The organism is Peribacillus sp. NPDC096379 (assembly GCF_044762875.1).
Lineage (GTDB): Bacteria > Bacillota > Bacilli > Bacillales > DSM-1321 > Peribacillus.
Genome location: NZ_JBIWFD010000011.1, coordinates 1 through 53,790, shown reverse-complemented (window position 1 = coordinate 53,790; position 53,790 = coordinate 1). Strand labels below are relative to the sequence as shown.

Sequence of the window (53,790 nt, the reverse complement as noted above, 5' to 3'; positions counted from 1 at the left end):
TTCCCATTCCGAACACGGAAGTTAAGCTCTTTAGCGCCGATGGTAGTTGGGGGTCTCCCCCTGTGAGAGTAGGACGTTGCCAAGCAAATTGAGAGTCCAGCTATTTATAGCTGGTCTTTTTTTGCATTAAAAATGAAATAAAAAAGGTAGACATACACACATTGAAAAACTCTTTCATACATTATTATAGGCAAACGAATCAATATCTCTCGCACTGTTTTGAAAAGTGTATACAATTGTGCTTTTCGGGGGAGAATGCAAACAGGGAGGTGGAGAGTTTGGAAATAAGCACATTAAAGAAGAATACAGAGGAAACCTGTATTGTGTGTGATCAGGTCAAAGATGATGGAATACACTTATATACTTCTTTCATTTGTAAACAATGTGAGTTAGCTATGGTTGAGACGGAGACAGATGATCCAAGGTATAAATATTACTTAAAACGATTAAAAAAAGTGAATACACCAGAAATTTATTCGTAATGACTTGATTGTTTATTTAAGTAGAGTAGGTATTGAGGCAAATTAAGTGGCCTCCATACCTGCTTGGAATAGAATAAATAGCTTACATGTATATATGAAAATACAAATAATGAATCATTATGTTGTAATAATGAACTTTGATAAAATAAGAGGATAAGATAATAGTAGAGAGGTAATAATATGAATCAAGAAAATACACCATTGTTTGATGCGCTTATCCGCCATAAAGAAAAACAGACAAGGTCATTTCACGTACCAGGGCATAAAAACGGACTGTTTTTTTCAGAGAGGGCTCGATCATTATTCAATCCATTGCTTTCTATTGATGCTACAGAGATTAGTGGCTTAGATGATCTTCATGCACCTGAAGGACCAATATTAGAGGCACAGAATCTGTTAGCCTGTCTTTACGGTGTTAGGTATAGTTATTTCCTTGTAAATGGGTCAAGCGTGGGGAATATGGCTATGATTCTTGGGAGCCTTCAAGAAGGCGATACGGTGCTTGTTCAGAGGAACTGTCATAAATCTATATTGAATGGATTAATGCTGGCTTGTGTAAGCCCAATTTTTATAGAACCAAAGGTAGATGAGGATTGGGGTATCTCTGAGGGATTGCGGCTTGAGTCAGTTAAGGAGGCTTTTTTGTTATATCCGCAGGCAAAGGCAATCATTGTAACGCATCCTACCTATTATGGACATTGCGGTGGCTTGAGTGAGATTGTAAGATTTGCACATTCAAAGCGGATCCCTGTATTGGTAGATGAAGCACATGGTGCCCATCTTTGTCTTGGAGATCCCTTTCCCGAAAGTGCAATTGAGGCTGGAGCTGATATCGTTGTCCATTCGGCCCATAAAACGTTACCTGCGATGACAATGGGTTCATATTTACATATAAACAGTTCATTCGTAGATCGAGAGAAAGTGGAATTTTACTTACAAATGCTTCAGTCCAGTAGCCCTTCTTATCCAATTATGGCATCGTTGGATTTAGCACGGTCCTATTTGGCTTCCTTCGGTGAATATGATAAGACTATATTGATGAAAACTATTCTTGGATTTCGAAAAGAACTGGACGAGATTGCCCATATTGAAATCTTAGAAAAGGATATGCTTGATCCTTTAAAAATAACGATACGATCTCATGAGGAAATAACGGGATTCGAATTTCAACGTCAATTAGAAAAAAAAGGCGTGTTTACAGAACTTGCAGATCACAGGAATGTTTTGTTTGTCCTACCGTTAATGAAAGAGAACAGCCGTGAATATTTTCAAAACATTGCATCCGTGATTGAAGATGTTGTTTGTGAAGGAAGTGGGGAAGCAAAGAATCACTTGATTTATAAACAGTCAGACTCGATTACAACCCTCGCCTTAACTTATCCGGAAATGAAAAAAAGAAGAAGGCGGTCTGTTTCCATTTCCAAGAGTATTGGAATGGTTGCGGCTGAAATGGTCATACCCTATCCCCCAGGAATTCCAATTATTATGATGGGTGAACGTATTACCGAAGAGCAAATACTGTACCTAGAGCAGATAATCATAGCTGGATCAAGGTTTCATGGAGGAAAAGAATTAAGAATAGGAAAGCTTATGGTTTTCGAATGACCTTTGTAGTTTGAAAATGGTATACTTAGATGGGAAACAAGTTTGGCTGGAGGTAAAATAATTATGAGTCGCGGAATATTTATTACATTTGAAGGTCCTGAAGGGGCAGGTAAAACAACAGTTCTTCATAAACTGGGAGAAGTATTGGCTGATGTTGGATATCAGATGGTCATTACGAGAGAGCCAGGTGGTATTCCTATATCTGAACAAATTAGGGAAGTCATCTTGAATAAAGATAATACAGTAATGGATGGAAGAACTGAGGCTTTACTATATGCGGCTGCAAGAAGGCAGCATTTAGTTGAAAAGGTTATGCCTGCTTTGGATCGTGGCGTGATCGTTCTTTGTGATCGTTTTATTGATAGCTCTCTTGCTTATCAAGGTTATGCAAGAGGATTGAGTATTGATGAAGTGTATAAAATGAACCAATTTGCGATAGCAGGGGTTATGCCCGACTTAACAATATATTTTGATATTGACCCGGATTTGGGACTCCAACGTGTCCATAGTAATCAGGAACGGGAAGTTAATCGTCTTGATATGGAAGAGTTACAATTTCACGAAAAAGTGAGAGAAGGCTACCAAATCATAATGGAACGCTTTAGAGAAAGGTTTTATGTTGTCGATGCAGCGCAACCTTTAGATATTGTCGTCGACAAGACTATGAGGAAAGTGATTGAATTCATCAAGGAACGTATCCAATAATTATATTTATGAAAGCGTCTGTTTAATCAATTGAACTGGTCGCTTCTTTTTTTTATAAATTTTGGTGTCTAGTGTAAGTAGCTAAAAAAAATGCCTATCGATCACTGTGAAGGATATAAATAATTGTTATAATTAAAGAAAATGGTCTGCTCCTCGACCAATCAACTGCAATGGAGGATGATAGGGATGAAAATGATTATTGCAATTGTACAGGATAAAGATAGCCAAAGGCTACTTACAGAGCTCGTTGATTATAATTTCAGGGCAACGAAGCTTGCGAGTACTGGCGGATTTTTAAAATCAGGGAATACGACGTTTATGATTGGTACAGATGACTATCGTGTAGATAAAGCATTGGAACTCATTAAGGAAAATTGTCAGTCCCGCGAACAGCTGGTCGCACCTGTATCTCCAATGGGAGGGAATGCAGATTCATATGTACCCTACCCAGTTGAAATTCAAGTAGGAGGAGCAACGGTATTTGTATTGCCAATTGAACAGTTTTTACAATTCTAGTACATGAAAGCATATAGTTTCTTTATTTTATAGATATAAGAGAGCTGATTTATTGTGACACAAACTTGGCAAGATTTATATGAGTTGCAGCCGCAAATTTCTGGGATGCTGAAGAATAGCATTCTCCGGGAAAGGGTTGCTCATGCGTATCTCTTTGATGGTGAGAAGGGTACGGGTAAGAAAGAAATGGGGCTGCTTTTTGCGAAAAGCCTGCTTTGTGAAGATTTGACAAATGAATATGAGCCATGTAACCGATGCAGTCATTGTAAGCGGATTATGAGTGGAAATCACCCGGATGTCCATCTTATTGAACCGGATGGGCTTTCCATAAAAAAGGATCAAATTAAAAGTCTTCAAGAAGAGTTTTCAAAAAAGGGTGTAGAGTCGAAACGAAAAATCTATTTAGTGATAAGTGCAGATAAAATGTCTGTACAGGCTGCAAATAGTTTGTTGAAGTTTTTAGAGGAACCTGCTACAGGCACGGTTGCTATACTGATGACTGAACAAATACAACGTATCTTACCTACCATTTTATCAAGATGCCAAACCTTATCCTTCAAGCCGTTATCACCAGAAATGGTGAAGAAAAGGTTGCTGAATCATGGATTGGACATGCAAAGTTCCTCTATTATTTCCCACGTGACGCAAAATTTTGAAGAGGGGATCCTATTAGGTTCAGAGGAATGGTTTGCACAATCCCAAAAAAAAGTGGTAAAATTATATGAAGTGTTAAATACAAATTCACTGAAGGCATTGCTATATCTTCAGCAGGAGTGGTTTACACACTTTAAAGAACGAGATCAACTGAACCGTGGTTTAGATCTTTTATATCTTATTTATAAAGATTTATTATATATTCAGTTGGATAGACGTGACCAAATTGTCTTTCAAAATTTACAGGAGGAGCTGGAGTTACGTGCTCTTCATCTTACTCAAAGACGTTTGGCTGAGCAGATGAGTTCTATTTTGGAAGCAAAACGGAAGCTAATGTCCAATACAAATCCACAGCTGTTGATGGAACAGCTTGTGTTGAATTTGCAGGAGGGGTCATCATTTGTATAATGTTGTAGGGGTCCGTTTTAAAAAGGCGGGCAAAATATACTACTTTGATCCGGGCGAGCTTATCATTTCAAAGGATGATTTCGTTATCGTAGAGACTGTGCGTGGAGTAGAATTCGGCAAAGTTGTTACGGAAAGGAAACAAGTAGATGAGAACGACGTTGTACTGCCATTGAAGAAAGTGCTTCGAGTTGCTGATGCAAAGGACAAGCTAATTGTTGAGGAAAATAAATCTGCTGCTATTGAAGCTTATAATACATGTGGTAAAAAGGTTGAGGAACATCAACTTGATATGAAACTGGTTGATGTGGAATATACATTTGATCGCAATAAGGTTGTCTTTTATTTTACTGCGGATGGACGCGTAGATTTTCGCGACTTAGTAAAAGATCTTGCAGCCATATTTAGAACACGAATTGAATTGCGCCAAATAGGTGTCAGAGATGAAGCAAAGATGCTCGGTGGAATAGGGCCATGTGGCAGAATGCTCTGTTGTTCAACATTTCTTGGCGATTTTGAACCAGTTTCCATTAAGATGGCCAAAGATCAAAATCTATCGCTTAATCCAACAAAAATCTCAGGATTATGTGGACGTTTGATGTGTTGTCTTAAATACGAAAATGATGAGTACGAAAATGCGAAAGAATTGCTTCCTGACTTAGGTGAAATGATTCGGACACCTAATGGAAAAGGCAAGGTAGTGGGGCTTAATATTCTAGAACGAGTTCTTCAAGTTGAATTAGTCGAACAGAATAGAGTATTAGAGTATACGTTAGATGAGATTCTAAACGAGGGAGCCGTTTCTATTCAAGCCACAGATTAACAAGGTGGTGGGAAAGCATGGATAAGAAAGATATATTTGAATCAGTAACGAGCATGGAAGCCCAAATTGGTCATTTATATACACAGCTTGGGGAATTAAAGCAACATCTTGCTGAGATTCTTGAGGATAACCAATCTATTAAGCTTGAGAATGAACATTTGCGCAGGCGTCTAAACCTTGGAGAGAATCCTAGCCCTTCTACAAAAAATAAAACCAAAGCAAAGGCACTGAAAGAAAATCTTGATGATAAGACAATGGATATCGGCGAAGGCTATGATAATCTAGCTCGATTATATCAAGAAGGTTTCCATATTTGTAATTTGCATTTTGGTAGCCTTAGAAAAGAAGGCGATTGTTTGTTTTGCCTGTCCTTTTTGAATAAAAAGTAAGCTTGGCCTTTCCTGTCTAGGGAAGGCTTTTTCGTTGAAGTAAACAATGTTTCTATAAATAGTAATTAGATAATGGAGTGAAGAAGATGGCAGAATTAATTGGTGATGAGCGCCTCGATCATTTATTAGCAGAAAAGTTAAGAATTATTCAGAGTCCAAGTGTGTTTTCATTTTCTCTTGATGCAGTTCTTTTATCAAAATTCGTAAATATCCCGATTCAAAAAGGAAGAATCGCTGATCTTTGTTCAGGTAATGGTGTGATTCCCCTGTTACTAAGTACAAGAACAAAGGGGAAGATCATCGGGGTAGAAATACAGGAACGATTATTTAACATGGCAGAGCGCAGTATTAAATATAACGGTCTTTCCGAACAGATTCAGATGGTACATGGTGATATAAAAACATTCCCAAGGGAGATTGGGAATGATAAATTTGACGTTGTGACATGTAATCCTCCTTATTTTCCAACACCATCGCAAGAAGAAATCAATCGGAATGAACACTTTGCAATAGCAAGACATGAAATTATGTGTACGCTTGAAGATGTTGTTCAGAATACAAGCCAATTGTTGCGACAGGGTGGGAAGGCGGCTTTTGTTCACCGCCCAGGAAGGCTAATGGATATTCTTAGTTTAATGAGGAAGCATCGGTTGGAACCAAAACGTTTGCAATTTGTTTATCCGAAAGCAAGTAAAGAAGCCAACACTATTCTAATAGAGGGAATTAAGGATGGAAGTCCTGATTTAAAGGTTTTACCACCGCTTGTCGTGTACAATGAGGATAATGTGTATACTCCTGAGGTTAGAAGGGTTTTATATGGAGAAGAATAAGCATATCTTCTATGTTCTTGAATGTCGGGACCATAGTTATTATGCGGGATATACAAACGATTTAGAAAAAAGGATAAAGCTTCATAATGAAGGAAAGGGTGCTAAATACACACGAGGACGCGGACCGGTAAAGCTTGTCCATTTTGAAACGTTTCTAAGAAAAACAGAAGCAATGCGAGCTGAGTATCGCTTTAAGCAGTTATCTAGAAAACAAAAAGAAAAAATTGTTGGTAAGGAGAATGTAGATGTGGCAACAGAAAAGCTTTGAAAAGGAAGGACAGCAATCCGTTTTATATTTAGTGCCAACTCCAATTGGGAATCTGGAGGATATAAGCTACCGAGCTTTAAGGATTCTTAAGGAAGCAGACATTATTGCTGCAGAAGATACACGGAATACAAGAAAGCTTTGTAATTACTTTGAAATTGAAACACAAGTCATTAGTTACCATGAACATAACAAACAAGCGAGTGGGAAGCAGATGATTGAGCGGCTTCTTTCAGGCCAAACGATTGCATTAGTGAGTGATGCCGGAATGCCGACTATATCAGACCCTGGGTTCGAACTCGTTCAAGAAGCACTAGAACAGCGTATACCGGTTATTCCATTACCAGGTGCAAATGCTGCACTTACGGCACTAATTGCTTCAGGATTAGTGCCACAGCCTTTTTACTTTTATGGCTTTTTGCAAAGAAATGCCAAAGAAAAGAAAAAAGAGCTGGAGAAGTTAAAGAAGATGGAGGCAACTTGGATAGTCTATGAATCACCGCACCGATTAAAAGATACATTAAAACACATGCGTGAAGTGCTCGGAAATAGAAATATTGTTCTATGCCGAGAGCTGACCAAGAAATTTGAGGAATTTATTAGAGGTACGATAGATGAAGCACAAATATGGGCTATTGAAAATGAAATCAGAGGCGAATTCTGCTTGATTATTGAAGGTGCAGAATTCGTGGAAGAACAAACAGAAGAAGTATGGTGGCAAAGTATTGAGCTTGCTGAGCATGTTCAATATTATATCGATGAAAAACAACTTAACTCAAAAGATGCTATCAAACAGACAGCGATGGATCGTGGCTTGCAGAAAAGAGATGTATATCACGCTTATCATGTAATAGAAAGTTAACCAAACGGGTAAGAATAACTGCCACAAAGATACTTGTAAATTAGTGTACAAAAAAAGAAGGCTTCCTTGGAAGCCTTCTTAAAAATAGAAAAAGTAATTAAACAGTTTCTAATTCCATGTTTTGTTGAATTTCTTTGATAAGCAGTTCTGCACCTTCACGGCTAAGGATTAACTTTCCGTTAGCAAGTGTTAAATTATTATCAGATACTTCACCAGTAACCTGGCAAGTCATATTAGGTTTATATTTTTTCAAAATGATGCGCTCATCATCAACGTAAATTTCCAAAGCGTCTTTTTCTGCAATTCCTAGTGTACGGCGTAATTCAATTGGAATTACCACCCGTCCTAATTCGTCAACTTTACGTACAATTCCTGTAGATTTCATATATGAAAATCTCCTCTCAATTTAAAATAGTATTCTAGTACCTTTTATCTCTATTTCGTCAATTTTCGACATTTTTTATAAATATTATAATACCAGCCATTCCCAAATACGTCAATCCTTTTATTCAAGTTTATACATTTTTTTGAAAAAAAAAATTAAAAAGCAGGTTAAACTTAAAGATTTACCCCAATATTAACGGGCAGTAAGACTCCCACCTCAAGCTTATGTGGAACAAAGAAGGTAGGTTTTAGGGGACAAACTGCCCGTAAAAGCCCGATTGGTTCAACTAATCATCAGTGGGGGATGAAGAAAACTCTCACTGATGGAAGTTTCACTTTATTGAAAAAAATTTTATGAATGAATGGCGAGAAAGAGAAATATGACTGCATAATCCAATATAACCCTGTCACTTTTTTTATTAAATTCGACAAAGTTCGACAAATATCTCGAAAGTCCCATATATCAAAATTTTTTCAATAAGATTATTTTCCCTTTTTTCTATTATACTTCTTCGCAAATTTAAAAAACAATAGAAAATAACAATAAAAGGAAGTTTGTGTTGGGGATTTTACAACTTTTCAAATCAGTATAGTTTATTGATCAAGGAAGATAGTAAATGGGGAACCTTTAGGTTAGTAGGATTTTGATCGGAAACAAGTTGCGATTGTTGGGGGATTTTAGGTATATTTTGGGGGTATAAGAGGTTATGCTGACAATAAGAAAAATCTGCATTTAAAGCGCTGCTATCCAGTGTGGAGGAGAATCTATTTAATATTAGAAAACCAACTCTAATCAAGCGTTGTACGTTATGATCAAAGATATAGACTTTTACTTTTGCATAAGTTATCGAAGCCATATTGACTTGCTTTCATAAAATGGCTTTGATCGCTTAAATTTTGTAGCTTTGTCTCTATTAAAAATTAATCTCAATAGATTTTCTTTATCGCTCTTATGGTGAGATAAGGTAATATAGAGGTATAGGGTTAAAAGTAAGTTAGTGAACATCATTTCTGGATCTACATATGATAGGAGGAAAAAACAATGGAAGATAAACTGAAGACATTTTATATTACAACCCCGATCTATTATCCGAGTGGGAATTTACATATTGGGCATGCCTATACAACGGTAGCTGGTGATGCGATGGCTCGTTACAAGCGTATGCGCGGATTCGATGTCATGTATTTAACAGGTACAGATGAGCATGGACAAAAAATTCAAAGAAAAGCTGAGGAACAAGGAGTTAGCCCACAGGAATACGTGGATACTATTGTTTCCGGAATTAAAGATTTATGGAAGAAGCTTGATATATCCTATGATGACTTTATTCGGACTACGGAAACTCGCCATAAGGATGTCGTAGAGAAGATCTTTAAACGATTGCTTGATCAAGGAGATATTTACTTAGACCAGTACGAGGGTTGGTATTCTGTACCAGATGAGACATTCTATACTGAGCTTCAATTAGTCGACCCGATTAAAGAAAATGGAAAAGTTGTCGGAGGGAAAAGTCCAGATAGCGGCCATCCAGTAGAATTAGTGAAGGAAGAATCTTATTTCTTCAAGATGGGAAAATATGCAGATCGACTTTTGAAATATTACGAAGAAAACCCTGAATTCATTCAACCTGAATCTCGTAAGAATGAAATGATTAATAACTTTATTAAACCAGGTCTAGAAGATTTAGCTGTTTCTCGTACAACCTTTGATTGGGGGGTTAAGGTACCAGGAGACCCTAAACATGTCATTTATGTCTGGATTGATGCGCTTTCAAATTATATTACGGCATTAGGATATGGAACAGAGGATGATTCGAAATATCTAAACTACTGGCCTGCAGATGTACATTTGGTTGGGAAGGAAATTGTTCGCTTCCATACGATCTATTGGCCTATCATGCTGATGGCACTTGATATTCCACTACCTAAAAAGGTATTTGCTCATGGGTGGTTGTTAATGAAGGATGGCAAAATGTCAAAATCCAAAGGGAATGTAGTGGATCCGGTAACATTAATTGACCGCTATGGATTAGATGCGCTTCGTTACTATCTACTTCGTGAAGTTCCTTTCGGTTCTGACGGTGTTTTCACCCCTGAAGGTTTTGTGGAAAGAATAAATTTTGACTTAGCGAATGATTTAGGAAATTTACTAAATCGTACCGTTGCGATGATCGAAAAATACTTTGGTGGGATTATCCCAGAGTATAAAGGTTCTATTGGGGAGTTTGATGAATCTCTTCTTGAAGTCAACAAAAACGTAGTAACGAACTACGAAGAAGCCATGGATAAAATGGAGTTTTCGGTGGCACTCTCCGTAATTTGGCAACTAGTAAGCAGAACAAATAAATACATTGATGAAACACAGCCATGGGTATTAGCGAAAGATCAGGCCAAACTTGAAGAGTTGGAAAGTGTAATGGTACATTTAGCTGAGACGCTAAGAAGAACAGCTATTTTATTAAAGCCATTTTTAACACAAACACCTGAGAAGATTTTTAATCAATTAACGATTACAGATGAAATATTAAAGTCCTGGGATAGCCTAGAGAAATTTGGTCTAATTCCAGCGCAAACAAAGGTTGAAAAAGGAGATCCTATTTTCCCGCGTCTTGAGATGCAAGAAGAGATAGAATTTATCAAAGAGCAAATGCAAGGAAGTGCTCCACAACCAGAAGACAAGAAAGAGGAACCAAAAGTAGAGGAAATTCCAGAAGTAGATGAAATAACGATTGATGATTTCATGAAGGTGGAATTACGTGTCGCACAAGTGCTGGAAGTAGAGCCTGTCAAGAAGGCGGATAAGTTGTTGAAATTACAACTTGATCTGGGATATGAAAAACGACAAGTTGTCTCTGGTATTGCTCAATATTATACGCCAGAACAATTAGTAGGAAAAAAGGTGATTTGTGTAACAAATCTTAAACCTGTGAAACTGCGTGGTGAATTATCTCAAGGGATGATTCTAGCTGGAAGCGGTGAAGGAAAGCTTTCAGTGGCAACAGTTCCTGATACATTGCCAAATGGGTCGAAAGTAAAATAACTCTATTCCTAAATAGCATAGAAATGTTCCATGTGAAACATTTCTGTGCTATTTTTTTCCATTATAATATAGCATATCATGCTAAAAATTTGGGTTTATTTTCAATATGGCTTCATGAAAAAGTTGTGGTTCAGCAAACTTATCAATAGTTATTTTACCTAAAGGCTAACATTAAAAAAGAATGTGACTCGCTTAGTATAATAAAAAAGGTATTTGATAAACTACAGATGAAAAATAAGTCTGTTTGCAAAGATGGAAAAATTGTAAAATGCAAGGAATTTTTCTTGTGTTTTGGTATGAAGGACATGAGGACGGGTCTACGCGATTTACTATGATAACGAATTTGCTTAACAAGAATACTTATATAATCAAGAAAGCGTCCGAAATTCCGACTCCGCACCGCCACCATTATGATTAGGTGAGCGTAGCCAGTAATAGAATTTATCCTTCATAGTAAATGGTGACGTTTTAACGCCATATTTGTTTTGTATGTAATATATTTGTTACATAAATGTGAAACATGAAAACTTGTAATTACTAATAGAATGTTACTAGAAAGGGCGAAGAAGATGTTATTTGATACACATGTTCATTTGAATGATAAGCAGTTTGAGGAAGATCTAGAAGAGGTGATTCAAAGGACGAAAGAAGCTGGTGTTTCGAATGTGGTCGTTGTTGGTTTTGACCGTCCGACGATAACACGCGCAATGGAATTGGTTGACGGATATGATTTTATCTATGCTGCAGTGGGTTGGCATCCTGTTGACGCAATTGACATGACAGACGAAGACCTAAACTGGATTGAAGAATTAGCAGCACACCCTAAAGTCGTTGCGATTGGAGAAATGGGACTTGATTACCATTGGGATAAATCACCAAAGGAAATCCAGAAAGATGTGTTTAGAAAACAAATCAAGCTAGCAAAAAAGGTAAAACTACCAATCATTATTCATAACAGAGAAGCGACAGCAGATATCATTGAAATACTAAAAGAAGAGAATGCACATGAAGTAGGCGGCATTATGCATTGCTTTAGCGGCAGTGCTGAAATTGCTAAGGAATGCGTAGAGATGAACTTCTACATTTCGCTTGGAGGACCTGTAACGTTTAAGAATGCTAAAAAACCGAAAGAAGTCGCAGCTGAAATCCCACTAGACCGTTTGCTAATTGAAACCGATTGTCCGTATCTTGCACCCCATCCATTCCGAGGCAAACGAAATGAGCCTGCCTATGTAAAATTGGTAGCAGAGCAAATTGCAGAGATTAAAGAGATTACTTATGAAGAAGTAGCGGAGGCAACAACTAGGAATGCAAAGAAATTATTCGGCATAAACTGACAGCAATTTTTGTCAGTTTGTTGCTAAGATTGTCTAATGGAAACTTGTTTCTTGAAAGTTCTACAAATCTCAAGTGGTTCATAGGATAGACGTGTCGATAACTCTTCCTTTTCAATTTACTAGAGAGTGTTCATAATAGGAACTACTTTCCAAAGAAAGAAATGTATGAGTTGACAGCTTTGTTAGAATGTCTATATAATCACCCAGAGGAAGGAGGAGTTTTTCATTATATTACAATCTATGAAAAACCTGATTCCCAAGTCTTTTGGGAAAAAGCGAATAGCCATTGTGCTAGGCAGTACTATAATAGTTGCTGCTTCAGTTGGAATGCTGTTTTATCAAGGGACAAAGAACACGGTGTCATTAACGCTTAATGGACAGAAAACAATCGTGAAAACACATGCAGACACCGTAAATGATATATTGGCAGAGTTCGAGATTACTGCAAAAGCTGAAGATTATATACATCCCTCGAAAGACAGTATCATAAAGGATGGGGGAGGGGTTGAGTGGAGACCAGCCCAGCAAGTGAAGCTGAATGTTGATGGGAAAGAAACAGTCATTTTGACAACAGCCCAAAAGGTAGAGGAATTTCTTTTAGAACAGAAATTGGATGTAACGCAACACGATAAGCTTAGCCTATCTGAAGATACAACAATTAAAGATAACATGCAGATTACCATCGAAAAGGCTTTTCCAATTAAGCTGGTTTTAGGCGGTAATGAACAGCAGGTTTGGTCAACTTCGACTACGGTCGCTGACTTTTTAAGGCAACAAGATGTAAAGCTCAATGAATTAGATCGAGTTGAGCCGCAGTTGGCGGAAAACGTTCAACCACAGAATACTGTAAACGTCATAAGAGTTGAAAAAGTCACCGATGTAGTGGAAGAACCTGTTCAGTTTGCAATCATCACAAAGAAGGACCATTCATTGCATAAAGGCAAAGAAAAGGTTGTACGTGAAGGGAAAAACGGACTAATATCTAGACAATTTGAAGTAACAAAGGAAAATGGCGAAGAAGTTGCTCGTGCGCTTATATCTGAAAAAGTTGTGACTGAAAAGGCAGACAAAGTAGTAGCAGTAGGAACGAAGCAATTAGTTGCTCAAGTATCCCGTGGAGAAGACAATTCACAAGGTTCAGGCAAGGAGCTCTACGTATCGTCGACTGCTTATACAGCAAGCTGTAACGGATGTTCCGGAACAACAGCAACGGGGATTAATCTAAAGCAAAATCCAAACGCCAAGGTCATCGCAGTTGATCCAAGGGTGATTCCACTTGGCACAAAGGTGTATGTTGAAGGATATGGTTATGCAGTTGCAGCGGATAAAGGTGGGGCAATTAAAGGTCATAAAATTGATGTGTTCTTCCCCTCAAAATCGGATGCATACCGATGGGGAGTAAAGAAAGTGAAAATCCGCGTCTTAAATTAATCATTTACAGTGGCAGGGGATTGCATATCTCCTGCTTTTTTACGTTATAATGATACAAGTGAAGTTCAACTATCCTAAAACATACACAATTCTATAGTATTAGACGTTGTGACGCTATAAATAGTTTCAGTTATTTGGAGGAAAAGATGAAAAAACTTAAAGAAATTATTGTTGTAGAAGGTAAGGATGATACCGTTGCAATTAAGCGGGCTGTCAATGCTGATACAATTGAAACAAATGGATCGGCTGTTAACGAGTCAGTGATTGATCAAGTAAAACTTGCTCAGCAAATGAGGGGTGTTATTATTTTCACTGATCCGGATTTCCCTGGACAGAAAATCCGAAATACAATTACAGAACAAGTACCTGGCTGCAAGCATGCATTCTTGTCTAAGCAAGAGGCACTGCCAAAGTCAGGTAGAGGAATCGGGGTTGAGCACGCTTCACCTGAAGCGATTCGCAATGCGTTGAAGGAAGCTCAAACAATGGATGAAGATGCAGGCGAAGAGATTTCCAAGGAAGAGTTAATTGATGCTGGATTGATTGGTGGAGCAGGGGCACGGGAACGAAGAGAGCAACTTGGTCTTTTATTGAAAATTGGATTTACAAACGGGAAACAGTTATATAAAAGGTTAAAGATGTTCCAGATCACTAGTAATGATTTTTATCAGGCATTAAAGAAGATGGATCAGGAGGAAGAACATGCATAAGGATATAGCAACACCCATTCGCACACAGGAAATTTTAAAGAAGTATGGCTTTGCTTTTAAAAAGAGTTTGGGTCAGAATTTTTTAATTGATACGAATATATTACGAAGAATTGTTGATCATGCTGAATTGACTGAAGAGAGCGGCGCTATTGAAATTGGACCGGGAATTGGTGCATTGACGGAACAACTTGCGAAAAGAAGTAAGAAAGTGACGGCCTTTGAAATTGATCAGCGTCTGCTACCTATTTTAAAAGATACATTGTCTCCTTATGATAATGTAACAGTCATCCTTGAAGATATTCTAAAAGCGAATGTGGCGAAAGTCATAGAGGAAGAATTTGCGGGTATCGATGATGTAATGGTCGTTGCGAACCTTCCCTATTATGTAACGACTCCGATCATTCTTAAATTATTGACGGAAAATTTGCCGATTCGCGGATTGGTTGTGATGCTGCAGAAGGAAGTGGCAGATCGTATCGCTGCTAAACCAGGAACGAAGGAATATGGCTCTTTATCCATTGCGATTCAATACTACACGGAAGCGGAAACGGTCATGATTGTTCCAAAAACGGTGTTTATGCCGCAGCCGAATGTAGACTCCGCTGTCATTCGATTGGTGAAAAGAGCAAAACCGATTGTTGAAGTGAAAGATGAAGACTTTTTCTTTACAGTGACACGATCCAGCTTCGCACAGCGTAGGAAGACCATTCTCAATAATTTAACGAGCCAGCTTCCTGATGGGAAATCTAAAAAAGACCAAATTCTTAAAGCGCTAGAACAGACCGGAATAGATCCAACAAGACGAGGAGAAACATTATCTATCGCGGAATTCGGCAGATTAAGTGATGAACTCCTTCTTCATTTTAAATAAACCAGTGTCAAGAAGAGGTTGCCCCAAAATGAAAGGTCAGACCCATATCTTCTATATATCGTTTATATTACGTGTGCATGACGCAATAAACGGTGTATAGAGTGTGAGGTCACCTTTTGGGACAGCCTCTTTTTTCAATGCTGTTTTCGCATACTTTGTTGCTTTTAAATGATATTTACACGAATATCCTGGGTTGATACCGTTGGCAGGTACTCTCGCTTTCCATAGGTGGTCTCAGGAGCCCCCTCAGTGCTCTGTGTGGGTCTCCTGAGACACGCTTCTCCCGTAGGAGCCTCGCATAACTACAATCAACATCTGCTCAAATTTGTTACTTGCAAAAATCATCAATACCTCTAATCAAATACTTTTAGGTTGAACCACGGCACTTGCATTTTTTTATAATACAAATCGTATGGATATTTCACCAATCGAGATAAGCCCGCATAGTGTAATAGGAATGAAAATCTGGCAAGACTTGGTGTTATCTTGTCTCGAGGTGAGAGCATGAATGTACAAGTGAATGATATTGTCGGACGATCATCTTATCGATGTGACATCTTATTCAGAGTGATTGACATACGTTTGGTGGGTGGCGAGCAGGTTGCGATTCTTTATGGCGAGGATATTCGCTTAATTGCAGACGCTCCTTTTGACGATTTAATTAAGATTAATGATGAGGAAAGACAAACCCGGCAAAAAACAAGTGAAGCTCTCCAAGAGCAATCGTATCATTTATTTAGCCAAGATAAACAGTTACAAACAGAGAAAAGCAATTACCAATCAAGTGATGGGTATCGGTATAATGGGGAGTATTTTCAAATTCCGGGGAAAGTGCTGCATGTTGATGGGGACGCCTCTTATTTAAATAAATGCCTCACATTATATGAAAAGATTGGAATTCCAGTAAAGGGAATTTATTGTAATGAGAAAGAAATGCCTAACCGCATTGGTAGTCTTATTGATCAATATCGTCCGGACATCCTGGTCATAACGGGGCATGATGCTTATTCGAAGTCCAAAGGCCCATCCCATGACATAAATGCTTATCGCCACTCCAAGCAATTCGTGCAGACAGTGAGGGAAGCAAGAAATAAAGTCGCACACCTTGACCAACTCGTTATCTTTGCTGGAGCCTGTCAATCACACTTTGAATCATTAATTCAAGCAGGAGCTAATTTTGCGAGTTCGCCATCCAGAGTGAATATACATGCATTGGATCCGGTGTATATAGTCGCTAAAATTAGTTTCACGTCTTTTACCGACAATATTCATGTGTGGGATGTGCTTAGAAATACATTAACTGGAGAAAAGGGACTCGGCGGTATTGAAACGAGGGGCGTCCTTAGAACTGGTATGCCTTATAATATCAATAAAGATGAATAAAGCTGCATCTCATTGTATGCAGCTTGTTTTTATTTAGCTAAATATGCTTGTCTGAATCCGATGGGACGGGAGAATTATAATAGTTATTCTTCTTATTCTAAGGCGCCTTGTGGATGAAGGAAAGAGGGGATAGCTAAACGGTTTTAAAAATTAAATGGAAAATTTACTTGGGCTTCAAGTGGGAATCTCTAAAATGTGACTCAGCTTTACAACCGTATCGAAGTTCGCTTTCTGGTGTTCAGCCGTCCTTCAAACTATATCGTGGCGTTTTAATGTAGCGCCATATTGCTTCATATGGGCAGGATCGGAAGAAGAATATTTTACATAATTTTTCAAAATTATAGAGATAATAAAAAAAGTATCTAAATTATTACGGATTTGTATAAAAAAATATTGACAAACAAATTTAAATGCTGATATAATTTATTATTTTGTTTGACCTTGTTGCCGGTTTGTGATATACTAAACGTAGTGAGGTGGACCGAAAATGCCAAAAACTTTAGCGGATATTAAAAATTCACTAGACTCCAATTTGGGGAAACGGTTGCTCTTAAAAGCAAACGGCGGAAGAAGAAAAACTGTTGAACGTTTTGGTACGTTAGCAGAGACTTATCCGGCTGTCTTTGTGATTGAGCTCGATCAGGATGAAAATGCGTTCGAAAGAGTATCTTACAGCTATGCAGATGTATTAACAGAAACCGTAGAATTAACATTTTTGAATAAACAGCAAGAAATGTAACTTTAAGCGGCGGCAAACAATTGTTTGCTGCTTTTTTATGTCTTTTAACAGAGACTTCTCAATAAATTTCACCGCGTATTAACGGGCAGTAAGACTCACACTGTTTGAAAAACACAAGCGGCCTGAACTTTGGGGGTTAGGACGCATATCAAAAGTCCACAGGATGTAAGTTAGGGGACGTATTAATACGGTGAATGCTTTCGATGGATAAATAAGGAGTTCATGTTTTACTTTCGATTGTAGAAACTAATTTTGTGTAGCATGATAAAAGGGGCTGATTCGTTTGGGCAGAAGAAAAGGCATCATGTCACCAGGTCTTAAAGAAGAGTTGGCTAAGGAATTAGGATTTTATGATGTTGTCCAAAAAGAAGGCTGGGGAGGAATACGTGCACGTGATGCAGGTAATATGGTTAAACTTGCTATCGAAATGGCGGAGCGCCAATTGATGGAGAAAAGATAATCAAGCATGGCTGAACGCATTTGTACCGAACACTTAATTAATCATTGTTGCACATAAGATAATAAAGCCAGACCCTTTATCCACATATGGAGTCTAACAAAATGTTGGATGGCCAATATGGATAGGTCTGGCTTTTTATAAACTTCTCCTCCATATCACCTTCATAACTTTCCTTATTTTCATTGCGGATTTGAACAGTATGCATTGAAATTACCATGAAAAAACCTTTAGAATGAAAACAAATATGATAAAATAGGACAAGAACTTTAGAAGAACGTAAAAGTAGGTGGAAATATTGAAGCTTATGGAGAAAGCACCAGCTAAGATTAATTTAGCATTGGATGTGCTTTTTAAGCGGCCGGATGGATACCATGAGGTGGAAATGATCATGACGACGGTCGATTTGGCAGATAGAATTGAATTGAAAGAGATCGGTGGAAGTCAAATCGAAATTCTATCACATAATCGTTTTGTCCCGGATGATCATCGGAATTTAGCTTATCAAGCAGCATACGTATTAAAGCAACGATATGGAATTAATACGGGGGTTCAAATTGCTATAGAAAAAAATATCCCAGTAGCAGCTGGTTTGGCTGGTGGAAGCAGTGATGCTGCAGCTACCCTAAGGGGATTGAATAAACTTTGGAATCTGGATTTATCTATGGACGAGCTTGCTGAAATCGGCGCTGAAATTGGCTCAGACGTTTCATTTTGCGTTTATGGTGGTACTGCTTTAGCAAAAGGCAGAGGTGAGAAAATTACTCAGCTACCAGTTCCACCTAAATGTTGGGTAGTCTTAGCTAAGCCTACCATTGGAGTATCAACAGCTGATATTTATCGAAGGCTCCAAGTTGGGGAGATGGGTCATCCAAACATTAAGGAAATGATCTCTGCGATTGAAAACAATAGCTATGAAAGAGTGTGCAATGGCGTAGGGAATGTACTTGAGCAAGTTACGTTACAATTATATCCCGAAGTTGCGAATATTAAGTCACAAATGAAAACCTTTGGTGCAGATGCGGTGTTGATGAGTGGAAGTGGCCCTACTGTGTTTGGCCTTGTCGAGCACGATTCTCGTATGCAGCGAGTCTACAATGGCTTGCGCGGCTTTTGCGATCAAGTATATGCCGTTCGAATGCTTGGTGATTTAAGCGCTCTTGAATAGAGACGTACATTAGTGGTATATTTATGATATAATATTCGTTTTTGGTGAGGAGTGTTGAAATGAAATTTAAGCGTAGCGAGAGGCTTATTGATATGACGAATTATTTACTAGCTCATCCTGGTCGCTTGGTGTCGCTCACCTTTTTTGCAGAAAGATATAGTTCGGCAAAGTCATCGATTAGTGAAGATTTAACCATTATTAAAGAGACCTTCGAGCAAAGGGGGATTGGGACGTTAACAACAGTACCTGGGGCAGCTGGTGGTGTTAAGTACTTGGTAGGTATAAAGCCAGATGAAGCTACTGCTTTTATCGACCACCTTTGTAGTATTATAGCGAGTCCTGAACGTTTGCTACCTGGTGGATATTTATATATGACAGATATCTTGGGTCATCCAGAGACAGTTAATATGATTGGTCGAATTATCGCAGCGGCTTACGCAGACAAGCAGGTAGAAGTCATTATGACCATGGCTACGAAGGGAATTCCGCTTGCATATGCGGTTGCGAATTATTTAAATGTTCCTGTTGTGATTGTTCGGAGAGATAACAAAGTGACAGAAGGGCCTACGGTTAGTATTAATTATGTATCAGGATCTTCTAAACGTATTCAGACAATGGTTCTTTCGAAAAGAAGTCTAGCGGAAGGGTCTAATGTACTGATTGTCGACGATTTTATGAAAGCTGGTGGGACTGTTAAAGGAATGGTTAGCTTATTAGAAGAGTTCAAAGCGACTCTTGCTGGAATTACTGTTTTTGTTGAGTCAGATGAAATTGAAGAACGTCTCGTTGATCAATTCGTCTCTTTAATAAAATTAACAGAAGTCGATGAACGTGATAAAATAATATCAGTATCAAGAGGTAATTATTTAAATAATTGAATGATAAAGGAGATGGCAAGATGAATTCCATCCATACTAACGAGGCACCTGCTGCAATTGGTCCATATTCACAAGGAATTATCGTCAATGATCTGTTTTTTAGTTCGGGACAAATTCCACTTACAGCTGAAGGGGAAATGGTAACGGGTGATGTAAAAGAACAAACTCACCAAGTATTTAAAAATTTGAAAGCTGTCTTAAGAGAAGCTGGTGCTTCCTTGGAAACCGTTATTAAAGCGACAGTTTTTATTAAAAATATGGAAGAGTTCGGTAGTATTAATGAAGTATATGGTGAATATTTTTCAACTCATAAGCCGGCACGTTCTTGTGTAGAGGTAGCTCGACTTCCAAAAGATGCTTTGATTGAAATAGAAGTAGTTGCGCTCGTTAAATAATACGGGCGTTTTTTTTATGGAAAATTATCTGGCTTTTCAATATACTTTGGTGTCTAGTGCAAGTAACCTTCCCCAATGATGGAAGTTCCACTTTATATAAAATTTGTTTTCTTTGTTTGTTGTTAACTTCTTCCATAATGTATTTAGGCCTCTGTTTTCTCCATTCGAAAAACACCACCTAATTTACTGTTACTAACAATAAAAGAAAAAAATTCAAAAAATTACATACTTTTTTTAAAAAATCTCATTTAAAAAAAGGAGAATTCACTATCTGTGTTGAATATATATTCTAAGTTTTTAATTAATTCGAGGTGGTGAACAGGAATGGAAGTAACTGACGTAAGATTACGCCGCGTAAATACTGATGGTCGAATGAGGGCTATCGCATCCATTACATTGGATAATGAATTTGTTGTCCATGATATTCGTGTGATTGATGGAAATAATGGTCTTTTTGTGGCAATGCCTAGTAAAAGAACACCGGATGGAGAATTCCGCGATATCGCCCATCCAATTAATTCTTCAACACGTGGTAAAATCCAGGAAGCTGTTTTAGCGGAATATCATCGTTTAGGAGAATTGGAAGTTGAATTAGAAGAAGCAGGAGCAGGAGCTTCATAAAACTTCAATTTAAATGGAAAAGCATCAGGAGCCTACTTCAAAAGTAAGGCTCTTTTTATTATGCTTTCAAAATTCGCTGTGAATTTTGAAAGCATTCTCCCCCGTTTACTCTTTCATTGTGCATATAGAAAAAATTTCCCCAATAAAATTTGTTAATAGTGCTAAAAAAGTCTTTGGAAAGGTATATAATAAAAACAGACTAGCTTGTGACGAATTGAGCAAATGCATTTGATGCTCTGACGTATTGATTGAATGAAGGGTATATCCTATTAAAAATGATACAGTATGATAAGCGTGAATGGAATGTGCATTTTTCTGATTTGTCTAGTGAATGCTGTTTCGCCTTTGTAAGAATATTTGTTTGTTTGGCTTTACAAGGTATGCTGAATTCGACGACGACATTAGGATATGTCAGGACAGCGATGACATAGGAACGTCGCGTTTGGGCTTTTCTTATTGAAAACTATACTTATTTAAGATATATTTTTTAATGGATAAAAAGGTAAAGATGGGGGCTTGTTATGATGAATCGCTATGCAGTCATTTTGGCAGCAGGACAAGGGACAAGAATGAAATCTAAGTTATACAAAGTCTTGCATCCTGTTTGTGGCAAACCAATGGTCCAGCATGTTGTGGATCAGGTTAGTCAATTGCAAATAGAAGAGATTGTTACTGTTACTGGACATGGGGCACAGAAGGTTCAAGAACAGCTTGGTTCTGCATGTGTGTATGCTTTGCAAGCAGAACAGTTAGGGACGGCGCATGCTGTGATGCAAGCAGATTATGCGCTGGGCGACAAGAACGGAACGACAATTGTTATTTGTGGAGATACGCCGTTAATTAAAGCGGAAACCATGGAAGCTTTGATGAAGATTCATGAAGAAACGAATGCAAAAGCGAGTATTCTAACAGCTCTAGCGACAAACCCGGATGGGTACGGCCGTATCATTCGAAATGAAGCGGGCCATGTTGAGAAAATTGTGGAACACAAAGATGCGAATGAGTTAGAACGCAATGTGAAGGAAATTAATACGGGTACATATTGTTTTGATAACAAGGCTTTATTTACGGCTTTACAAAATGTATCCAATGATAATTCCCAAGGCGAATACTATCTTCCAGATGTCATCGAAATTCTGAAAAAACAGGGTGAGACGGTTACGGCTTATCAAACGGAAGATTTTAATGAGACAATGGGTGTCAATGATCGCGTTGCTTTGTCACAAGCAGAGAAATTGATGCGTCAGCGTATTAACGAAACCCATATGCGAAGCGGTGTGACTATTATTGATCCTGAAAATACGTATATAGAAGCGGATATTACAATTGGCTCGGATACAATCATATACCCAGGATCGATCATTAAAGGAAACAGCGTAATTGGGAACGATTGTATAATTGGACCTCAAACAGAAGTCGATAACTGCCATATAGGTGACAGTTCGGTTTTGAGACAGTCGGTTGCCTCTGACAGTAGCATTGGTCATCATGTTCATATTGGTCCGTTTGCTCATATCCGCCCGCAATCGGATATTAAGGATGAAGTGAAAATCGGCAACTTTGTTGAAATTAAGAAAACGGTTTTGGGTAAGGGAAGTAAAGCATCTCATCTAAGTTACATTGGAGATGCCGAAGTTGGAGAAGATGTAAATATAGGCTGTGGTTCCATTACAGTTAATTACGATGGTTTTAACAAACATTTAACCAAAATTGAAGATGAGGTCTTTATAGGCTGTAATTCTAATTTGGTGGCACCAGTGACTGTAGGAAAAGGGGCGTACGTTGCTGCTGGATCTACGATTACTTCGGATGTACCAGGGAAAGCCTTGTCCATTGCTCGTGCTCGCCAAGTTAATAAGGAAGATTACGTTAAAAACCTGAAATTTAATAAATAACCTGTGGAGGTCATCATGTCAAATCAGTATTTAGATCCAAATTTAAAAGTTTTTTCTTTAAATTCAAACCTTGGTTTAGCGGAAGAAATTGCAGAAGTGATTGGAGTAGGACTTGGGAAGTGCTCTGTTACTCATTTTAGTGATGGGGAAATTCATATTAATATTGAAGAAAGTATCCGTGGCTGTGATGTTTATGTCATCCAATCAACAAGTGATCCTGTTAATGAACATTTGATGGAAGTATTGATTATGATCGACGCTTTAAAACGTGCCTCTGCCAAAACAATTAATATTGTGATGCCGTATTATGGGTATGCTCGTCAAGACCGTAAAGCGCGTGCTCGTGAGCCTATTACAGCTAAGCTTGTCGCTAATTTATTAGAAACAGCTGGCGCACACCGCGTAATTGCATTAGATCTACATGCTCCACAAATCCAAGGATTCTTTGACATTTTGATTGACCACATGCAGGGTGTACCTATTTTAGCCGATTATTTTGAGGGAAAAGATTTGAAAGATGTCGTCGTTGTCTCTCCTGACCATGGTGGGGTTACACGTGCCCGTAAATTGGCAGAACGCTTAAAAGCACCGATTGCCATTATCGACAAACGTCGACCACGTCCAAACGTGGCAGAGATTATGAATATTGTCGGAAACATTGAAGGGAAAACGGCTATTCTAATTGATGATATCATCGATACAGCTGGGACGATTACTTTAGCAGCCAATGCTCTTATCGAAAATGGGGCGAAGGAAGTGTATGCGTGCTGTACACACCCAGTTTTATCAGGACCGGCTATTGATAGAATCCAAAATTCCAAAATTAAGGAATTAGCCGTAACAAACTCGATTGCTTTATGTGAAGAGAAAAAAATAGATAAAATTGTTCAATTATCAGTAGCTCCATTGATTGCGGAAGCAATTATCCGTGTCCATGAAGAGCAATCTGTTAGTACATTATTTGATTAATATAAAAAACAGCAGGGATTATTTCCTTGCTGTTTTTTATATTTCCAAAAATACGTTTAGAAGTTTCAATTTAAGGGCAATTTTTATAGAGAGATACTTTGAATTTTGATTAGAAAGGCGGAATGAGATAAATGAGTAATGTATTAGTAGCAAAAGAGCGAGCTAAATCTCAAGGGTCCACATTACGTCAACTAAGACTGAGTGGTGAGATTCCGGCAGTTGTGTACGGTAACAAAAATGAAAGCGCGGCAATCTCAATTAACAGTAACGATTTCTTTAAGACGATTAAAGATGTAGGGAGAAATGGAATTATTTCTTTAGAAGTTGAAGGCCAAAAGAGAAATGTTATGCTTACAGATTATCAGCAAGATCCACTTAAAAATGAGGTTTATCACGCGGATTTTCTTATTGTAAATATGTCTACTGAACTGCAGACACATGTAAGGGTTAATCTTGTAGGTGAGTCTTCGGGTGTTAAGGATGGTGGGGTTTTGCAACAATCTGTTCATGAATTGACGATTACCGCTAAGCCAAATGATATTCCTGAAACAATTGATGTGGATGTAACAAGTTTAGCTGTAGGTAGTGTTGTAACAGTGGGGGATGTAAAAGGAAATTATAGGATTACATTTAACCATGATGATGAAGAAGTTATTGCATCGGTCCTTGCTCCACGACAAGAAGAGGAAATTAATACAGGTGAGCAGCAAGATGGTGGTACTCCTAATAATGAAGAAGGTCGTGAAACGAAAGCTTCACATGAATCTAAAGCGTAAGATTTGTCGTATATTTTGATAACTGTTCGACAGAATTCTTGCATATCAAACATTCTGCTCATGATATAATAGACGTAACCGATAATGGTTGCGTTCTTTTTTGTTTTGAAGGAGAAAAGGACATTTATGATAGTAGGACTCATACCGCTTGCAACGATCCGTAGATATAAGGTAAAATTTTTATATAACGTGAAATTTAGTGTACTGCAACCGAGGGGCAGTGACGGCTTTTTCTGTGGAATAAAAAGGGACAAAGCTTCCCGAAATCAGTTCTGCACTGCCACTTTCATAAGGTAATACAGTTTTTAGAACCTGTATCTTTTTCGTCGATGGGTTTTAGAGCAGATGCTCATGGATGTTTCTTATAAAATGAAACTTCAATCAGTGGGGGATTCTTCATCCCCACTGATTGTTAGTTGAACCAATCGGGCTTTCCGTTAATGCGGGATAAATGGAGTGTGAAGCATGAAATTAATCGTTGGGCTGGGGAATCCCGGCAGACAATATGAGAAAACGAGACATAATATCGGGTTTGAAGTGATAGATGAACTCTCGAAAAAGTGGTCCATTCCTTTAGATCAAGCAAAGCATAAAGGAATCTATGGTAGCGGTTCGGTAAATGGTGAAAGAGTCATGTTGCTAAAGCCACTTACATATATGAATTTATCAGGAGAATCCATTTCGGCTGTTATGAACTTCTTTAAGCTTGAAGTTGATGATTTAGTCATTCTATACGATGATTTAGATTTGCCTCCTGGTAGAATTCGCTTGCGTCAAAAAGGGAGCGCCGGTGGGCATAATGGAATTAAATCAACAATCGCTCATCTTGGTATGCAAGAGTTCAACCGGATTAGAATCGGTATAGGCCGACCGGAGGGGAGAATCCCAGTGACTGACTATGTATTAGGTCGGTTTACGGAAGAAGAGTGGACAAAGATTGAACCGATAATTGAAAAAAGCGCTCATGCATGCGAGGCATGGTTGGAGTCTTCATTCTTACAAGTTATGAATGAGTATAATCAATCATAATGCTAAAAGTGCGTGTTCAAAAAGGAGCCGAGAAGTTCTCCGAGTGATCACGTCTCTAGACCTGCGTGATTTCAATAGAAGGTCAAAAATGAGCTTTGATGCAATTCGCAAACCTTTTTACCAGACTTTTTGAACAACCCCTAAAAAATGTTCTGGAGGCTGAATAATTATCCCCTATTTAGGCCTATACTAAGGATAATCTTTCTAAATTAGGGGGTTAGTTAATGGCTCTCCATTACACATGTAGGCATTGTGGTACTAAGATTGGTACGATAAGTGAAACGATACTACATTCAGAGCAGCTGGGTCTTACCCAACTTAATGATGAAGAACGGCAAGATATGATTGCTTATGATTCAGTGGGGAATGTACATGTGAAAGCAATTTGCGAAGATTGTCACGAAACATTGCAAAGGAACCCTGACTTGCATCAAAATGATTATATAATTCATTAAGCGGAAGTAAGCTTTGGATCGAAATCCAAAGCATTTTTCCGTTTCGGTGATTTTTGATTTTTTTTAAAAGGAATATATATAAGTGCATGTTCAAAAAAGAGGATACAAAGAGCTGAGCAGTTCGAGGAACGATTACCTTTCGCGTATGCAGTTAATACGTGAGGATCGGACTTTTTGAATAACCTCTATAAGCACATAAAATAGTCAGAAAAGGGAGGAGAAGGTGATATGAATGGTTTACAAAATTTGTTCTCCAAACATAATGAAGTCCATTCGTTAATTACTGGGATAAATGAAGGATTGAAGGAACAATTAGTTTCTGGATTATCAGGTTCATCCCGCTCGATGTTAATCGCTGCATTATACGAGGAAACTGAAAGACCTTTGCTAGTTGTTACACATAATCTATTGCAGGCTCAGAAGCTTCAGGAGGATTTGGTGAACTTTATTCCAGAAGAGGAGTTGTTTATTTATCCGGCGAATGAATTAATTGCAGCCGAGTTGAGTGTGGCGAGCCCTGAGTTGAGAGCGCAACGTATAGAGGCTTTAAATTATTGGTCACATGCCGAAAAGGGAGTTGTCATCGTCCCGATACCGGGCTTGCGAAAGATGCTGCCATCAAAAGAATTATGGCAGAAGTATCAATTACATTTTTCATTAGGTACAGATGTTGATTTAGCAAGCTTATTACACACTTTCATTTCCATGGGGTATTCCAGGTCAGAAATGGTGTCATCTCCTGGCGAATTTAGCTTGAGAGGCGGGATTATTGATATTTATCCGATAACAGAGCCCAATCCAATTCGGATTGAGTTATTTGATACAGAAATTGATTCAATCCGTACGTTCTCTCTTGAAAATCAACGTTCACTTAATAAACTTGACCATGTAAAGATTGGCCCGGTGACTGAAGGTCTATTGGAGTCTGAACATTATGAAAGAATCATCGAATCACTTGATGGTAAATTAAGCAAAAGTTTAACAAAGATAAAAAATGATAAGGCTAAGGAACAAATGCTGCAAACGATTTCGTACGAGCTAGAGCAGTTAAAAACGGGGAAAAGACCTGAACAAGTCTTTAAATATTTAAGTCTTGCTTATGAAAATCCTACTAGTTTGCTAGATTACATGCCTGGTAATGGGCTGATTATCCTTGATGAAATTAGTCGAATTCAGGAGATTAACGATACGCTTGAAAAAGAGGAAGCGGAATGGTACACAAGTTTGCTCGAAGCGGGGAAAATTGTTCATGATATACAAATCTCGCATAAGCTCCCTGAGCTTTTCGCGCAATCAAAGCAAAAGTTGATTTACTTATCATTGTTTTTGCGTCATATACCGCATACAAACCCACAAAATATTTTGAATTTCACATGTAAGCAAATGCAAAATTTTCATGGACAAATGAATGTTTTTAAAACTGAAATAGAACGTTGGAAAAAAGGAAAATATGCAGTTGTCATTTTAGGCCCTGACAATGAACGGGTAAAAAAGCTAGTAGGTGTTTTGGCAGATTATGATATTGACGCTGCGGAACTTTCTGATTCAAGCAAGATATTACCGGGAAAGGTTCAAATACTTAAAGGCAGTCTGAACACAGGATTTGAATTACCACTTCAAAAATATGCGGTGATCACGGAGCAGGAATTATTTAATAAAAAATCGAAAAAGTCGACAAGACGTCAAAAGCTCTCAAATGCTGAACGGATTAAAAGCTATTCAGAATTGAAAGTGGGAGATTATGTAGTTCATGTTAACCACGGGATAGGAAAATACCTAGGTATCGAGACGCTTTCGATTAATGGCATTCATAAGGATTATTTGCATCTTCGCTATCAAGCTGATGATAAATTATATGTACCAGTAGATCAGATTAATCTAGTTCAGAAATATGTAGGCTCAGAAGGTAAGGAACCGAAGCTCTATAAATTGGGCGGAAGCGATTGGAAGCGAGTAAAAAACAAAGTTCAATCCTCTGTTCAAGATATAGCAGATGATCTTATTAAATTATATGCAGAGCGGGAAGAAGCAAAGGGATATGCCTTCTCTCCAGACGGGGATATGCAACGTGAATTCGAAAGTGCATTTGCCTATAACGAAACCGATGATCAGTTACGTTCCATACATGAGATAAAAATAGACATGGAACGTGAAAGACCGATGGATCGTTTGTTGTGTGGTGATGTGGGATATGGAAAGACAGAAGTGGCGATTCGCGCTGCCTTCAAAGCAATGGCTGATGGAAAACAAGTAGCTTTTCTAGTACCAACGACGATCCTTGCTCAGCAGCACTTTGAAACACTTCGTGAACGATTCCAAGAATATCCGATTAATATTGGGCTATTGAGCCGTTTCCGAACAAGGAAGCAGCAAACTGAAACGATGAAGGGCCTGAAAGCGGGCACGATTGATATCGTTGTCGGAACGCACCGACTGTTATCAAAGGATATTGAATACCGTGATCTCGGCTTACTTATTATTGATGAAGAACAACGCTTTGGTGTTACACATAAAGAGAAAATCAAGAAGCTTAAAACAAATGTAGATGTATTGACATTAACAGCGACGCCTATTCCGCGCACATTGCATATGTCCATGCTTGGTGTTAGGGATTTATCTGTCATTGAAACGCCACCGGAGAACCGTTTTCCAATCCAGACCTATGTGATGGAGTACAACGGCGTTTTAGTTACTGAGGCAATTGAAAGAGAGATGGCAAGAGGGGGACAGGTTTACTTTCTGTATAATCGGGTAGAAGATATAGCTAGAAAAGCAGAAGAAATTTCCATGTTAGTGCCAGATGCCCGAGTCACCTATGCTCATGGCCGTATGACAGAACAAGAATTAGAAGCGGTCATGCTTGGTTTCCTAGAAGGCGAGTACGATGTGTTAGTCAGTACAACGATTATCGAAACTGGTGTTGATATTCCAAATGTGAATACATTAATTGTACATGACGCTGATCGAATGGGTCTTTCTCAGCTTTATCAGCTAAGAGGCCGAGTAGGACGTTCAAATCGGATTGCCTATGCATTTTTTACCTATCGAAAGGACAAGGTCTTGACGGAAGTAGCTGAGAAGCGTCTTCAATCGATTAAAGAGTTTACAGAACTAGGTTCAGGTTTCAAAATTGCCATGCGTGATTTATCAATCCGAGGAGCAGGAAACTTGTTAGGGTCTCAGCAACACGGCTTCATTGATTCTGTTGGATTCGACTTATTCTCGGAAATGCTCAAAGAAGCTGTGGAAGCAAAAAGGAATGATAAACCGGCTGAAGAGAAATCAACACTTGAAATCGATGTGGATGTGGACGCATATATCCCTGATACGTATATTGCTGATGGACATCTAAAGATCGAAATGTATAAACGATTTAGAGGTATCTCTTCCCTAGAGGATTTAGATGAATTGAAAGAAGAAATCGTCGATCGTTTTGGGGACTATCCACCGGAAGTAGCCTATTTATTGTTAATTTCAGAAATCAAAGTGTATGCGAGTCTTGCATCTGTTGAAAGCATTAAGCAATTGAAGCAGGAAATCACAATTTTTATCTCAGAACAAGAAAGCAGTAAAATCGATGGACAAAAAGTATTCCTTTTGAGCTCGAAGTTTGGTCGTGCAGTTGGACTAGGTATGGAAGGGAATCGAATGAAGCTTGTGCTTTATCTAAAAGGTATGGACCATGACAAATGGTTAAGTATGCTATTCGAACTAGTGATGGGTTTACAGCATGTTAATAAAGAAAATCAAACGATGAATCAATAATTAGGAGAAATGGGTAAATCGTCGATAAAGTAATTTTTTAAGGAAATAAAGAAAAATTTTTTCAAAGTGTATAGAACTTTCCATTAGAAAAATACTATATTCAAGGTCGATGATGATTTTGTCTTAAATACGAAGTCATTATTAGGAAATCAATTTTGATGAAAGTGAGGCAACATAAGATGAAAGCAACTGGTATAGTTCGCCGAATTGATGATTTAGGAAGAGTGGTAATCCCGAAAGAAATTCGCAGAACCTTGCGTATTCGTGAAGGAGATCCCTTGGAAATCTTTGTAGACCGAGATGGAGAAGTTATTTTAAAAAAATATTCACCGATTAGTGAACTAGGAGACTTTGCAAAGGAATATGCAGAGGCCTTATTTGATAGCTTGGGTAATCCTGTATTAATTTGTGACCGTGATACATATATCACAGTTGCAGGAGGCTCAAAAAAAGATTATTTAAACAAAAATGTAAGTGATTTTATTGAAAAAACGATGGATGATCGTAATTCAGTGATCAATACAGCAAAATCACAAGTCTCATTTGTCGATTCCAATGATGAAGAAGTTCAATCATATACAGTGGCTCCCATTGTTGCCAATGGAGATCCAATTGGAGCTGTTGTGATCTTCTCTAAAGAAGAAACGGTAGGAGAAGTAGAACATAAAGCGGTAGAAACAGCAGCAAGCTTCTTAGCTAGACAAATGGAACAATAATATAAGCCAGGCATTATACAAATATTAAAAAGGACGGCGTGCTGCTGTCCTTTTTATGTGTCTGGAGACTAAAAAAAGGAACTGACAGTAGAACGGGACTAACCATAAGTGGGGATGAAAGGCCTCTACTGATAGAAGTGTCACTTTATGCTATAATACAACCACATATGTGTGGAAGGGGTTCTTTAGATGGTTGGAGGGCCTTTGAAGACAACAAGAGAGCTCGTACGAGGAGCGTTAATATTAAGTATAGCCAGCCTTATCGTGAAGGTATTAAGTGCTGCTTATCGCATTCCGTATCAAAATATAGCTGGAGATATAGGTTTTTATATTTATCAGCAAGTGTATCCCTTTTATGGGATTGTTTTAACATTGTCAACTGTGGGGTTTCCTGCGGTCATATCAAAGTTGCTGGCAGAACGTAATGATTCTGAAGAAGGTTTTTCTACTAACGAAATTCTTATGAGTTCGTTGGTTATACTTGGAGCATTAGGAATAGTGATGTTTGGTGGCTTATTTTTCTTTGCAGATTTAATTGCAGCTGTCATGGGTGATCCACAGTTAACAGGGCTCTTAAAAATCATCGCGTTTTCTTTTTTACTAATGCCTGCTACTTCAGTAATCAGGGGGTATTATCAAGGACAAGGAAATATGATTCCAACTGCCTTATCCCAAGTATTCGAGCAGCTCATAAGAGTCGCTACTATCTTGTTGCTGTCATTATTCCTTATTCGACACGGTTCTTCCTTATATGAAGCGGGTACAGGTGCTGTTTTTGGCTCTATAACAGGGGGGGGAACAGGTTTATTCATTCTTTTAGGTTTCATTATTTTAAGAAAAGAATGGTTGAACCTGAAAGAGGCACCTTTGGAATTTAGGAATTTCCCATTCATCATGAAAGCTCTAATCTTTCAAGGTTTTTCTTTTTGCATGACAGGGTTAATTCTCGTACTCATTCAGCTTGTCGATTCTCTGCAACTTTATAATCTATTGCGAGAAGTGGGCTTAGGTGCTACTGAGGCAAAAGAGTGGAAAGGTGTATACGACCGTGGTCAGCCACTTATCCAGCTTGGAACGGTTATTGCTACGTCCCTATCACTGACAATGATCCCGATCATCTCTTTCGCTATGAAAAAAGGGGATAAGGAGGAGCTGGTAAACAAAATAAGTCTTACATTAAAAGTTAGCGCCTCTGTTGGAGTGGCTGCTTCTAGTGGATTAATTTGCCTGATTAAACCGGTAAATATCATGCTATTCACTGACATGAAAGGGTCTGGTACTCTTGCAATATTAGCCGTCTCCATTTTGTTTACATCGGTTATTATGGCCCAATCGGCAATTTTGCAAAGTATGGGGTATACGTGGGCGCCAGTTGTGGTAGTTGGTTTTGGGCTTGTTTGTAAATGGAGTCTTAACAGACTGCTCGTACCTCATTACTCGATCACAGGAGCGGCTGTTGCAACTGTTCTTAGTTTCGTATTGATGGCGCTACTGCTAGCTATATTTCTACAAACAAAAGTTAGTATGCCTTTGTTTGAAAAAAACAGTGTATATATTATCATAGGAGCAACGGTTACTATGGTTGTGACGTTGATGGTGTATAATCAGCTATTTCAACTTTTCCAGCTTTCAGGCCGATCCATTTCTAGTGTCCAAGCTTTAACTGGTGCAAGCCTCGGAGGAATCCTGTTTATATACAGTATCCTTAAGACCGGGCTATTTACAAAGAATGAGCTTCTTCTTCTTCCGTTAGGAGAAAAGCTTGTTACATATTTACATAAAGAGGAGTATCAATAAAATGGTAAACGATATTGTGATAATAGGCCTTGGTGCAGGTGATTTAGACCAGCTTCCTTATGGCATTTATAAAAAACTTAAAGGAGCATCTTCCTGTTTTGTGCGAACGATGGAACATCCTGTCATAAATGAACTGTTGAATGAAGGTGTTTCATTCATCAGCTTTGATGATGTTTATGAAAAGCATGATACATTTGAAAAGGTCTATGAGGAGATCGCCAAGACATTGCTTAAGCAGGCTTCAGTGGAAGCGGTACTTTATGCTGTGCCAGGCCATCCAATGGTTGCTGAAAAAACGGTACAGATTCTTATTGAAGAGGGACCAAAATGTGGAATATCTGTTAAAATAGAAGGTGGTCAAAGCTTTCTTGATGCGTTGTTTCAATCAGTGAAGATTGACCCAATTGAAGGATTCCAACTTCTTGATGGAACAGCACTCGAGAAAGACGATTTGCATATCAATCAGCATATGATAATTGGACAAGTATATGATCCGTTTATTGCATCGAATGTTAAGCTGACACTTATGGAAAAATTGCCTGATGATCACGATGTTTATCTTGTTACCGCAGCTGGTAGCGAAATGGAATCGGTAAAAAAACTACCTCTTTATGAGCTCGATCATGAAATGGAATTAAGTAATCTGACGAGTGTCTATGTTCCACCTGTCAAAGAAATAAACAAGCAATACCGCGAATTTTCTACTTTCAGGAAAATTATTGCACAATTAAGAGGACCAAATGGTTGTCCGTGGGATATAAAACAAACGCATGAAAGCTTGAAACAGTATTTAATCGAAGAAACGTATGAATTAATTGATGCCATCGACAAACAAGATGAAGATGAAATCATAGCTGAATTAGGAGATGTACTCCTGCAAGTCTTCCTACACGCCCAAATTGGTGAAGACGAGGGGATGTTTACTATTGAAGATGTAATAGAAGGTATCTCTTCAAAAATGATTCGCCGTCATCCACATGTGTTTGGGGATATCGAAGTAAGTGGGGAAGAAGATGTTCTGAGAAATTGGCAGCAAATTAAAAAAGAAGAAAAAGAACAGGCTGGATTTACTCATAAATCATTACTTGACGATGTTGGCAAATCAATTCCTAATTTAATCCGTGCGCATGAATATCAAAAACGAGCAGCAAAAGTAGGCTTTGATTGGAATGAAGTTGCAGAAGCATGGAAAAAGGTTAAAGAAGAAATCATCGAAGTAGAAACCGAAATGGATCAAGGGGATGAGGCTGCTCTAAGAATGGAATTGGGTGATCTATTCTTTGCTCTTGTTAACGTTACCCGTTTTTATGGGATTCAAGCCGAAGAAGCAGTACATGCAGCTAATCAGAAGTTCTATAACCGATTTACATATATTGAAGAGTGTATTCAAAATGAGAGAAAAGAATTTGCTGACTATACGCTTAATGAGCTTGATCAATATTGGGAGGAAGCAAAATCTAAGGGATTATAAGTGTGTGTTCAAAAAGGAGGATAAAAAGAGCCGAGAAGTTCGAGGAGCGCATCTCGAGAGGACCGGAGAGACAGAGCGACGAAGAAGTTCGAAAGCTGTTTTTACCGGCCTTTTTTGAACAACCCCTATAAGTGAAGGAGAGAATTTCTATGTCGATGAGACTTGATAAGTTTATGAAAATATCACGTTTAATAAAGCGCCGTACACTTGCTAAAGAAGTGGCCGATAAAGGGCGCATCAGTATTAATGGTACTCCAGCTAAGGCAAGTTCCAATGTCAAAGAGGGCGATGAGCTAGCTATTCAATTTGGACAAAAGCGGGTTACGGTCCGAATTGAAAAAATACAGGAGTCAACAAAAAAAGAAGAAGCAGCCAATATGTACACAGTCCTAAAGGAAGAGAAACTAGGTGGCGAGTAAAATAATCGGATCGTCAGGCTTGTTCTAATCTTTGTCCAACTCACATAAACATGTACAAAACGTTCTATTGTGAGGGATGAAGATGAGCCAATATTATGAGCCAGTCCAAAACAATCAAAAAGCAACAATTCAAGAACATGACGTCACCATGAGAGGACGCCGTTTGCTAGATATTACTGGAGTAAAGCAAGTAGAAAGCTTTGATAATGAAGAATTTCTTCTTGAAACGAGTATGGGTTTTTTATCAATACGCGGGCAAAACCTACAAATGAAAAATTTAGACGTAGAAAAAGGCATTGTATCTATTAAAGGTAAAATTTTTGATCTTGTCTATTTAGATGAGCACACAGGGGAAAAGGCAAAAGGGTTCTTTGGGAAGCTGTTCAAATGACGCTAACCATTCAATTTTATACCTTACTTGCCATGATTGGAATGGGCAGCTGCTTTGGCGCTGCCCTGGATACGTATAACCGCTTTTTAAAGCGGACAAAGCGAAAATCCTGGTTTGTTTTTCTAAATGATTTTCTTTTTTGGATTGTACAAGGCCTAATCATTTTTTATGTACTATTCTTAATCAATGAAGGGGAGTTTCGTTTCTACCTATTCCTTGCATTACTTTGTGGGTTTTCTGCATATCAAGCGCTTATGAAAAAGAGCTATCATAAAATTCTAGAAGCCTTCATTACGAGTGTTATTGTAACTGCAAAATTTATAAGGCGATCCATTCAACTCTTAGTTTATCAACCGGTAAAATGGTTGGTAACAGGGATTGTATTTTTGATATTTGGTATAGGGAAAATTCTTTTTTCAATTATTAAGTGGATCATTCGTTTAATTTTTATGACTATAAACATAATCTTACGACCTTTTTTCTGGATCTTCCTATTTCTTTGGAATAAGTTGCCGAATGCTGTTACAAAAAACGTCGGTAAGTTTTATAATGAAATTACAGGGATATTTATAAAGATGAAGAAGTTTATAAAAGTAATCGTTACGAAATGGAGAAATAAAACAAAGTGAGGGGTGAATAATAAAGTGGATAGCCTCCGAAAAAAGAAAGTGGCGAAAATTGAATCAGACTATGTCCTACAACGTGAGCAGCAAGAGCATACAAATGTAAAAAAGAGACGCGGATTGATTCGACGCCTCACTTTTTATGGACTATGTGCTGCCATTATTTCAGTGTTGGCCGCTATTACGCTTATTTCCCAAGCAGAGGCCCTAGAAAAAGGGACTACAGAAATGGAGCAGGTTGAGAGTAAGTTAGCTCAATTAAAAAAGGCAGAAAACCTATTAAAAGAGGAAATTATGAGGCTCGAGGATGATGAGTATATAGCGAAATTGGCAAGGAAGGAATACTTTTTATCTGAAAAAGGGGAGATCATTTTTAATCTGCCTGAAAAAGAAGACGATGGTGACTAATATTGACACTGTTTTTTTCCTTTCGTTATAATATAATATGAAGTGATAGTTAACATTTCTAAGGAGGAACATTTTTTTTATGTCAATTGAAGTAGGCAGCAAGTTACAAGGTAAAGTAACAGGGATTACTAATTTTGGTGCGTTTGTAGAATTACCCGAAGGTTCAACAGGGCTTGTTCATATCAGTGAAGTTGCCGATAACTATGTAAAAGATATCAATGATCATCTTAAAGTCGGTGATGCAGTTGAGGTTAAAGTCATCAACGTTGAAAAAGACGGAAAAATTGGCTTATCTATCAAAAAGGCAAAAGATAAACCTGAGGGACAACCGCAATCTTCTTATTCACAACGTCCACGTCAAGGAAGAGGAAATGATAACCGTTCCAAAGACTCCCGCTCAAAAACAAGTTTCCAACCAAAGGAAAATTTTGAGCAAAAAATGACCCGTTTCCTAAAAGATAGCGAAGACCGCTTAACTTCTCTTAAACGTAGTACAGAAACAAAACGTGGAGGCCGAGGAGGAAGACGCGGATAAACTGCTGCCTAAAACAATAGTTTAGCAATTTTTCCTTGAAAAATTTTATATAATATAGTAGGCAGGCTTATCATTAAGCTTGCTTTTTTTGTTGCTCAAGAAACTATACGAATATAATTATCCCGGGTTAGCGGGCTGTATTCCCCCTATTGATGGAAGTTTCACTCTGCGTGAATTACATTTTGTCCGTATCTAGCAAAAGTAGCCCTACCTTTTAGTCGCATTTAACCAACCAGTAAAAGAAAATTTGAAATTAAATGTAAAATCGTCCCGGTTGGTTTCTTAATGAAAAGAATATAACTGGGACGCTTCTGTTTATCTACACTGCTTTTTTCACAAATTGACTAAGACACTTATGTCTATTTGATAGCCCTTGGCTTTACGGATAACCGCATGCTCTAACCAACTAAGCTACGCCGCTGTAATGCCTTAAAGCACAAGCTATATCTTACAATCGGTAAGGGATAATGTGCATTCTAACCAATGATTTTATGTTGGAATAGCTAGTTTTTTGTAGTCAAGGATCAAAGACAATTTTTTCTGATTGTCGTTTCATACTATAAATCACAATATTCTCAGTTTTATTTTCAATGAAAGTATAAAAACCTCCCTTTTATTTAAACGAATTTGAATATAAGGCTTAGTTTTTCAGAGAATGGTTTAAAAATCTGTATGTAATTGAATATTCCTATAGAAAATAGTCGAACGTTTTTAATTTAATTTATAAAATTCTGACAAAATATGTGTGATACTCTCTTTATAATAAAAAATACTAATATGAATGGGAGTGTTTCATATATGGAAAAGGTTGAACGAAATGTATTGGAGCCCATTGCCGAGGTGCATCTGCAGGGAGCAAAAGCAGGCGCTATTCATTGGATCACTCATCTTCAGACAAAGTTAATAGATATCTTCATAAAACGTGGAATCGTCTTAGCCTTTATTGGCTTCTTATTAGGACGAGCACTTATATTATCGCAATTATCCCCATTTGGATTAGCCTTCTTCGCCGCTGTATTCTTGATGAGGCGAGATCGTGCCCCGTTGGCATTGGTCGGATTAATTATGGGAGCGTTAACAGTTTCTATTTCAAGCAGCCTTACTCTTTTCTCTAGTACGGTGCTATTTTTACTTTTTCACAAGATGAAGAAGTTAAAACCAGAATCTCAAATCAAGGTCATTTCTTTGTATGTATTTCTTTCGTTAGTCATCGTTGGTTTGTCAAAGCAATATATGATTCACCGTACACTTGTATTATATGATGGCATGATGGTAGGAGTAGAAGCGGGTCTTGCGCTAATTCTTACACTCATATTCATACAATCGATTCCTCTCCTTACAGTTAGGAAAAAATCACAATCTTTAAAGACTGAAGAAATTATCTCGATCATTATATTACTTGCATCGGTTATGACTGGAACAATTGGGTGGTCCATGTATGATCTTTCTGTCGAACATATTTTATCACGCTATCTTGTTCTTTTATTCGGACTAGCAGGTGGGGCAGCTATCGGTTCCACAGTTGGGGTAGTTACTGGCCTGATTTTCAGTTTATCTAGTGTAACAAGCTTATTACAAATGAGCTTGCTTGCTTTTTCGGGCTTGCTTGGTGGACTTTTGCGTGATGGAAAAAAGATAGGTGTTTCAATAGGGTTAGTTATTGCTACCTTACTTATTGGTTTGTACGGGGAGGGATCGAACAATATTACGATCACCTTATATGAAACATTAATTGCTGTGCTCTTGTTTTTTATTACACCAAGTTCCGCAATTGGGAAGATTTCAAAGCATATTCCAGGTACTAATGAACATACGAATGAACAACAGCAGTACATGCGGAAAGTACGAGATGTAACAGCGCAAAGGGTATCACAATTTTCGAATGTATTCGAAGCACTATCCAATAGCTTTGCACAAATGGATGATCGAGGAGAGGGAGAGGAAGATGAAAAGGAACTCGATTACTTCTTAAGCAATGTGACTGAAAGGACGTGCCAGATGTGCTTTAAAAAAGAACAATGCTGGGCAAAGAACTTTGATACAACATATGAGGGGATGCAGGAAATTATGTTTCAATTAAGTGAACATGATGGACAGCTTTCTAAAAAAACTGTGAAAGAGTGGGAAAAGCATTGTATTAACAGTCCAAAAGTTATTGCGACGATTTCTCAAGAGCTTCTTTATTATCAAGCCAATAAAAGATTAAAAAGGCAAGTCCAAGAAAGCCGGAAGTTAGTCGCTGATCAATTAAAGGGTGTATCAGCTGTTATGGAAGATTTTGCAAAGGAAATCCAACGTGAACGAATCAATCATCATCAACAGGAAGAGTCTATTATGGAAGCTATTCAGGATTTCGGGTTGCATATCACGAATGTAGAAATTTATAGCCTTGAACAAGGAAATGTCGATATTGAAATGAGTGTTCCGTACTGCCAAGGAAGAGGTGAAAGTGAAAAGCTAATTGCACCCATGCTTTCTGATATTCTAGGTGAAACAGTGATTGTTCACTCAGAGGAATGTGCAACTTTCCCTAACGGACAATGTGAAGTCGTTTTCCGTTCAGCTAAGAAGTACACAGTGGAAACAGGAGTGGCTCATGCAGCAAAAGGAGGAGGCCTAGTCTCGGGAGACAGTTTTACTATGACGGAAATAGGATTTGGCAAATACGCCATAGCTATTAGTGATGGGATGGGAAATGGGGAAAGAGCTCACTTTGAGAGCACGGAAACGTTAAAACTTCTGCAAAAATTCCTCATGTCAGGTATAGAGGAGAGAATCGCAATTAAATCGGTGAATTCCGTCCTTTCTCTTCGAACGACAGATGAAATTTTTTCAACGTTAGATTTAGTTATGATTGATTTGCAAGATGCGCAGGCTAGGTTTTTGAAAATTTGTTCAATACCTAGCTTTATAAAGAGGGGGGATAAAGTAATTAAAATTGAAGCAAGTAATTTGCCAATGGGCATTATTCAGGAATTCGATGTGGATGTTGTTTGTGAAGAGCTGAAGGCAGGGGATATCCTTATTATGATGAGCGATGGTATTTTTGAAGGGCCTACTCATGTGGAGAACTTTGAGTTTTGGATTAAAAGAAAATTGAAGGAACTACAAACGGAAGATCCACAGGAAATTTCTGATTTAATTTTAGAAGAGGTAGTTAGAACGAAAGGGGATATTGATGATGATATGACAGTGGTTACAGCGAAGATTATGCATAATACACCGAAATGGGCATCCATTCCTGTTCAAGCTCATCGGAAAAGGGCATGAAGATCGCACAAGAAGAGGAACTGAATTAAAAGTATAATTTTCTATTTTCTTGTCGAAAATGGTAACAGTATTTTTTCGAGAGGAGTATGAACATGAAAACAGGAACGTTGAAGCAAATCTTGTTAATTACTGATGGGTGCTCAAATCAAGGTGAAGATCCTGCTGCAATGGCAGCTTTGGCAAGAGAACAAGGGATTTCGGTTAATGTTATAGGGGTTATGGAAAATGATACAATTAATGAAAAAGGGTTACAGGAAATCGAATCCATTGCGTTATCTGGTGGTGGAATAAGTCAGATTGTGTATTCAAAACAGCTGTCACATACTGTCCAAATGGTAACGAGAAAGGCAATGACGCAAACGATACAAGGACTTGTGAATAAAGAGCTACAGCAAATACTTGGAAAATCCACGTCAATGGAAGACTTACCACCTGATAAACGCGGAGAAGTCATGGAAGTAGTAGATGAACTTGGTGAGACAAGCAAATTGGAAGTACTTATTCTCGTAGATACAAGCGCGAGCATGAAACATAAGCTTCCGACTGTTAAAGATGCGCTTTTGGATTTATCGCTAAGTATGAATGCCAGAATGGGTGATAATAAATTTTCTGTGTTCGTATTTCCTGGGAAAAGAAAAGATGTCGAGAAACTATTGGATTGGACGCCGAAGCTTGAGGTGCTTACGAAAATATTTCCGAAACTTACAACTGGCGGAATAACACCGACGGGCCCTGCCATCAACGAAGCACTGGGATATTTTCAAAAAAAACGATCACTAAGGGGATTGTTGTCTCATGATGACGAATCATACTTTGAGGAAACAGTGTAACCTCCTGCCTGGTAGTCTCATAACTGGGAAGTGGAATAAGAACCCATACCAGATTAAAGAGGAGTTGGGATATGGGGCAAATGGAATTGTCTATCTTGCAGAAAGCAATTATGGACAAGTTGCGTTAAAACTAAGTGATGATTATTCGTCGATTAGTTCAGAAATGAATATACTAAAATCCTTTTCCAAGGTCCAGGGACACTCTCTTGGACCTTCTTTTTTTGAAGCAGACGATTTGTTGAAGAATGGAAGGCCACTCCCGTTCTATGTAATGGAATACATAAGAGGAGAAGGATACTTGGCATTTATTGAGAAGAAAGGGGAATCGTGGATTGGTGTATTAATGCTGCAACTTCTGTCAAGCTTGGGTGAACTTCACAAGCAAGGTTGGGCGTTTGGAGATTTGAAACCAGATAATTTGATCGTTACACTCCCTGCTTATAAAATTCGTTGTATCGATGTTGGTGGGACTACATTATTCGGTCGGTCTATCAAAGAGTTCACGGAGTTTTTTGATAGGGGGTATTGGGGAATGGGTTCAAGAAAAGCAGATCCGCAATATGATTTATTTGCAGTGGCGATGATTATCATCAATTCCTTCTATCCAAAACGGTTTTCGAAAAAAGGAGATGGCTATACACAGCTTAATGAGTTGATTAAGCAAAAAAGGGGACTTCACCCATATAGTAAAGTGTTAAATGGTGCAATGAGAGGTCAATATCACTCAGCAGATGAAATGCGAAATGATTTATTGAACGTATTAAACAAGGAGCACGAACATAAGAAAACTCAAACGAATTCAACATCCCAAGGTAAGAAAAATAATAAAGGCACTAGTCAAACACGCACAATGAGAAAAAGGAAGAAAAGAAGAGGCGTTCTCGAGACACTTATCTTAGCTATTTTTGTATCGATATTGTATGTTCTGTATGTATATAATCAGTTCCTATGATATAGTAAAAAAATTAAGGAATTGTTAATTTTACGAAGAGTTATGCTATCTAACGCGTACAATTTAGAGATAGGATAAAACAAGTTTATAAAGAGGGAAGATAGGATGTTTGCACAAAAAGTATTGTCTGAGATAAAACGGTATCAATTAATCCCACAAAAATCCCGACTACTTGTAGGTGTTTCTGGTGGACCTGATTCACTAGTTCTTCTGCACTTTCTTTGTTCATTAAGAGAAAAATTGGAGCTAGAACTCGTTGTTGCACACGTCGATCATATGTTCCGGGGAGAAGAATCATATGTGGATTATCAGTTTGTAGAGAAAACTTGTCAGGAATGGAATATTCCATTTGAGGGAAAAAGAATAAATGTACCTGCTTATATGGAACAGACAGGTGACAGTTCGCAATTAGCAGCAAGAAATCTTCGATATGCTTTTTTTGAAGAGGTAATGAAGAAGTATCAACTGTCCATCTTAGCACTTGGTCATCACGGTGACGATCAAATTGAAACGATGCTTATGAGGCTGACGAGAGGAGCGTCAGGAATGGCGCGAGCAGGCATTGCCGTCAAGCGCCCCTTTCTAAACGGAGAGATTATTAGACCTTTCCTTGTTGTGACAAAGGAGGAAATCAATGCATATGCCAATCGCTATGAATTGACTCCTCGAATAGATCCAAGTAATGAACATAATGATTACGTGAGGAACCGATTTCGACATGATGTATTACCGGCTTTGAAACGGGAAAATCCAAAAGTACATGAGCATTTTCAAAGGTTTAGTGAAGAATTAGCTGAGGACGAACAACTTTTGCAACAAATGACAAATCGCTATATGGAAAAGATTTGGCTTAGTAAAACGAAGAGTGAGTCTTCAATTGATTTGAATCAGCTACTTATGATACCAAAACCTTTACAAAGAAGAGCGATTCAACTAATATTAAACTATCTTTATATAAAGAGACCATCATCACTTTCAGCAGTACATATTGACCAGCTTTCTGCTTTGTTTTTTAATCCCCATCCTTCAGCAGAATTACATCTTCCGGAAGGGCTTATTTGTGAGAAATCTTATGAAACGTGTACGTTTCGATTTCAACAAAAAGAAAGCTCTGATTATTCCGTTACCATCACGATTCCTGGAGAGACCTTTCTACCGAATGGATTTAAAATTAAAGCACAGTATTTAGAAGAAATTTCTGGCCAAGCTGGAAACCATTCTTTTTACCTGCCTATCCACAAAACAACACTGCCACTCATCGCCCGTAACCGAAGGAATGGTGATAATATGGTTATAAAGGGCAAAGGCAATCATACAAAAAAGCTAAAGGATATTTTTATTAATGAAAAAATCCCGATGCAAATGAGGCGGAACTGGCCAGTACTAACTGATCAATCAGGGGTGATTGTTTGGATTCCTGGTCTGAAAAAGTCCAATCTGGAGTTTGTTGATACGTATGATGAACAATCTTTTATTTATTTAGAATATCATAAAGCTTAAATCTTCTTGGGGGGCAATCAATTACAATGACCATGCAAAACGACATTGAAAAGGTGTTAATCACTGAGGAAGAACTACAGGATAAAATTAAAGAGCTAGCATCGCAGTTGGAGCACGAGTATAAAGATAAGTTTCCTTTAGCTGTTGGAGTTTTAAAAGGTGCAATGCCATTTATGAGTGACCTATTAAAACGTATCGATGCACATTTAGAAATGGATTTTATGGATGTTTCCAGCTATGGAAATTCCACAGTATCTTCAGGTGAAGTAAAAATTATTAAGGATTTGGATGCATCTGTAGAGGGTCGTGATATTTTAATTATCGAAGATATCATTGACAGCGGCCTAACGCTTAGCTATCTTGCAGAACTTTTCCGTTATCGAAAAGCAAAATCAATAAGTATCGTAACATTGTTAGATAAGCCTACTGGAAGAAAGGCTGACATAACACCTGATTATACTGGTTTTATCGTACCAGATGAATTTGTGGTTGGATATGGCCTAGATTACGCGGAAAGATATCGCAACCTTCCGTATATCGGCATTCTTAAACCAGCAATTTACGAAAAAGGTGAATGATTTAATATACGATTTTCTTTAAATCACGTAGCGATGTTAAATAATTGTAACTCCATTATTTTCTATGATACTATTTACTATAGTTGTTTACCAGTGGGAGGAGGTAAGGGATGAATCGGATCTTCCGTAATACAATATTTTATTTACTCATCTTTTTAGTCATCATTGGAATTGTTAGTATTTTTAATACGAATAATGAGCCGACTAAAGAAATATCTCAAGACCAATTTTATAGTCAATTGGAAAAAGGGCAATTAAAATCATTCGAAATCCAGCCTGTACGCAATGTTTATGAAATCAGAGGAGATTACAAAAAAGGCACGGATAAATTCTTTACCTATGTAACAAATAGTGAGGTTACGCAAACTCGTATATACGATCTTGCGGAAGAAAAGGGAGTTGCTATTAAAACAATTCCTGCACAGCAAACAAGCGGATGGGTGACATTCTTCACGTCTATTATACCTTTCGTGATCATCTTTATTTTATTCTTTTTCTTGCTTAATCAGGCACAAGGCGGCGGCGGTCGTGTTATGAACTTTGGGAAAAGCAAAGCGAAGTTGTATAATGATGACAAGAAAAAGGTACGTTTCAATGATGTAGCGGGTGCGGATGAAGAAAAGCAAGAACTTGTTGAAGTAGTTGAATTCTTGAAAGACCCTCGGAAATTTGTTGAGCTAGGTGCACGTATTCCTAAAGGTGTCTTACTTGTAGGACCACCGGGAACAGGTAAAACTTTGCTTGCGAGAGCAGTTGCGGGAGAAGCAGGAGTTCCTTTCTTTTCAATTAGCGGTTCTGACTTCGTTGAGATGTTCGTCGGTGTCGGCGCGTCTCGTGTTCGTGACTTGTTTGAGAATGCGAAGAAGAACTCTCCATGTATCATCTTCATTGATGAAATTGATGCGGTTGGACGTCAGCGTGGTGCGGGTCTAGGTGGCGGTCATGATGAGCGTGAGCAAACACTTAATCAGTTACTTGTTGAAATGGATGGTTTCGGTGGAAATGAAGGAATCATCATTATAGCAGCAACAAACCGTGCAGATATTCTGGACCCTGCATTATTGCGTCCAGGTCGTTTTGATCGTCAAATTACGGTGGGGCGTCCAGATGTTAAAGGGCGTGAAGCGGTATTGCAAGTTCATGCACGCAACAAGCCTTTGGCAGAAAGTGTTGACTTAAAAGCAATCGCTCAACGTACTCCAGGTTTCTCCGGAGCCGATTTAGAAAACTTATTAAACGAAGCTGCTCTTGTAGCGGCCCGTCAAGATAAGAAGAAAATCGACATGTCCGATCTTGATGAAGCATCTGATCGGGTTATTGCAGGACCGGCCAAGAAAAACCGTGTTATCTCTAAGAAAGAACGTAATATCGTCGCTTGGCATGAAGCGGGCCATACAATCATTGGGTTGGTTCTAGACGATGCTGAAACAGTCCATAAAGTAACGATTGTTCCGCGTGGGCAAGCTGGTGGTTATGCGGTTATGCTTCCTAAGGAAGATCGATTCTTTATGACAAAACCGGAGCTTCTTGATAAAATTGTTGGACTTTTAGGTGGGCGTGTAGCTGAAGAAGTTGTTTTCGGTGAAGTTAGCACAGGCGCTCATAATGACTTTCAAAGGGCTACTGCCATTGCACGCAGCATGGTAACTGAATATGGGATGAGTGATAAACTTGGACCACTTCAGTTTGGGCAGTCTCAAGGAGGTCAAGTTTTCTTAGGGCGTGATTTCAATAATGAGCAGAATTATTCAGATGCGATTGCCTATGAAATTGATCTGGAAATTCAACGAATTATTAAAGAGTCTTACCAAAAAGCGAAAAATATCATCACGGAAAAACGTGATAAATTAGATCTTATTGCAAAAACGTTATTGGAAATCGAAACATTGGATGCTGGACAAATCAAAGGTCTTTATGACCATGGCAAATTGCCGGAACGTGATTATACAGCTCTTAACGGTCGATTGGGCAATGATGGTGACCTGAAAGTTACCATCAATAAGAAAGAAGAGAAGGAAGCGTTGCTTAAGCCTTTGGATGAAAGAAATCCAGAGAACCTAGAAGTAACGAACGATTCTCTTCGAGATACACCAATCGAAGAGAAGCATTCTGATGATGTACCTAATTCATTTCCTAGCGAAGAAGATCAGAAGAAATAAACATGTAAAAGGTATTTCCTTCCGAGGAAATACCTTTTCCTATTCCGGGAGAAAATAAACATGGAAAGTCCGCCTGTTAGCGTCTAAACCGAGCATTATGTTATGATGTTTGAGAATAATTTGCCGGAGTGGTGAGATCGATGATTATTGTTTTAGATGTCGGTAATACGAATATCATGTTAGGGGTATATGAAAGAAGTGAGTTAAAATTTCATTGGCGTATTGAGACGAACCGCCATAAAACAGAAGACGAATATGGCATGACGATTAAGTCACTATTAGAACACGAACAGATTTGCTTTGAAGATTTCGATGGGATTATTATTTCATCTGTTGTTCCACCTATTATGTTTGCTCTTGAAAATATGTGCGAGAAATATTTCGGTATTCAACCAATTATTGTTGGACCAGGAGTTAAAACGGGTTTGAATATTAAGTATGACAATCCAAGAGAGGTAGGGGCTGACCGAATCGTTAATGCTGTGGCGGGTATTTATGAATATGAATGCCCATTGATTATTGTGGACTTTGGTACAGCTACGACGTATTGCTACATTGATGAGCATAAACAATATATGGGGGGAGCGATAGCCCCAGGGATTGGTATTTCAACGGAAGCTCTATATTCAAGAGCAGCTAAATTACCTAGGATTGAGATTGTGCGTCCGGATGAAATTATTGGAAAAAATACAATAACAGCTATGCAGGCTGGAATATTGTATGGGTTTGTTGGGCAGGTAGAGGGGATTGTCTCTAGGATGAAGGCCCAAAGTAAGTTTCCGCCTAAAGTGATTGCGACAGGAGGATTAGCGCAATTAGTTGCCAATGAATCCACAATTATTGACGTCGTCGATCCCTTTTTAACATTAAAAGGTTTACAATTTATCTATAAGAAAAATCAAGGATAATCCTTTTTAGCAGACGGTAAGTTTTAAATTTACCAAATAGGAGGCATATGGAGATGGAAGATTATTTAGTAAAAGCTCTAGCTTATAATGGCCAAGTTCGTGCCTATGCAGTTTCAACGACAAAAACAGTAGGAGAAGCACAGCGGCGTCATTATACATGGCCAACTGCATCTGCTGCACTTGGTCGTTCAATGTCAGCGGGTCTAATGTTAGGGGCCATGCTTAAAGGAGAAGAAAAACTAACCATTAAGGTTGAGGGTGGCGGTCCACTCGGGGTTATTTTAGTTGATGCGAATGCCAAAGGCGAAGTGAGAGGATATGTAGCGAATCCTCAGACCCATTTTGATCTCAATGATCATGGGAAGCTTGATGTAAGGAGAGCGGTAGGGACGGACGGAATGCTTTCAGTTGTAAAAGATATTGGACTCCGTGATTACTTTACAGGCCAAGTACCGCTAGTGTCTGGTGAACTTGGAGAGGACTTCACATATTATCTTGTAACATCTGAACAGGTCCCTTCTTCAGTTGGAGTGGGTGTCTTAGTTAATCCTGATAATACGATTCTTGCTGCTGGTGGTTTTATTATTCAGCTTATGCCGGGAGTAGAAGATGAAACGATAACTGCGATTGAAGAACGATTAAGAACAATCACACCTATTTCGAAAATGATTCAACAGGGGTTAACACCAGAGCAAATTCTTGATGAAGTATTAGGTGAAGGAAATGTCAGGTTACTTGAAAAAATGCCTGTTCAATTTAAATGCCAATGCTCCCGCGAACGAATTTCCAATACGTTAGTTAGTTTAGGTAAAGATGAGATTCAGGATATGATCGTTACAGATGGTAAGGCTGAGGCTCAATGTCATTTCTGTAATGAGACCTATCTTTTCTCGAAGGAAGATCTTGAATCATTAATTGAGGAGTTAAAGTAAAAGAGAGAGTAGGGAGGATTCCAATAGAAGCCCATTTTCATTTAGGTCGAATGTACTAGTGGATGGGGAATTCTGGTGGTATTTTGCTTACAACTAGGTTTGATTAATAGGCAGAATAGTTCAAATAGATTGACAGTTATGCGCTATCGGTGTATGATTTATATTAAACCAATGAAATTACTAGGTATTAGGAGTGTGGATAATGACACATATTGTAAATTCTGTCGCTGAATTAATCGGCCAAACGCCAATTGTAAAATTAAATCAACTACAAGATGAGAATAGTGCGGACATATATGTAAAACTTGAATATATGAACCCGGGAAGCAGTGTAAAAGATCGCATTGCTTTAGCTATGATTGAATCAGCGGAAAAAAGCGGTAAACTAAAAAGTGGTGATACCATTATTGAGCCTACAAGTGGTAACACAGGTATCGGTTTAGCAATGGTAGCATCAGCAAAAGGATATAAAGCGATACTTGTCATGCCTGAAACAATGAGTATAGAGCGTCGCTCCCTGTTACGTGCATATGGAGCGGAATTAGTGTTAACGCCTGGTCCTGATGGGATGAAAGGGGCAATTGCAAAAGCGAATGAGCTTGCAAAGGAAAATGGCTACTACGTCCCACAACAATTTGAAAATGAAGCAAACCCTGAAGTGCATCGCAACACGACTGGTCCTGAAATTGTAGAAGCATTTGGAGAAGAAAAACTGGATGCCTTTATTTCTGGTATTGGTACTGGAGGGACTATCTCTGGTGCAGGTGAAGTCTTGCGAGAGAAATACTCAGATATTAAAATCTATGCAGTTGAGCCTACGGATTCAGCTGTTTTATCAGGTGGTAAACCTGGTCCGCACAAAATCCAAGGAATTGGTGCAGGATTTGTTCCGGAAACTTTAAATACTGAAATTTATGATGACGTGATTACTGTTAGCACAGAAGAAGCGTTTGAATCTGCACGCCGTGTTGCACAAGAGGAAGGAATCCTAGGTGGAATCTCTTCGGGCGCAGCTATTTTCGCCGCGATGCAAGTGGCGAAGAAATTAGGTAAAGGTAAAAAGGTCTTAGCCATTCTTCCGGATAATGGGGAACGTTATCTAAGTACACCTTTATATCACTTTGATTAAGGTTTAATTAAAAAAAGATGTCTATAAGGGTCTGACCTCACATTCTATATACAGTTTAAATAAACTGTATATAGAATGTGAGGTCAGACCCTTTTTTCTATGGGACAGTCTTTGGGATAAGGTAAGTGAATAGAAGTGGTAGCAGATGAGTATTATCACACTGATGCGGGTTTCTGTTACCTGGGCTTGTGGCGTATATTATCGACCATTCTTAAATACGAAGACGTCTTATGGTACACTCGTTATATAAGGATTTTATTAGAATGAGGGGACCGATACATGCCATTAGTAAATAGTAAATATAGTCCGTATTCGTTGGACTTTAGTAGAAAAACAGTAATTATGGGAATTTTAAATGTCACACCAGATTCATTCTCTGATGGGGGACGTTATAATCGTATTGATCATGCTCTAAAGCATGCTGAGCAAATGGTTAAGGATGGAGCAGACATTATAGATATTGGTGGAGAGTCGACCCGCCCTAACTATGATAAAATTTCAGATGAAGAAGAAATTGAACGGGTCGTGCCTATTATTGAAGCAATTACACGGAATATTGAAGTGACGATGTCGATCGATACGTATAAGTCTGCTGTGGCAAGGGAATCGTTGGCAGCAGGTGCGCACATTCTCAATGATATTTGGGGAGCGAAGGCGGATTCTGACATGGCTAAGGTAGCTGCAGAGTTTCAAGTGCCGATTATATTAATGCATAACCGTGAGAAGATTGATTATCAACTTTTTATGCGTGATGCCTTCAATGATCTATATGAAAGTATTATGCTTGTGAAAAATGCAGGGGTCTTAGATGAAAATATCATTCTTGATCCTGGAATTGGCTTTGCTAAAGATGTTTCTTTGAATTTGGAAATGATGAGAAATCTAGATAAGCTCGTTGCGTTAGGGTATCCAGTACTATTGGCTACTTCCAAGAAGTCCATGATTGGAAATGTACTTGACTTACCTCCGAATGAGCGGATGGAAGGAACTGCTGCTACAATTTGTTTTGGGATTCAGCAAGGGTGCCAAATGATCCGGGTACACGATGTGAAGGAAATGGCACGTGTAGCGAAGATGATGGATGCCCTGATGGGAAAGGGAGAATACAGTGGATAAAATTTTTCTAAATAATATGCAGTTTTACGGCTATCATGGTGTGTTTTTGGAAGAGACACGTCTAGGACAGCGCTTTTATGTAGACTTGGTTGTAGAAGCTGATTTAGCTACAGCAGGTATAAGTGATGAGCTAGAGGATTCTATTAACTATGGTGAGTTATATGAAGTGTGTAAGGAAATAGTGGAAGGGAAACCATTTAAATTAGTAGAAGCTGTTGCTGAAAAGATAACGTCAGAACTGCTTTCACGCTTTTCTAAGGTGCAAACATGTACGGTAAAGGTGTATAAACCCGATCCGCCAATCCCTGGACACTATCAATCTGTGGCGGTTGAGATTAAAAGGGGAAGATAACATGGAAAATTATTCGTTTTTATCAATTGGCTCTAATGTGGGGGATCGTTCGGAATATATAAAAGAAGCCATTCGACTATTACATGAAGAAAAAGAAGTAAAAGTTTTACAAACATCTTCATTGTATGAAACTGCACCCATTGGATATATAGATCAGCCACAGTTTTTAAATGCGGTTATACTAGTCAATACTGGATTAAGTGCAGTTGAGTTACTAAATGTTTGCCAGGAAATCGAGCGGAAATTAGGAAGGAAAAGGGAAATTCGTTGGGGACCTAGAACGTTGGACCTTGACATTTTGTTATATAATCATGAAAATATTGAGACAGAGAGACTTTCTGTACCGCATCCTCGGATGGTGGGAAGGGCGTTTGTGCTCGTTCCGTTATTAGAGATAAATCCAACTATCATGCTACCTACTACAGATACACCTTTAAACGATATTCTTGAGAAATTAGAGGATAAAGAAGGAGTCCAACTATGGAAGCAGAAAAGTGGGGAAGGCGCATACGCGCTTTTCGAAAATTAAAAGGTTTCACTCAAGAAGGTTTCGCGAAGGAAATTGGTATTTCTGTATCTCTTCTTGGCGAAATTGAAAGAGGTAATCGTTTTGCCTCAGATGAATTATTACTTAAGTTGTCAGAAGCACTGGGAATAACAGTAGAGGAACTTCAGCCAATTGAAGATAAAGAATAAATTGAACAACAATGAAGGAGGTAAAAGTGTGTTAAAGATTGGAAATGTTGAAATGAATAACCAGGTCGTTCTTGCGCCAATGGCTGGTGTTTGTAACTCTGCTTTTAGATTGACGGTAAAAGAGTTTGGAGCAGGTCTTGTTTGTGCGGAAATGGTAAGTGACAAGGCGATAAATTTAAAAAATGAAAAAACGATGAATATGCTTTATATAGATGAAAGAGAGAACCCACTTAGCTTGCAAATCTTTGGTGGTGAAAAGGAATCATTAGTTCAAGCAGCGAAATTCGTTGATAAGAATACGAATGCTGATATTATCGACATCAACATGGGATGTCCTGTTTCGAAGATTATCAGATGCGAAGCGGGTGCTAGATGGTTGTTAGATCCAAATAAAATTTATGATATGGTATCAGCGGTAGTAGATGCAGTGGACAAACCGGTAACTGTAAAAATGCGTATAGGTTGGGATGATGAGCATATCTTCGCTGTTAAGAATGCTCAAGCTGTTGAACGTGCAGGTGGCAGTGCTGTAGCCATTCATGGTAGGACGCGTGTTCAAATGTACGAAGGAAAGGCCAACTGGGATATCATTCGTGAAGTAAAAAATTCCGTAAATATTCCTATTATTGGTAATGGGGATGTTGAAACACCTCAAGATGCAAAAAGAATGCTTGAAGAAACTGGAGTAGATGGTGTCATGATTGGGAGAGCTGCACTAGGTAACCCATGGATGATTTATCGCACAGTGAAATATCTTGAGACAGGTCAATTGATAGATGAACCTGGAGTGCGTGAGAAGATGGATGTATGCGTCCTTCATATGGATCGTCTAATTGCCTTGAAGAACGAAAATATTGCTGTTCGAGAAATGCGTAAGCATGCTGCGTGGTATTTAAAAGGGGTCCCCGGCAATGCGAAGGCAAGAAAAGGAATAAATGAATGTAATACAAGAGAAGACGTTGTCACACTTCTATACGATATGGTGGAAGAAATTGAAGCGAAAGAGCCAACAATTCAAATGGCTTAATAATTTGACATTACTTCCCTGTTTACCTATAATACGCTTAAACTAACTGCCAGAGATAACTGGCAGTTTTTATATGGATGTTTTTAAGGGAAAAGACTGTTCGATTACTTTACTTTGTGTAAAAATAATAGAGTATCTAAATTTAGTAGCGAATCAATATAAAGAGAAATAGAAAAATGGAGATGAACGTTCATGACTGAAGAGTTAAATGACCAATTACAGGTTAGACGAGATAAAATGCAAGCAATCTTGGGTAATGGACAAGATCCGTTTGGAAGCAGATTCGATCGAACTCATCAAGCTAAGGAAGTTATACAAGCTTATAATGAAGTATCGAAGGAGGATCTAGCGGAGCAAGAAATTGAAGTGACAATTGCTGGACGTATCATGACAAAACGAGGAAAGGGTAAAGCTGGATTTGCCCATGTGCAAGATCTGACAGGACAGATTCAAATCTATGTAAGACTGGATGCTGTTGGAGAAGAACAATATCAATCATTTGGACAAACAGACTTAGGGGATATCGTTGGTATTACTGGATTGGTTTTCAAAACAAATGTAGGAGAATTATCAATTAAAGCGACTAACTATGTTTTCTTAACGAAAGCTCTTCGTCCACTGCCAGATAAATTCCACGGATTGAAAGACGTTGAAGAGCGTTACCGTAAACGATACGTTGACCTCATAACAAATGAAGAAAGTAAAAACACGTTGATTTTACGCAGCCAGATTGTCCGATCAATGAGAAGATATTTAGATGATCATGGATATCTTGAAGTAGAAACACCTTTATTACATTCTATTGCAGGTGGAGCGGCAGCACGTCCATTTGAAACGCATCATAACGCATTAGATATGCCTTTAAATCTAAGAATTGCGATTGAACTTCATCTAAAACGCCTGATTGTCGGTGGTCTTGAGAAAGTATATGAAATTGGTCGTGTCTTCAGAAATGAAGGTGTTTCTACACGTCATAATCCTGAATTCACCTTGATTGAATTATATGAAGCATACGCAGATTATCAAGATATCATGAGTCTTACAGAGAACTTAATTGCTCATATTGCAAAAGATGTATTAGGTACAACTACTATTCAATATGGAGATTATGAAATAGAGTTAAATCCTGAGTGGAAACGTCTGCATATGGTTGATGCAGTTAAAGAGTATACAGGTGTAGACTTCTGGAAAACGATGAGCAAGGAAGAAGCGCAACAATTGGCTAAAGAACACGGTATTGAAGTGAAAGATACAATGGAATTTGGACATATTGTTAATGAATTCTTTGAGCAAAAGGTAGAAGAAAAGCTTATTCAACCTACCTTTATTTTTGGTCATCCGGTTGAAATTTCACCATTAGCCAAGAAGAATCCGCAAGATTCACGATTTACAGACCGTTTCGAACTATTTATTGTTGGTCGTGAACATGCAAATGCATTCACTGAGCTAAATGATCCAATAGATCAACGTCAACGATTTGAAGCACAACTAAAAGAACGAGAGCAAGGTAATGATGAAGCGCATGAAATGGACGAAGACTTCATTGAAGCACTTGAATACGGAATGCCGCCAACTGGAGGATTAGGAATTGGGATTGATCGTCTGGTCATGCTATTAACGAATTCTCCATCCATCCGTGACGTGTTATTATTCCCACTTATGAGACAACGTTAATTTCCTATATAACAAAGGACCGTTTAGATAATATCTGCTCGGTCCTTTGTTTATAATAGTTTTAAAATTATGATGTTCTTTAATAAAGCAATGGTTCATTCCTGTATGCTAAGTGAATTTTATATGTTAACTTATAATTTTAGAGGAATTATAAAAAAGTCTTGCGTAATCATTATTATGGTGTTATATTTATATCTGTTGTTAAGAACGAGTTACAAAGACATTAAGTTTGTTTAAAAAAACTCTTGACTCTTACATAAACGACATGTTAATATAAAAAAGTCGCTTCTGAGAGAAACGACAAAGATTGCTCTTTGAAAACTGAACAAAACAAAGCGCCAACGTTTAAATTGAAGTGAGTACACACTATAACAACAAATGAGCAAGTCAAACACTTTTTGGAGAGTTTGATCCTGGCTCAGGACGAACGCTGGCGGCGTGCCTAATACATGCAAGTCGAGCGAATGA

General features: G+C 38.3%; 51 protein-coding genes, 2 rRNA genes and 1 pseudogene. 53 read left to right on the top strand and 1 reads right to left on the bottom strand.

Annotated features, from left to right (window positions below; genetic code table 11):
• From rrf to rsmI, 11 genes are all read left to right on the top strand, one after another.
• A 5S ribosomal RNA gene (gene rrf / locus ACIQZI_RS23650) occupies positions 1-85 on the top strand; the annotation flags it as partial.
• Positions 86-284: 199 nt separating this feature from the next.
• A complete protein-coding gene (locus ACIQZI_RS23645; RefSeq protein WP_082675283.1) occupies positions 285-482 on the top strand; it encodes a sigma factor G inhibitor Gin in 198 nt (65 codons plus the stop codon).
• Between the two features lie 180 nt (positions 483-662).
• Positions 663-2,087, top strand: coding sequence for an aminotransferase class I/II-fold pyridoxal phosphate-dependent enzyme (locus ACIQZI_RS23640; RefSeq protein WP_403078143.1), 1,425 nt, complete (start codon positions 663-665; stop codon positions 2,085-2,087).
• A 63-nt stretch (positions 2,088-2,150) separates the two neighbouring features.
• Positions 2,151-2,792, top strand: coding sequence for a dTMP kinase (gene tmk / locus ACIQZI_RS23635; protein WP_403078140.1), 642 nt, complete (start codon positions 2,151-2,153; stop codon positions 2,790-2,792).
• A gap of 186 nt (positions 2,793-2,978) precedes the next feature.
• On the top strand, positions 2,979-3,308 hold the full coding sequence (locus ACIQZI_RS23630; protein WP_403078137.1) for a cyclic-di-AMP receptor: 330 nt from the start codon (positions 2,979-2,981) through the stop codon (positions 3,306-3,308).
• 54 nt (positions 3,309-3,362) lie between these two features.
• Positions 3,363-4,370: a DNA polymerase III subunit delta' gene (gene holB, locus ACIQZI_RS23625; protein ID WP_403078134.1), complete on the top strand. Its 1,008-nt coding sequence runs from the start codon at positions 3,363-3,365 to the stop codon at positions 4,368-4,370.
• On the top strand, positions 4,363-5,190 hold the full coding sequence (ricT, locus tag ACIQZI_RS23620; protein WP_403078131.1) for a competence/sporulation regulator complex protein RicT: 828 nt from the start codon (positions 4,363-4,365) through the stop codon (positions 5,188-5,190). Before holB ends, ricT begins: the two co-directional genes overlap by 8 nt.
• 17 nt (positions 5,191-5,207) lie before the next feature.
• Positions 5,208-5,579 (top strand): DNA replication initiation control protein YabA, encoded by a 372-nt coding sequence (gene yabA / locus ACIQZI_RS23615; RefSeq protein WP_062187771.1) that lies wholly within the window; start codon positions 5,208-5,210, stop codon positions 5,577-5,579.
• An 86-nt stretch (positions 5,580-5,665) separates the two neighbouring features.
• Complete coding sequence (locus ACIQZI_RS23610; RefSeq protein WP_062187769.1) at positions 5,666-6,409, top strand: tRNA1(Val) (adenine(37)-N6)-methyltransferase; 744 nt, start codon at positions 5,666-5,668, stop codon at positions 6,407-6,409.
• Positions 6,396-6,677, top strand: a complete 282-nt coding sequence (locus ACIQZI_RS23605; RefSeq protein ID WP_062187768.1) for a GIY-YIG nuclease family protein — start codon at positions 6,396-6,398, stop codon at positions 6,675-6,677. The genes ACIQZI_RS23610 and ACIQZI_RS23605 overlap by 14 nt, the downstream gene beginning before the upstream one ends.
• Entirely contained in the window at positions 6,655-7,536 is an 882-nt protein-coding gene (rsmI, locus tag ACIQZI_RS23600) for a 16S rRNA (cytidine(1402)-2'-O)-methyltransferase (RefSeq protein ID WP_062187766.1), read from the top strand. Before ACIQZI_RS23605 ends, rsmI begins: the two co-directional genes overlap by 23 nt.
• Before the next feature lie 97 nt (positions 7,537-7,633).
• On the opposite strand, the gene ACIQZI_RS23595 is transcribed toward rsmI, so the two are convergent.
• A complete protein-coding gene (locus ACIQZI_RS23595) occupies positions 7,634-7,921 on the bottom strand; it encodes a transition state genes transcriptional regulator AbrB (protein WP_062187764.1) in 288 nt (95 codons plus the stop codon).
• A 1,041-nt stretch (positions 7,922-8,962) separates the two neighbouring features.
• On the opposite strand from ACIQZI_RS23595, the gene metG reads away from it, so the two are divergent.
• From metG to ACIQZI_RS23385, 42 genes and pseudogenes are all read left to right on the top strand, one after another.
• Positions 8,963-10,960: a methionine--tRNA ligase gene (gene metG / locus ACIQZI_RS23590; RefSeq protein WP_403078124.1), complete on the top strand. Its 1,998-nt coding sequence runs from the start codon at positions 8,963-8,965 to the stop codon at positions 10,958-10,960.
• A 569-nt stretch (positions 10,961-11,529) separates the two neighbouring features.
• Entirely contained in the window at positions 11,530-12,297 is a 768-nt protein-coding gene (locus ACIQZI_RS23585) for a TatD family hydrolase (protein WP_403078149.1), read from the top strand.
• Positions 12,298-12,537: 240 nt separating this feature from the next.
• Entirely contained in the window at positions 12,538-13,728 is a 1,191-nt protein-coding gene (locus tag ACIQZI_RS23580; RefSeq protein ID WP_403078121.1) for a ubiquitin-like domain-containing protein, read from the top strand.
• Positions 13,729-13,874: 146 nt separating this feature from the next.
• Complete coding sequence (rnmV, locus tag ACIQZI_RS23575) at positions 13,875-14,438, top strand: ribonuclease M5 (RefSeq protein WP_062187757.1); 564 nt, start codon at positions 13,875-13,877, stop codon at positions 14,436-14,438.
• Positions 14,431-15,309, top strand: coding sequence for a 16S rRNA (adenine(1518)-N(6)/adenine(1519)-N(6))-dimethyltransferase RsmA (gene rsmA, locus ACIQZI_RS23570; RefSeq protein WP_403078117.1), 879 nt, complete (start codon positions 14,431-14,433; stop codon positions 15,307-15,309). The genes rnmV and rsmA overlap by 8 nt, the downstream gene beginning before the upstream one ends.
• 504 nt (positions 15,310-15,813) lie before the next feature.
• Positions 15,814-16,692, top strand: a complete 879-nt coding sequence (gene yabG / locus ACIQZI_RS23565) for a sporulation peptidase YabG (RefSeq protein WP_062187753.1) — start codon at positions 15,814-15,816, stop codon at positions 16,690-16,692.
• A gap of 487 nt (positions 16,693-17,179) precedes the next feature.
• Positions 17,180-17,431 (top strand): biofilm formation stimulator Veg, encoded by a 252-nt coding sequence (veg, locus tag ACIQZI_RS23560; RefSeq protein WP_028390526.1) that lies wholly within the window; start codon positions 17,180-17,182, stop codon positions 17,429-17,431.
• A 283-nt stretch (positions 17,432-17,714) separates the two neighbouring features.
• Positions 17,715-17,891: a small, acid-soluble spore protein, alpha/beta type gene (locus ACIQZI_RS23555; RefSeq protein WP_028390525.1), complete on the top strand. Its 177-nt coding sequence runs from the start codon at positions 17,715-17,717 to the stop codon at positions 17,889-17,891.
• Positions 17,892-18,186: 295 nt separating this feature from the next.
• Entirely contained in the window at positions 18,187-19,056 is an 870-nt protein-coding gene (gene ispE, locus ACIQZI_RS23550) for a 4-(cytidine 5'-diphospho)-2-C-methyl-D-erythritol kinase (protein ID WP_062187751.1), read from the top strand.
• A gap of 59 nt (positions 19,057-19,115) precedes the next feature.
• Positions 19,116-19,934 (top strand): pur operon repressor, encoded by an 819-nt coding sequence (gene purR, locus ACIQZI_RS23545; RefSeq protein ID WP_062187749.1) that lies wholly within the window; start codon positions 19,116-19,118, stop codon positions 19,932-19,934.
• Positions 19,935-19,954: 20 nt separating this feature from the next.
• Entirely contained in the window at positions 19,955-20,329 is a 375-nt protein-coding gene (locus ACIQZI_RS23540; protein WP_062187747.1) for a RidA family protein, read from the top strand.
• Between the two features lie 324 nt (positions 20,330-20,653).
• Positions 20,654-20,950: a septation regulator SpoVG gene (spoVG, locus tag ACIQZI_RS23535; protein WP_028390521.1), complete on the top strand. Its 297-nt coding sequence runs from the start codon at positions 20,654-20,656 to the stop codon at positions 20,948-20,950.
• 521 nt (positions 20,951-21,471) lie between these two features.
• Entirely contained in the window at positions 21,472-22,845 is a 1,374-nt protein-coding gene (gene glmU / locus ACIQZI_RS23530) for a bifunctional UDP-N-acetylglucosamine diphosphorylase/glucosamine-1-phosphate N-acetyltransferase GlmU (protein ID WP_403078108.1), read from the top strand.
• 15 nt (positions 22,846-22,860) lie between these two features.
• Entirely contained in the window at positions 22,861-23,814 is a 954-nt protein-coding gene (locus ACIQZI_RS23525) for a ribose-phosphate diphosphokinase (RefSeq protein ID WP_062187744.1), read from the top strand.
• Positions 23,815-23,945: 131 nt separating this feature from the next.
• Positions 23,946-24,590 carry a 50S ribosomal protein L25/general stress protein Ctc gene (locus ACIQZI_RS23520; protein WP_403078104.1) on the top strand — a complete coding sequence of 215 codons (645 nt, stop codon included), beginning with the start codon at positions 23,946-23,948 and terminating at the stop codon, positions 24,588-24,590.
• Positions 24,591-25,055: 465 nt separating this feature from the next.
• A complete protein-coding gene (gene pth / locus ACIQZI_RS23515; protein ID WP_062187740.1) occupies positions 25,056-25,619 on the top strand; it encodes an aminoacyl-tRNA hydrolase in 564 nt (187 codons plus the stop codon).
• 224 nt (positions 25,620-25,843) lie between these two features.
• Positions 25,844-26,074: an anti-sigma-F factor Fin gene (fin, locus tag ACIQZI_RS23510; RefSeq protein ID WP_062187736.1), complete on the top strand. Its 231-nt coding sequence runs from the start codon at positions 25,844-25,846 to the stop codon at positions 26,072-26,074.
• Positions 26,075-26,302: 228 nt separating this feature from the next.
• Entirely contained in the window at positions 26,303-29,839 is a 3,537-nt protein-coding gene (mfd, locus tag ACIQZI_RS23505; RefSeq protein ID WP_403078099.1) for a transcription-repair coupling factor, read from the top strand.
• Positions 29,840-30,018: 179 nt separating this feature from the next.
• Positions 30,019-30,555 carry a stage V sporulation protein T gene (spoVT, locus tag ACIQZI_RS23500; protein ID WP_062187788.1) on the top strand — a complete coding sequence of 179 codons (537 nt, stop codon included), beginning with the start codon at positions 30,019-30,021 and terminating at the stop codon, positions 30,553-30,555.
• Between the two features lie 189 nt (positions 30,556-30,744).
• On the top strand, positions 30,745-32,352 hold the full coding sequence (locus ACIQZI_RS23495) for a putative polysaccharide biosynthesis protein (RefSeq protein ID WP_403078094.1): 1,608 nt from the start codon (positions 30,745-30,747) through the stop codon (positions 32,350-32,352).
• Between the two features lies 1 nt (position 32,353).
• Positions 32,354-33,823 carry a bifunctional methyltransferase/pyrophosphohydrolase YabN gene (gene yabN, locus ACIQZI_RS23490; RefSeq protein WP_403078090.1) on the top strand — a complete coding sequence of 490 codons (1,470 nt, stop codon included), beginning with the start codon at positions 32,354-32,356 and terminating at the stop codon, positions 33,821-33,823.
• Positions 33,824-33,978: 155 nt separating this feature from the next.
• Positions 33,979-34,242: an RNA-binding S4 domain-containing protein gene (locus ACIQZI_RS23485; protein WP_049683512.1), complete on the top strand. Its 264-nt coding sequence runs from the start codon at positions 33,979-33,981 to the stop codon at positions 34,240-34,242.
• Positions 34,243-34,324: 82 nt separating this feature from the next.
• Positions 34,325-34,633, top strand: coding sequence for a sporulation protein YabP (gene yabP, locus ACIQZI_RS23480; RefSeq protein WP_062187730.1), 309 nt, complete (start codon positions 34,325-34,327; stop codon positions 34,631-34,633).
• Positions 34,630-35,262 (top strand): spore cortex biosynthesis protein YabQ, encoded by a 633-nt coding sequence (gene yabQ, locus ACIQZI_RS23475; RefSeq protein ID WP_403078086.1) that lies wholly within the window; start codon positions 34,630-34,632, stop codon positions 35,260-35,262. Before yabP ends, yabQ begins: the two co-directional genes overlap by 4 nt.
• A gap of 3 nt (positions 35,263-35,265) precedes the next feature.
• Positions 35,266-35,664: an FtsB family cell division protein gene (locus tag ACIQZI_RS23470; protein ID WP_403078083.1), complete on the top strand. Its 399-nt coding sequence runs from the start codon at positions 35,266-35,268 to the stop codon at positions 35,662-35,664.
• A gap of 79 nt (positions 35,665-35,743) precedes the next feature.
• Positions 35,744-36,199 carry a S1 domain-containing RNA-binding protein gene (locus tag ACIQZI_RS23465; RefSeq protein WP_062187724.1) on the top strand — a complete coding sequence of 152 codons (456 nt, stop codon included), beginning with the start codon at positions 35,744-35,746 and terminating at the stop codon, positions 36,197-36,199.
• A gap of 798 nt (positions 36,200-36,997) precedes the next feature.
• Positions 36,998-39,469, top strand: a complete 2,472-nt coding sequence (spoIIE, locus tag ACIQZI_RS23460) for a stage II sporulation protein E (RefSeq protein ID WP_403078074.1) — start codon at positions 36,998-37,000, stop codon at positions 39,467-39,469.
• A gap of 80 nt (positions 39,470-39,549) precedes the next feature.
• Positions 39,550-40,299 (top strand): annotated as a pseudogene (locus tag ACIQZI_RS23455) (vWA domain-containing protein); the annotation flags it as partial.
• A complete protein-coding gene (locus ACIQZI_RS23450; protein ID WP_403078071.1) occupies positions 40,265-41,251 on the top strand; it encodes a protein kinase domain-containing protein in 987 nt (328 codons plus the stop codon). The pseudogene ACIQZI_RS23455 and the gene ACIQZI_RS23450, both read left to right, overlap by 35 nt.
• A gap of 105 nt (positions 41,252-41,356) precedes the next feature.
• Entirely contained in the window at positions 41,357-42,751 is a 1,395-nt protein-coding gene (gene tilS, locus ACIQZI_RS23445) for a tRNA lysidine(34) synthetase TilS (protein WP_403078068.1), read from the top strand.
• A gap of 32 nt (positions 42,752-42,783) precedes the next feature.
• Entirely contained in the window at positions 42,784-43,329 is a 546-nt protein-coding gene (hpt, locus tag ACIQZI_RS23440) for a hypoxanthine phosphoribosyltransferase (protein ID WP_403078146.1), read from the top strand.
• A 110-nt stretch (positions 43,330-43,439) separates the two neighbouring features.
• Complete coding sequence (gene ftsH, locus ACIQZI_RS23435) at positions 43,440-45,488, top strand: ATP-dependent zinc metalloprotease FtsH (protein WP_403078065.1); 2,049 nt, start codon at positions 43,440-43,442, stop codon at positions 45,486-45,488.
• A gap of 140 nt (positions 45,489-45,628) precedes the next feature.
• The gene (locus ACIQZI_RS23430) at positions 45,629-46,396 is read left to right on the top strand and encodes a type III pantothenate kinase (RefSeq protein ID WP_403078062.1); all 768 of its coding nucleotides are present in this window, start codon (positions 45,629-45,631) and stop codon (positions 46,394-46,396) included.
• A 53-nt stretch (positions 46,397-46,449) separates the two neighbouring features.
• Positions 46,450-47,328: an Hsp33 family molecular chaperone HslO gene (gene hslO / locus ACIQZI_RS23425; RefSeq protein ID WP_403078060.1), complete on the top strand. Its 879-nt coding sequence runs from the start codon at positions 46,450-46,452 to the stop codon at positions 47,326-47,328.
• A gap of 202 nt (positions 47,329-47,530) precedes the next feature.
• The gene (gene cysK, locus ACIQZI_RS23420) at positions 47,531-48,457 is read left to right on the top strand and encodes a cysteine synthase A (RefSeq protein WP_403078057.1); all 927 of its coding nucleotides are present in this window, start codon (positions 47,531-47,533) and stop codon (positions 48,455-48,457) included.
• A 279-nt stretch (positions 48,458-48,736) separates the two neighbouring features.
• On the top strand, positions 48,737-49,573 hold the full coding sequence (gene folP / locus ACIQZI_RS23415; protein WP_403078054.1) for a dihydropteroate synthase: 837 nt from the start codon (positions 48,737-48,739) through the stop codon (positions 49,571-49,573).
• Positions 49,566-49,925: a dihydroneopterin aldolase gene (gene folB, locus ACIQZI_RS23410; RefSeq protein ID WP_403078052.1), complete on the top strand. Its 360-nt coding sequence runs from the start codon at positions 49,566-49,568 to the stop codon at positions 49,923-49,925. Before folP ends, folB begins: the two co-directional genes overlap by 8 nt.
• A gap of 1 nt (position 49,926) precedes the next feature.
• Entirely contained in the window at positions 49,927-50,454 is a 528-nt protein-coding gene (gene folK / locus ACIQZI_RS23405; RefSeq protein ID WP_062187700.1) for a 2-amino-4-hydroxy-6-hydroxymethyldihydropteridine diphosphokinase, read from the top strand.
• Positions 50,406-50,621: a helix-turn-helix domain-containing protein gene (locus ACIQZI_RS23400; RefSeq protein ID WP_062187695.1), complete on the top strand. Its 216-nt coding sequence runs from the start codon at positions 50,406-50,408 to the stop codon at positions 50,619-50,621. The genes folK and ACIQZI_RS23400 overlap by 49 nt, the downstream gene beginning before the upstream one ends.
• A gap of 28 nt (positions 50,622-50,649) precedes the next feature.
• The gene (gene dusB, locus ACIQZI_RS23395) at positions 50,650-51,648 is read left to right on the top strand and encodes a tRNA dihydrouridine synthase DusB (RefSeq protein WP_403078048.1); all 999 of its coding nucleotides are present in this window, start codon (positions 50,650-50,652) and stop codon (positions 51,646-51,648) included.
• A 192-nt stretch (positions 51,649-51,840) separates the two neighbouring features.
• Positions 51,841-53,322 carry a lysine--tRNA ligase gene (gene lysS, locus ACIQZI_RS23390; RefSeq protein WP_403078043.1) on the top strand — a complete coding sequence of 494 codons (1,482 nt, stop codon included), beginning with the start codon at positions 51,841-51,843 and terminating at the stop codon, positions 53,320-53,322.
• A 395-nt stretch (positions 53,323-53,717) separates the two neighbouring features.
• Positions 53,718-53,790 (top strand): 16S ribosomal RNA (locus ACIQZI_RS23385); the annotation flags it as partial.

Excerpts from the sequence above, each read along its gene's own strand:
- ACIQZI_RS23640 (WP_403078143.1), top strand. The coding sequence starts at position 663 with ATGAATCAAGAAAATACACCATTGTTTGATGCGCTTATCCGCCATAAA.
- tmk (WP_403078140.1), top strand. The coding sequence starts at position 2,151 with ATGAGTCGCGGAATATTTATTACATTTGAAGGTCCTGAAGGGGCAGGT.
- ACIQZI_RS23630 (WP_403078137.1), top strand. The coding sequence starts at position 2,979 with ATGAAAATGATTATTGCAATTGTACAGGATAAAGATAGCCAAAGGCTA.
- yabA (WP_062187771.1), top strand. The coding sequence starts at position 5,208 with ATGGATAAGAAAGATATATTTGAATCAGTAACGAGCATGGAAGCCCAA.
- ACIQZI_RS23610 (WP_062187769.1), top strand. The coding sequence starts at position 5,666 with ATGGCAGAATTAATTGGTGATGAGCGCCTCGATCATTTATTAGCAGAA.
- ACIQZI_RS23605 (WP_062187768.1), top strand. The coding sequence starts at position 6,396 with ATGGAGAAGAATAAGCATATCTTCTATGTTCTTGAATGTCGGGACCAT.
- rsmI (WP_062187766.1), top strand. The coding sequence starts at position 6,655 with ATGTGGCAACAGAAAAGCTTTGAAAAGGAAGGACAGCAATCCGTTTTA.
- ACIQZI_RS23595 (WP_062187764.1), bottom strand. The coding sequence starts at position 7,921 with ATGAAATCTACAGGAATTGTACGTAAAGTTGACGAATTAGGACGGGTG.
- metG (WP_403078124.1), top strand. The coding sequence starts at position 8,963 with ATGGAAGATAAACTGAAGACATTTTATATTACAACCCCGATCTATTAT.
- ACIQZI_RS23585 (WP_403078149.1), top strand. The coding sequence starts at position 11,530 with ATGTTATTTGATACACATGTTCATTTGAATGATAAGCAGTTTGAGGAA.
- ACIQZI_RS23580 (WP_403078121.1), top strand. The coding sequence starts at position 12,538 with ATGAAAAACCTGATTCCCAAGTCTTTTGGGAAAAAGCGAATAGCCATT.
- rnmV (WP_062187757.1), top strand. The coding sequence starts at position 13,875 with ATGAAAAAACTTAAAGAAATTATTGTTGTAGAAGGTAAGGATGATACC.
- rsmA (WP_403078117.1), top strand. The coding sequence starts at position 14,431 with ATGCATAAGGATATAGCAACACCCATTCGCACACAGGAAATTTTAAAG.
- yabG (WP_062187753.1), top strand. The coding sequence starts at position 15,814 with ATGAATGTACAAGTGAATGATATTGTCGGACGATCATCTTATCGATGT.
- veg (WP_028390526.1), top strand. The coding sequence starts at position 17,180 with ATGCCAAAAACTTTAGCGGATATTAAAAATTCACTAGACTCCAATTTG.
- purR (WP_062187749.1), top strand. The coding sequence starts at position 19,116 with ATGAAATTTAAGCGTAGCGAGAGGCTTATTGATATGACGAATTATTTA.
- ACIQZI_RS23540 (WP_062187747.1), top strand. The coding sequence starts at position 19,955 with ATGAATTCCATCCATACTAACGAGGCACCTGCTGCAATTGGTCCATAT.
- spoVG (WP_028390521.1), top strand. The coding sequence starts at position 20,654 with ATGGAAGTAACTGACGTAAGATTACGCCGCGTAAATACTGATGGTCGA.
- glmU (WP_403078108.1), top strand. The coding sequence starts at position 21,472 with ATGATGAATCGCTATGCAGTCATTTTGGCAGCAGGACAAGGGACAAGA.
- ACIQZI_RS23525 (WP_062187744.1), top strand. The coding sequence starts at position 22,861 with ATGTCAAATCAGTATTTAGATCCAAATTTAAAAGTTTTTTCTTTAAAT.
- ACIQZI_RS23520 (WP_403078104.1), top strand. The coding sequence starts at position 23,946 with ATGAGTAATGTATTAGTAGCAAAAGAGCGAGCTAAATCTCAAGGGTCC.
- pth (WP_062187740.1), top strand. The coding sequence starts at position 25,056 with ATGAAATTAATCGTTGGGCTGGGGAATCCCGGCAGACAATATGAGAAA.
- fin (WP_062187736.1), top strand. The coding sequence starts at position 25,844 with ATGGCTCTCCATTACACATGTAGGCATTGTGGTACTAAGATTGGTACG.
- mfd (WP_403078099.1), top strand. The coding sequence starts at position 26,303 with ATGAATGGTTTACAAAATTTGTTCTCCAAACATAATGAAGTCCATTCG.
- spoVT (WP_062187788.1), top strand. The coding sequence starts at position 30,019 with ATGAAAGCAACTGGTATAGTTCGCCGAATTGATGATTTAGGAAGAGTG.
- ACIQZI_RS23495 (WP_403078094.1), top strand. The coding sequence starts at position 30,745 with ATGGTTGGAGGGCCTTTGAAGACAACAAGAGAGCTCGTACGAGGAGCG.
- yabN (WP_403078090.1), top strand. The coding sequence starts at position 32,354 with ATGGTAAACGATATTGTGATAATAGGCCTTGGTGCAGGTGATTTAGAC.
- ACIQZI_RS23485 (WP_049683512.1), top strand. The coding sequence starts at position 33,979 with ATGAGACTTGATAAGTTTATGAAAATATCACGTTTAATAAAGCGCCGT.
- yabP (WP_062187730.1), top strand. The coding sequence starts at position 34,325 with ATGAGCCAATATTATGAGCCAGTCCAAAACAATCAAAAAGCAACAATT.
- yabQ (WP_403078086.1), top strand. The coding sequence starts at position 34,630 with ATGACGCTAACCATTCAATTTTATACCTTACTTGCCATGATTGGAATG.
- ACIQZI_RS23465 (WP_062187724.1), top strand. The coding sequence starts at position 35,744 with ATGTCAATTGAAGTAGGCAGCAAGTTACAAGGTAAAGTAACAGGGATT.
- spoIIE (WP_403078074.1), top strand. The coding sequence starts at position 36,998 with ATGGAAAAGGTTGAACGAAATGTATTGGAGCCCATTGCCGAGGTGCAT.
- ACIQZI_RS23450 (WP_403078071.1), top strand. The coding sequence starts at position 40,265 with ATGATGACGAATCATACTTTGAGGAAACAGTGTAACCTCCTGCCTGGT.
- tilS (WP_403078068.1), top strand. The coding sequence starts at position 41,357 with ATGTTTGCACAAAAAGTATTGTCTGAGATAAAACGGTATCAATTAATC.
- hpt (WP_403078146.1), top strand. The coding sequence starts at position 42,784 with ATGCAAAACGACATTGAAAAGGTGTTAATCACTGAGGAAGAACTACAG.
- ftsH (WP_403078065.1), top strand. The coding sequence starts at position 43,440 with ATGAATCGGATCTTCCGTAATACAATATTTTATTTACTCATCTTTTTA.
- ACIQZI_RS23430 (WP_403078062.1), top strand. The coding sequence starts at position 45,629 with ATGATTATTGTTTTAGATGTCGGTAATACGAATATCATGTTAGGGGTA.
- hslO (WP_403078060.1), top strand. The coding sequence starts at position 46,450 with ATGGAAGATTATTTAGTAAAAGCTCTAGCTTATAATGGCCAAGTTCGT.
- cysK (WP_403078057.1), top strand. The coding sequence starts at position 47,531 with ATGACACATATTGTAAATTCTGTCGCTGAATTAATCGGCCAAACGCCA.
- folP (WP_403078054.1), top strand. The coding sequence starts at position 48,737 with ATGCCATTAGTAAATAGTAAATATAGTCCGTATTCGTTGGACTTTAGT.
- folK (WP_062187700.1), top strand. The coding sequence starts at position 49,927 with ATGGAAAATTATTCGTTTTTATCAATTGGCTCTAATGTGGGGGATCGT.
- ACIQZI_RS23400 (WP_062187695.1), top strand. The coding sequence starts at position 50,406 with ATGGAAGCAGAAAAGTGGGGAAGGCGCATACGCGCTTTTCGAAAATTA.
- lysS (WP_403078043.1), top strand. The coding sequence starts at position 51,841 with ATGACTGAAGAGTTAAATGACCAATTACAGGTTAGACGAGATAAAATG.